Annotated in this window: 54 protein-coding genes and 2 pseudogenes (1 of these 56 cut by a window edge); 31 read left to right on the top strand and 25 right to left on the bottom strand. The window is 38.9% G+C overall.

Annotation, left to right across the window (positions count from 1 at the left end; genetic code table 11):
* The first annotated feature begins 23 nt into the window (after positions 1-23).
* Together NMK36_RS13730 and NMK36_RS28790 are read left to right on the top strand one after the other, a co-directional pair.
* A complete protein-coding gene (locus tag NMK36_RS13730) occupies positions 24-1646 on the top strand; it encodes an adenylate/guanylate cyclase domain-containing protein (protein WP_367997185.1) in 1623 nt (540 codons plus the stop codon).
* Between the two features lie 377 nt (positions 1647-2023).
* The gene (locus NMK36_RS28790) at positions 2024-2158 is read left to right on the top strand and encodes a hypothetical protein (RefSeq protein ID WP_302184660.1); all 135 of its coding nucleotides are present in this window, start codon (positions 2024-2026) and stop codon (positions 2156-2158) included.
* A 201-nt stretch (positions 2159-2359) separates the two neighbouring features.
* Here NMK36_RS28790 and NMK36_RS13725 read toward each other — a convergent pair whose 3' ends face one another.
* A complete protein-coding gene (locus NMK36_RS13725; protein ID WP_254173969.1) occupies positions 2360-3451 on the bottom strand; it encodes a calcium/sodium antiporter in 1092 nt (363 codons plus the stop codon).
* A 191-nt stretch (positions 3452-3642) separates the two neighbouring features.
* Between NMK36_RS13725 and NMK36_RS13720 the strand changes: the two genes are divergently transcribed.
* Positions 3643-4194 carry a DUF1269 domain-containing protein gene (locus NMK36_RS13720; RefSeq protein WP_072720584.1) on the top strand — a complete coding sequence of 184 codons (552 nt, stop codon included), beginning with the start codon at positions 3643-3645 and terminating at the stop codon, positions 4192-4194.
* Positions 4195-4270: 76 nt separating this feature from the next.
* Here NMK36_RS13720 and NMK36_RS13715 read toward each other — a convergent pair whose 3' ends face one another.
* Positions 4271-4888 (bottom strand): TVP38/TMEM64 family protein, encoded by a 618-nt coding sequence (locus tag NMK36_RS13715; protein ID WP_072720583.1) that lies wholly within the window; start codon positions 4886-4888, stop codon positions 4271-4273.
* 91 nt (positions 4889-4979) lie between these two features.
* Positions 4980-5966 (bottom strand): arsenosugar biosynthesis radical SAM (seleno)protein ArsS, encoded by a 987-nt coding sequence (gene arsS, locus NMK36_RS13710; protein ID WP_072720582.1) that lies wholly within the window; start codon positions 5964-5966, stop codon positions 4980-4982.
* A gap of 267 nt (positions 5967-6233) precedes the next feature.
* On the opposite strand from arsS, the gene NMK36_RS13705 reads away from it, so the two are divergent.
* On the top strand, positions 6234-7535 hold the full coding sequence (locus tag NMK36_RS13705; protein ID WP_254173968.1) for an ion transporter: 1302 nt from the start codon (positions 6234-6236) through the stop codon (positions 7533-7535).
* A 20-nt stretch (positions 7536-7555) separates the two neighbouring features.
* On the opposite strand, the gene NMK36_RS13700 is transcribed toward NMK36_RS13705, so the two are convergent.
* Positions 7556-7843, bottom strand: coding sequence for a hypothetical protein (locus NMK36_RS13700; protein WP_139295122.1), 288 nt, complete (start codon positions 7841-7843; stop codon positions 7556-7558).
* Positions 7844-7939: 96 nt separating this feature from the next.
* Between NMK36_RS13700 and dusB the strand changes: the two genes are divergently transcribed.
* The 4 genes from dusB (at position 7940) to NMK36_RS13680 (ending at position 10838) form a co-directional block, all read left to right on the top strand.
* Positions 7940-8965: a tRNA dihydrouridine synthase DusB gene (gene dusB, locus NMK36_RS13695; RefSeq protein ID WP_254173967.1), complete on the top strand. Its 1026-nt coding sequence runs from the start codon at positions 7940-7942 to the stop codon at positions 8963-8965.
* A 166-nt stretch (positions 8966-9131) separates the two neighbouring features.
* Positions 9132-10055 carry an ornithine carbamoyltransferase gene (argF, locus tag NMK36_RS13690; protein ID WP_072720578.1) on the top strand — a complete coding sequence of 308 codons (924 nt, stop codon included), beginning with the start codon at positions 9132-9134 and terminating at the stop codon, positions 10053-10055.
* Positions 10056-10260: 205 nt separating this feature from the next.
* On the top strand, positions 10261-10503 hold the full coding sequence (locus tag NMK36_RS13685; RefSeq protein ID WP_072720577.1) for an AbrB/MazE/SpoVT family DNA-binding domain-containing protein: 243 nt from the start codon (positions 10261-10263) through the stop codon (positions 10501-10503).
* The gene (locus NMK36_RS13680; RefSeq protein ID WP_254173966.1) at positions 10497-10838 is read left to right on the top strand and encodes a type II toxin-antitoxin system PemK/MazF family toxin; all 342 of its coding nucleotides are present in this window, start codon (positions 10497-10499) and stop codon (positions 10836-10838) included. The genes NMK36_RS13685 and NMK36_RS13680 overlap by 7 nt, the downstream gene beginning before the upstream one ends.
* 60 nt (positions 10839-10898) lie before the next feature.
* Here the strand turns inward: NMK36_RS13680 and NMK36_RS13675 are convergent, their stop codons facing one another.
* From NMK36_RS13675 to NMK36_RS13665, 3 genes are all read right to left on the bottom strand, one after another.
* Complete coding sequence (locus tag NMK36_RS13675; RefSeq protein ID WP_254173965.1) at positions 10899-12218, bottom strand: flotillin family protein; 1320 nt, start codon at positions 12216-12218, stop codon at positions 10899-10901.
* Between the two features lie 52 nt (positions 12219-12270).
* Positions 12271-13599 carry a flotillin family protein gene (locus NMK36_RS13670; protein WP_254173964.1) on the bottom strand — a complete coding sequence of 443 codons (1329 nt, stop codon included), beginning with the start codon at positions 13597-13599 and terminating at the stop codon, positions 12271-12273.
* 88 nt (positions 13600-13687) lie between these two features.
* Positions 13688-14293 carry an NfeD-like protein gene (locus tag NMK36_RS13665; protein WP_190522800.1) on the bottom strand — a complete coding sequence of 202 codons (606 nt, stop codon included), beginning with the start codon at positions 14291-14293 and terminating at the stop codon, positions 13688-13690.
* A 342-nt stretch (positions 14294-14635) separates the two neighbouring features.
* Here NMK36_RS13665 and NMK36_RS13660 point away from each other — a divergent pair, with 342 nt between their 5' ends.
* On the top strand, positions 14636-14905 hold the full coding sequence (locus tag NMK36_RS13660) for a hypothetical protein (RefSeq protein WP_072720572.1): 270 nt from the start codon (positions 14636-14638) through the stop codon (positions 14903-14905).
* Between the two features lie 257 nt (positions 14906-15162).
* Here NMK36_RS13660 and NMK36_RS13655 read toward each other — a convergent pair whose 3' ends face one another.
* On the bottom strand, positions 15163-16092 hold the full coding sequence (locus NMK36_RS13655; protein ID WP_254173963.1) for an exopolyphosphatase: 930 nt from the start codon (positions 16090-16092) through the stop codon (positions 15163-15165).
* 67 nt (positions 16093-16159) lie between these two features.
* A complete protein-coding gene (locus tag NMK36_RS13650; RefSeq protein ID WP_254173962.1) occupies positions 16160-17554 on the bottom strand; it encodes a DUF3370 domain-containing protein in 1395 nt (464 codons plus the stop codon).
* A gap of 458 nt (positions 17555-18012) precedes the next feature.
* On the opposite strand from NMK36_RS13650, the gene NMK36_RS13645 reads away from it, so the two are divergent.
* The 3 genes from NMK36_RS13645 (at position 18013) to NMK36_RS13635 (ending at position 19391) form a co-directional block, all read left to right on the top strand.
* Positions 18013-18378 carry a hypothetical protein gene (locus NMK36_RS13645; RefSeq protein ID WP_254173961.1) on the top strand — a complete coding sequence of 122 codons (366 nt, stop codon included), beginning with the start codon at positions 18013-18015 and terminating at the stop codon, positions 18376-18378.
* Positions 18379-18450: 72 nt separating this feature from the next.
* Positions 18451-18687: a CsbD family protein gene (locus NMK36_RS13640; protein WP_367997184.1), complete on the top strand. Its 237-nt coding sequence runs from the start codon at positions 18451-18453 to the stop codon at positions 18685-18687.
* 116 nt (positions 18688-18803) lie between these two features.
* The gene (locus NMK36_RS13635) at positions 18804-19391 is read left to right on the top strand and encodes a Uma2 family endonuclease (protein WP_254173960.1); all 588 of its coding nucleotides are present in this window, start codon (positions 18804-18806) and stop codon (positions 19389-19391) included.
* Positions 19392-19456: 65 nt separating this feature from the next.
* On the opposite strand, the gene NMK36_RS13630 is transcribed toward NMK36_RS13635, so the two are convergent.
* Both NMK36_RS13630 and NMK36_RS13625 read right to left on the bottom strand, forming a co-directional pair.
* A complete protein-coding gene (locus NMK36_RS13630) occupies positions 19457-22540 on the bottom strand; it encodes a calcium-binding protein (protein ID WP_254173959.1) in 3084 nt (1027 codons plus the stop codon).
* Between the two features lie 222 nt (positions 22541-22762).
* Positions 22763-23944, bottom strand: a pseudogene (locus NMK36_RS13625) (ISAzo13 family transposase).
* Between the two features lie 419 nt (positions 23945-24363).
* Here NMK36_RS13625 and NMK36_RS13620 point away from each other — a divergent pair.
* Positions 24364-25689: an IS4 family transposase gene (locus tag NMK36_RS13620; protein WP_254173354.1), complete on the top strand. Its 1326-nt coding sequence runs from the start codon at positions 24364-24366 to the stop codon at positions 25687-25689.
* A 269-nt stretch (positions 25690-25958) separates the two neighbouring features.
* Here the strand turns inward: NMK36_RS13620 and gnd are convergent, their stop codons facing one another.
* Positions 25959-27380: a decarboxylating NADP(+)-dependent phosphogluconate dehydrogenase gene (gene gnd, locus NMK36_RS13615; RefSeq protein WP_072720564.1), complete on the bottom strand. Its 1422-nt coding sequence runs from the start codon at positions 27378-27380 to the stop codon at positions 25959-25961.
* 147 nt (positions 27381-27527) lie between these two features.
* Between gnd and NMK36_RS13610 the strand changes: the two genes are divergently transcribed.
* The 4 genes from NMK36_RS13610 (at position 27528) to NMK36_RS13595 (ending at position 31779) form a co-directional block, all read left to right on the top strand.
* Positions 27528-28748, top strand: coding sequence for an RNA-guided endonuclease TnpB family protein (locus NMK36_RS13610; RefSeq protein ID WP_072720563.1), 1221 nt, complete (start codon positions 27528-27530; stop codon positions 28746-28748).
* 109 nt (positions 28749-28857) lie between these two features.
* Positions 28858-29283, top strand: coding sequence for a hypothetical protein (locus tag NMK36_RS13605; protein ID WP_072721144.1), 426 nt, complete (start codon positions 28858-28860; stop codon positions 29281-29283).
* Between the two features lie 57 nt (positions 29284-29340).
* Positions 29341-29910: a Uma2 family endonuclease gene (locus NMK36_RS13600; protein ID WP_072720562.1), complete on the top strand. Its 570-nt coding sequence runs from the start codon at positions 29341-29343 to the stop codon at positions 29908-29910.
* Between the two features lie 129 nt (positions 29911-30039).
* A complete protein-coding gene (locus NMK36_RS13595) occupies positions 30040-31779 on the top strand; it encodes a potassium channel family protein (RefSeq protein ID WP_072720561.1) in 1740 nt (579 codons plus the stop codon).
* Between the two features lie 63 nt (positions 31780-31842).
* On the opposite strand, the gene rpsU is transcribed toward NMK36_RS13595, so the two are convergent.
* The 3 genes from rpsU to lipB form a co-directional block, all read right to left on the bottom strand.
* Positions 31843-32058 carry a 30S ribosomal protein S21 gene (gene rpsU / locus NMK36_RS13590; protein WP_072720560.1) on the bottom strand — a complete coding sequence of 72 codons (216 nt, stop codon included), beginning with the start codon at positions 32056-32058 and terminating at the stop codon, positions 31843-31845.
* Between the two features lie 136 nt (positions 32059-32194).
* On the bottom strand, positions 32195-32506 hold the full coding sequence (locus NMK36_RS13585; RefSeq protein ID WP_072720559.1) for an RNA recognition motif domain-containing protein: 312 nt from the start codon (positions 32504-32506) through the stop codon (positions 32195-32197).
* A gap of 188 nt (positions 32507-32694) precedes the next feature.
* Positions 32695-33369, bottom strand: a complete 675-nt coding sequence (gene lipB / locus NMK36_RS13580; RefSeq protein WP_254173958.1) for a lipoyl(octanoyl) transferase LipB — start codon at positions 33367-33369, stop codon at positions 32695-32697.
* Positions 33370-33634: 265 nt separating this feature from the next.
* Here lipB and hpf point away from each other — a divergent pair, with 265 nt between their 5' ends.
* From hpf to NMK36_RS13550, 6 genes and pseudogenes are all read left to right on the top strand, one after another.
* On the top strand, positions 33635-34282 hold the full coding sequence (gene hpf, locus NMK36_RS13575) for a ribosome hibernation-promoting factor, HPF/YfiA family (protein WP_072720557.1): 648 nt from the start codon (positions 33635-33637) through the stop codon (positions 34280-34282).
* A gap of 468 nt (positions 34283-34750) precedes the next feature.
* Positions 34751-36190: pseudogene (locus NMK36_RS13570) on the top strand (response regulator); the annotation flags it as partial.
* Positions 36191-36214: 24 nt separating this feature from the next.
* Entirely contained in the window at positions 36215-36739 is a 525-nt protein-coding gene (locus tag NMK36_RS13565; protein ID WP_367997214.1) for a sensor histidine kinase, read from the top strand.
* A gap of 140 nt (positions 36740-36879) precedes the next feature.
* Positions 36880-37509: a response regulator gene (locus NMK36_RS13560; protein WP_254173956.1), complete on the top strand. Its 630-nt coding sequence runs from the start codon at positions 36880-36882 to the stop codon at positions 37507-37509.
* Positions 37506-38549: a GGDEF domain-containing response regulator gene (locus NMK36_RS13555; protein ID WP_072720555.1), complete on the top strand. Its 1044-nt coding sequence runs from the start codon at positions 37506-37508 to the stop codon at positions 38547-38549. The genes NMK36_RS13560 and NMK36_RS13555 overlap by 4 nt, the downstream gene beginning before the upstream one ends.
* 114 nt (positions 38550-38663) lie before the next feature.
* Positions 38664-40250, top strand: a complete 1587-nt coding sequence (locus NMK36_RS13550; protein WP_254173955.1) for a mechanosensitive ion channel family protein — start codon at positions 38664-38666, stop codon at positions 40248-40250.
* On the opposite strand, the gene NMK36_RS13545 is transcribed toward NMK36_RS13550, so the two are convergent.
* Positions 40247-40960 carry a DUF4079 domain-containing protein gene (locus NMK36_RS13545; RefSeq protein WP_072720553.1) on the bottom strand — a complete coding sequence of 238 codons (714 nt, stop codon included), beginning with the start codon at positions 40958-40960 and terminating at the stop codon, positions 40247-40249. The two genes, NMK36_RS13550 and NMK36_RS13545, sit on opposite strands and share 4 nt — an antisense overlap.
* Before the next feature lie 133 nt (positions 40961-41093).
* Between NMK36_RS13545 and NMK36_RS13540 the strand changes: the two genes are divergently transcribed.
* The 3 genes from NMK36_RS13540 (at position 41094) to NMK36_RS13530 (ending at position 44313) form a co-directional block, all read left to right on the top strand.
* Positions 41094-42398 carry an FAD-binding oxidoreductase gene (locus NMK36_RS13540; RefSeq protein ID WP_245824315.1) on the top strand — a complete coding sequence of 435 codons (1305 nt, stop codon included), beginning with the start codon at positions 41094-41096 and terminating at the stop codon, positions 42396-42398.
* Positions 42399-42430: 32 nt separating this feature from the next.
* Positions 42431-43831: a (Fe-S)-binding protein gene (locus NMK36_RS13535; RefSeq protein ID WP_072720551.1), complete on the top strand. Its 1401-nt coding sequence runs from the start codon at positions 42431-42433 to the stop codon at positions 43829-43831.
* Positions 43832-43911: 80 nt separating this feature from the next.
* The gene (locus NMK36_RS13530; RefSeq protein ID WP_072720550.1) at positions 43912-44313 is read left to right on the top strand and encodes a DUF2809 domain-containing protein; all 402 of its coding nucleotides are present in this window, start codon (positions 43912-43914) and stop codon (positions 44311-44313) included.
* Positions 44314-44339: 26 nt separating this feature from the next.
* On the opposite strand, the gene nfi is transcribed toward NMK36_RS13530, so the two are convergent.
* The 4 genes from nfi to NMK36_RS13510 all read right to left on the bottom strand — a co-directional run bounded on the left by nfi (position 44340) and on the right by NMK36_RS13510 (position 49322).
* Positions 44340-45002 (bottom strand): deoxyribonuclease V, encoded by a 663-nt coding sequence (gene nfi, locus NMK36_RS13525; RefSeq protein ID WP_072720549.1) that lies wholly within the window; start codon positions 45000-45002, stop codon positions 44340-44342.
* Positions 45003-45010: 8 nt separating this feature from the next.
* Positions 45011-45658 (bottom strand): type I restriction endonuclease subunit R, encoded by a 648-nt coding sequence (locus tag NMK36_RS13520; RefSeq protein ID WP_072720548.1) that lies wholly within the window; start codon positions 45656-45658, stop codon positions 45011-45013.
* Between the two features lie 106 nt (positions 45659-45764).
* Positions 45765-47489 (bottom strand): diflavin flavoprotein, encoded by a 1725-nt coding sequence (locus NMK36_RS13515; protein WP_072720547.1) that lies wholly within the window; start codon positions 47487-47489, stop codon positions 45765-45767.
* A 102-nt stretch (positions 47490-47591) separates the two neighbouring features.
* Complete coding sequence (locus NMK36_RS13510; protein ID WP_072720546.1) at positions 47592-49322, bottom strand: diflavin flavoprotein; 1731 nt, start codon at positions 49320-49322, stop codon at positions 47592-47594.
* Between the two features lie 395 nt (positions 49323-49717).
* On the opposite strand from NMK36_RS13510, the gene crcB reads away from it, so the two are divergent.
* Together crcB and NMK36_RS13500 are read left to right on the top strand one after the other, a co-directional pair.
* Positions 49718-50113, top strand: a complete 396-nt coding sequence (gene crcB / locus NMK36_RS13505) for a fluoride efflux transporter CrcB (protein ID WP_072720545.1) — start codon at positions 49718-49720, stop codon at positions 50111-50113.
* Positions 50114-50170: 57 nt separating this feature from the next.
* Positions 50171-50617 (top strand): fluoride efflux transporter FluC, encoded by a 447-nt coding sequence (locus NMK36_RS13500; protein ID WP_072720544.1) that lies wholly within the window; start codon positions 50171-50173, stop codon positions 50615-50617.
* A gap of 52 nt (positions 50618-50669) precedes the next feature.
* On the opposite strand, the gene NMK36_RS13495 is transcribed toward NMK36_RS13500, so the two are convergent.
* The 5 genes from NMK36_RS13495 to NMK36_RS13475 all read right to left on the bottom strand — a co-directional run bounded on the left by NMK36_RS13495 (position 50670) and on the right by NMK36_RS13475 (position 55147).
* Positions 50670-51143 (bottom strand): hypothetical protein, encoded by a 474-nt coding sequence (locus NMK36_RS13495; RefSeq protein WP_245824314.1) that lies wholly within the window; start codon positions 51141-51143, stop codon positions 50670-50672.
* A 125-nt stretch (positions 51144-51268) separates the two neighbouring features.
* Positions 51269-52075, bottom strand: a complete 807-nt coding sequence (locus NMK36_RS13490; RefSeq protein ID WP_072720543.1) for a phytanoyl-CoA dioxygenase family protein — start codon at positions 52073-52075, stop codon at positions 51269-51271.
* Between the two features lie 47 nt (positions 52076-52122).
* A complete protein-coding gene (locus NMK36_RS13485; protein WP_072721139.1) occupies positions 52123-53844 on the bottom strand; it encodes a SulP family inorganic anion transporter in 1722 nt (573 codons plus the stop codon).
* 10 nt (positions 53845-53854) lie between these two features.
* A complete protein-coding gene (locus tag NMK36_RS13480; RefSeq protein ID WP_254173954.1) occupies positions 53855-54451 on the bottom strand; it encodes a rhodanese-like domain-containing protein in 597 nt (198 codons plus the stop codon).
* A 6-nt stretch (positions 54452-54457) separates the two neighbouring features.
* Positions 54458-55147 (bottom strand): MBL fold metallo-hydrolase, encoded by a 690-nt coding sequence (locus NMK36_RS13475; RefSeq protein WP_254173953.1) that lies wholly within the window; start codon positions 55145-55147, stop codon positions 54458-54460.
* Positions 55148-55592: 445 nt separating this feature from the next.
* Between NMK36_RS13475 and petC the strand changes: the two genes are divergently transcribed.
* The 3 genes from petC to NMK36_RS13460 form a co-directional block, all read left to right on the top strand.
* Positions 55593-56126 (top strand): cytochrome b6-f complex iron-sulfur subunit, encoded by a 534-nt coding sequence (gene petC, locus NMK36_RS13470; protein WP_072720541.1) that lies wholly within the window; start codon positions 55593-55595, stop codon positions 56124-56126.
* A 130-nt stretch (positions 56127-56256) separates the two neighbouring features.
* Complete coding sequence (locus tag NMK36_RS13465; protein WP_245824312.1) at positions 56257-56781, top strand: rhodanese-like domain-containing protein; 525 nt, start codon at positions 56257-56259, stop codon at positions 56779-56781.
* Between the two features lie 74 nt (positions 56782-56855).
* Positions 56856-57671: the 5' portion of an NAD(P)/FAD-dependent oxidoreductase gene (locus NMK36_RS13460; RefSeq protein WP_254173952.1), read on the top strand. 501 nt of this gene lie beyond the right edge of the window; only the first 816 of its 1317 coding nucleotides appear in the window; it begins with the start codon at positions 56856-56858; its stop codon lies beyond the right edge, outside the window.

Genomic DNA, 57671 nt, shown 5'->3' with positions numbered 1-57671 from the left:
ATAGGAATTAGGTTAAGAGGAAAGTGCCGTATATCATTTACAACCCCGATACGACCAGCGCCATGACGTTTAACTTACAGTTCGGTGAGAATACCATCGGACGGGGACGGGATAACACGATTTGTTTGGCAGATGTTAGTTTGTCTCGTCGTCATGCTTGCATTGATGTCCGTGAAGATAAAATCACGATTACCGATATGCAGAGTAGCAATCATACCTTTGTTAATGAGGTGATGATTGAACACTCAAATCTCAAGTCTGGGGATTTAATTCGTTGTGGTCGTGTGGTATTTAAGTTTATGAATGTTTCCCTCACACCCGCCTTAAAAGCCCATGCAGAGAATTCTCAAACCTCAGTGATTCAAGAATTTGCGACCGATGCGAGTTATACGATTATTCAAGATTTATTAGAACCCGCCCCAGCCGGAAGTTCAGTTTTAAATATTCGCCAACAAGATGTCCATTTACGAGTTGTTGATAAGTTAAAAATTTTATTAGAAGTCAGCAAAGAGTTATCTTCTCCCCATGAACTCAATAAACTGCTGGATAAAATTTTAGATCTGTTATTTCAGATTATGAATGTTGATCGGGCTGCAATTTTGCTCGTTAATCCCAAAACGAATAATTTAGAACGAAAAGCGGTTAAATTTCGGGAAGAACCCTTAGCGGATGAACATTTTTATAGTAAAAAAATTACCAATACCGTTCGCGAAACAGGGAAGGCATTGTTAATAGCCGATGCCCAATCGGATGAACGCTTTGAGGGTTCTGAGTCGATTTTGTGTCAAGCGATTCATGCGTCCATGTGTGCGCCCTTACAACTTCGAGAAAGTGTGATTGGGGTGTTGTATGTCGATAATTTATCTTTAACAGATATTTATTCTCCCGAAGATGTAGAGTTTTTAACGGCTTTAGCCAATCAATCGGCGATCGCTATTGATAACGCTGAATTATATAAAAAAATGCAGGAAGAGGCGGTCATTCGTAATAAACTTGAACGATTTTTTCCTCCGGCGGTGAGTCGAAAACTTCGAGAAGAAGGAAAATTAGGGATTGTAGAAAGTGAAGTCACCGCTTTATTTTCTGATATTACTCGCTTTACTGAAATGTCGTCTCGAATGCAGCCTCGACAAGTCATTTCTATGTTAAATGAATATTTTAAAATTATGGTGGAGGAAATTGTTTTTCCCTTTGAAGGAACCTTAGAAAAATATATTGGAGATGCCTTAGTTGCGGTTTGGGGAGCACCTTATTCCCGTCATGATGATGTTGATCGAGCGGTGCGGGCGGCGATTGAAATGCAATGGTCTGTTTATCGGATGAATGAGCAATGGAAACAACGTTATGGTGAACCCATTTATATTCATATTGGACTTAATACCGGACAGGTGGCGGCGGGAAATATTGGCTCTTCTAAACTGATTCAATATACCCATATTGGAGATACCATGAATGTAGCTAGTCGGATTTGTTCCGCCGCTCAAAAAAACGAAATTTTAATTTCTCAATCCACATTTGATCAACTCAAAGATCGCAGTATTCCCTTAGAAAAAATTCCCCCCGTTATTGTTAAAGGCAAAGCTGAACCGTTACAACTGTATCGGATTCACTGGCAAGAAGTTCAATCAACGGTTTTATCGTTTTAAATGGAATCATAGATTGGTGATCAGTTTGACATCCGTTTGCACCCTAATTGACTCATAACAACTCAAAAAAAATAAGCCACCCTGAACAAATTCCTAGTTTTATAGCGCTACTTGAAGAGGGAACAGGGAACAGGGAACAGGGAACAGGGAAAAGTAAGAATTGAAAGGGTTTCAGGATTTGGAAATGTCCTAACTGTAATGCGTAGCGCTATAATATTAACTTATTTTTTGCTGCTAATAATACTCGTTTACCCAGTAGTAGTTTTACGATCTATTCTGCCGGACTTGGACAGGCTAATAGTTTAAGTTCTAATGTTACCGATATAAGCCAAGTTCCCACAGCAAATTATCATAGTTTGTGGTTTGGTCTTTCTCCAGTGATTAAACGTAATTTTGAAGATAGTGAAATTTTTTATCAGCCCACTGGCCCTCAATTTACCCTCGCCAATGGCGGTGGAGAAGCCCAGGGCTGTTTCATTTTCCAGGAAAAACTGTATGACCTCTCCCCCTAACCCCCTCTCCTGCAAGGAGAGGGGGGACTAATTATTACTATTAAATATCAAAAATTATTAATTACTCCCCCTTCCCTAATAGGGAAGGGGGTTGGGGGGTTAGGTCACAGAGGTTTATGGAAGAGAATGAAACAGCCCTGGTCTCTACACCAGGGGGAATTTTTAGCAAACATTAAGGGATGGAATATAACTATTTTTAGATTAAGAATTTAACCGTTTTCGTTTCGCTTGATAGGTACGGACAGTAGTAACAATTAAGGTTAAGATTGTAATCGGAATGACAAAACTGATCATCACAAAATTAAACCAAGGAAGTTGAGAATGTTGAGAAGAGTCGAGGATTAAATAGGAACTATAAGCAACATAATAAGCGAGAAACAGTATTCCTTCCCAACGAGCAATAGATTTCCCACTATAAAAAATTGGAAAACAGGAAATCGCCACCGCAATCATTACCGGAATATCAAAATTTAAAGCAGCCGTTGCAACTGGAATTCCATCTGGGGAAATAGCGGAAGATAGTCCTAAAACAGCCAAGATATTAAAAATATTACTTCCGACTACATTACCAACCGCAATATCGCGTTCTCCCTTAATACTGGCTACCACAGAACTCGCTAATTCCGGGAGGGAAGTTCCGGCTGCGACAATGGTTAATCCGATGACTAAATCACTCACTCCCAGGGCTTTAGCAATAGTAATTGAGCTTTCAACTAACCAATTAGACCCTTGAATCAGTAACACTAACCCCAGGGCAATTAAGGCAATATTAATCAGCCAATTTTTGGGGCTGTTTTCAATGGAAGTATGAGAGGAATTCTCCGCAGATTCCTCATCTTTTTGTTTCTTGGCTTCGTAAATTAAAAACAAAGTATAGACAATTGCCCCAATAAATAAAATCGTTCCATCGACCGGACTAATAATGCCATCACTGCCAAATATTAAGGTTAAAATAGACACCCCAATCATAATCGGAACATCTAAACGAATCAATTGACTCGCGACCATTAAAGGGGCAATTAAAGCCGAAATTCCTAAAATAATTAAGATATTAAAAATATTACTTCCAACTACATTTCCTAATGCAACATTCGCTTGACCTGCAAAACTCGATTGAATACTGACCGCCATTTCAGGTGAACTGGTTCCATAAGCAACAATGGTAAGTCCCACCAGTAAGGAGGGAATTCTTAACATTGCAGCAATGTTTGAAGCGCCCCGAACTAAGAGTTCTGCACCCACAACCAGCAAGACTAAACCCCCTATCAGCAACAAAATCACGCTCAAGCTCATATCATAAAAATCCTTAACGGTTGGTTAAGATTACGCTTGTTTATTGGCTTTGAAAGCTCAAAATCCCTTTCGTTACTGTATCATGACTTGAATTGATGATGTTGATTGTAGATGTGCTAAAGTAAAGAAGATTAAAATTGTGATCAAAATTGACCCAATTTTTTTTAACAGTTCATCAGGATAAATATACCATGACTTATTCCGAAGAGTTAACCAATTTAGTTGTTGTTGCTTACCCAGAGCAAGAAAAGGCGAAAGAAGTTTTAAAACAACTTAAAGCACTGCAAGAACAAGGGATTATTTCAGTTGTCAATGCTGCGGTGATGGTCAAAAATGAAAAAGGCAAAGTTTCTATTAGTGAAACGGGAGATACGGATGCTAAAGGGGGAGCAATTATTGGTGGAATTACAGCCGGATTAATTGCTTTATTTAACCCCATTGGAGCATTAGGAGTCATTGCTTTAACCGCAGGTGGGGCAGGAGTTGGTGCTTTAATTACTCATTTTATGGATTTAGGATTTCCTCAAGAAGATCTCAAAGAATTGTCGGAATCTTTAACCCCTGGAAGTTCGGCTTTAATTGCGTTAGTTGAACATACTTGGGTTGATCAATTAACGGAAGCGTTAGAACAATATGCAGGAAGATTGTATAAGCGTTCGATTAAAGCAGATATTGCTTCTCAATTAGAAGTAACAGCAAAAACCGTTAATTCTGAAGTGGAATCAACTCCCCCAGAATCTTAATTAATTTAGAGTATAGACACGCCATGTAGAGACGCGCCATGGCGCGTCTCTACCCGATATAAATTGTGTTTTCCATCTATTTGATTTTTTGATTGAGAGCATTTTGAGCAATTTTAGTGATATAAATCGTAACAATAACGGTAGCAATTAAACCAATTCCATATAATAACCATTCTATCGGAGTACGCGATCGCTCTCCCATACCTAACTGAGCTAAACTTCCCACTAACGATCCCACATAAACATATAAAATTGTACCAGGTAACATTCCAATCCAAGACGCTAAAAAGTAATCTTTTAAGGAAACATTGGTTAATCCAAAGGCATAATTGAGTAAATTAAACGGAAAAATAGGAGAAAGACGAGTTAACCCGACAATTTTCCATCCCTCTTCACCGACCGCTTGATCAATTGCTTTAAAGTTTTCATAATTTTCTAGCTTTTTAGCTACCCAATTTCGGGCAAAGTATCGCCCAATTAAAAAGGCAAAAGTAGCCCCAATGACCGAACCAATAGACACATAAATTGAACCCCAAATCACCCCAAAAATAACCCCAGCACCCAAGGTTAGAAGGGAACCGGGAATAAATAATATCGTAGCTAAATTATAGACAATAATAAAAGCAATCGGCCCCCAAAATCCTAAATGCTCAACCCAATCCAAAAGATGAGTTATTAACTGTTGAATACCCATTTTATTTCCCTTTTTTTAATATAATCATCACAATTAAAGCCTAATTATTAACAGCAAAAACTGATAACTGATAACTGATAACTGATAACTGTTAAATTAATGCCCCCCCACAACTAGAACCACACCCGGCGGTACACCCATAACAATAGGAAGCGGTTTTTACGGTTTCAATTAAATCTAAATTGTTAGCAGCTAATAAATCACTCACCATTAAAGGTTTTCCAGAAGTTGTGCGGGCGGGAATATTTTCCATTTGGTTAAAATCACAATCATAAATATAACCTTGATAATCAATGGATAACTGATTACGACACATTAAATGGGACACCGTTTCAGGGTTATAGTTATATTCTAAAAATTCTAAATAGGAATCTTCAAGTTTTTTCTGCTGTAAGTAAGATTTCGTGCGTCCGATGGGTAAATTAGTAATGGTTAGTAACTGATTAAAGTCAATATCAAACTGTTGTTTTAGATACTCTTTATAAGCTTGTTCTAGTTTAGACTGTTCCCCAGGAAGAGTAAACTTTTCGGCGGTAGGTAAAGCCGGATTATAAACTAAATCTAAGATTAATTCCGGTGTACGACCATATCCCAAACGGTTTAACCATTGTAGGGCTTGGATGGAATTTTGATAGACTCCCTTTCCTCGCATTTGATCAACATTATTTTCTAAATAGCAAGGTAAAGAAGCGACAATTCTTAATTGATGATTCGCACAATATTCAGGAATATCCTCATAACCGGGAACAAAATAAATCGTTAAATTTGATCGAACAATCACTTGCTTTCCGGTTGTGCGTGCGGCTTCAACTAAAAGTTTAAATCCATAATTCATTTCCGGTGCCCCTCCGGTTAAATCGACGGTTTGAATTTGGGGAAAGCAATGAATTAATTCAATTAATTGTAAACTAATATCTAGGTTCAATTCTTCACTCCGTTTTGGCCCTGCTTCTACATGACAATGGTTACAAGCGAGGTTACACCGTTTTCCTAAGTTAATTTGTAAAATTGTAATGGGTTGTTTAGTGAGGGGAAAACCCAGTTTTTGAGCAAACGGTGTCAGCGTTGTTTGAATCATGAGTTGAATCAGTGTTGAGTCTATAAATGAACATGAACTGATTTTAGCAGTAGATTCTCGATTTAGGTTTACCTTGACACATCCACAGATAAATTGACACCCACTTTCTTCACTCCAGAGGAAAGGAAGAGATGATAACGCCCAAAAATGGAATTAAATAATATACACTCTTATTTAAGACTTAATCCTTCCATTTGAATGCTATCTTTCTTCTCCCGAATACCGTCTTTTCACCCCGAATCAAGACTCCTGATTATCTGGGAAGCCTTGATTGTTTTAGTAACCCTCTATAACTGCTTTACTATTCCCTTTCGCATAGCGTTTAATGCCACAATTTATAAAAATTGGTTTCTTTTAGATAATTTAGCAGATTTAATTTTAATAATAGATATTTTTTTGCGGTTTCACATTAGTTATACTAAGGAGGGTGAACTGATTAAAGATAAAGCTGAAATTAGTATTCATTATCGAAAAACAGACTTTAAATCCAACTTAATTGCAAGTTTGCCCTTAGATATTTTCGTCTATTTATTTTTACCCCAGGCTTCTCTAATTTTAATGGGTTTATGCCGAATTCCGAGATTATTAAGATTTCCTCAATGTTTTTTGATTTTTAGAAAATGGGATAACAATGTTTATTTTAATTCGGGTGTTGTTCGGATGTTTGAACTATTCATTATTGTTTTTTTGATTGATCATTGGGTCGCTTGTTTATGGTTTTTTATTGGAAATTTAACGGGACAATCAGGAGAGTCTTGGCTTCAAGGTGATAATTTGCATTTAGAAAATACAACAACTCAATATTTATATTCCTTGTATTGGTCAATTACAACATTAACAACTGTAGGCTATGGGGATATTACTCCCCAAAACAATATTGAATTGATATTTACCTTTATGGTGATGTTCTTAGGAGTATCGCTGTATGCCTTTGTAATTGGAAATGTGGTGGCAGTGATTTCTAATTTAGATGCCAGTAAAAATCGATTTCGAGATAAATTGGGTCAAGTTCAAGCTTATATGTGGGAACGAAAAATTCCTCCTTCCTTACAAAAAAATATCTTAGATTATTATCAATATATGTGGGAATATAATCGAGATGTGACGCTGGATTTTTACTTTTTAGATGAACTTCCGCACTCGATTAAAACACGAGTCTATTGTTATCTTTATCAAGAACTATTAGAAAAAGTTCCCATCTTTCAAGACGCAGAACCCTGTTTTATTGAAGATTTAGTGATTAAATTAAAACCCCGAATTCTCCCACCCCATGACTATGTAATTCGAGAAGATCAAATGGGGCATGAAATGTATTTTGTGAAACGAGGACAATTGCAAGCCTTTTCTGAAAAAACGGGAAAAGTCTATAGTTTATTGGTAGCAGGTTCTTTTTTTGGTGAAATAGCTTTACTGTATGATAGTCGCCGGACTGCTTCAGTCAAAACCTTAACATACTGTGAGTTATTTGTTCTCTATAAAGAAGATTTTGATAAAGTCCTCAATAATTACCCTCAATTTTCCGAAAAAGTTAAAAAAATTGCAGACCAACGCCATCAAGTTCGAGAATAATTTTCTCATGTTTTGAGGGTTTATCGACGAATTTGTTGCTCTAATTGCGCTGGATTTGCCGTAATATTAAAGCGTTGCATTAAATACAACACCCCTGCCGCTACAAAGACACCAACCACTAAACCCACCACCGTTAAAAACCAAAAAGAACGTTGAATCGTTTTGAGGGTTTTGGGGTCATATTCCTGAACTTGGAAATCTTGAATTTCTTCGCTAAACTCATCCGATTCAACTTTAGGAAAATGTACATTGTTAGCATTGCCATTTTGTTGAAACGGTTCACGATTATTCGGGGGAAGGTTCATCATAAAATAAACGATGAGTTAAAGGGTTATATCCCAGAAAGGGTGGTTCTATTTTAATATAAAGAGAGTCTGACTTGCTACATTTGTTTCCCTTAAACCATGTCTGTTCTCTCACCTGAATTAAAACAACGTTTATCCACACCCTTAAAAATTGGCACGGTAGAAGTCAATAGTCGGGTGTTACAATCTCCCCTATCCGGTGTCACAGACTTGGTATTTCGGCGTTTAGTTCGTCGTTACGCCCCGGACTCGATGATGTATACCGAAATGGTGCACGCCAGCGAAGTTTGTCATGTTCGGGAACTCCCCAAAATGATGGAAGTTGACCCCAATGAACGCCCAATTAGTATTCAATTATTTGACTGTCGCCCCCATTTTTTAGCCGAAGCCGCGCAAAAAGCCGTTGAAGAAGGCGCTGATACCATTGATATTAATATGGGGTGTCCCGTCAATAAAATTACCAAAAATGGGGGCGGGTCTTCGTTGTTGCGTCAACCGGAAATTGCGGAAACCATTGTCCGGTCAGTGGTTGAGGCGGTGAATGTGCCTGTCACCGTAAAAACTCGGATAGGGTGGAGTGATGAAGAGATCACAATTTTAGATTTTGCCCGTAGAATGCAGGATGCGGGAGCAAAAATGATCACCATTCACGCTCGAACTCGTGCCCAAGGGTATAATGGTCAGGCAAAATGGGACTGGATTCGACAGGTTAAGGAACAGTTAAGCATTCCTGTTATTGCCAATGGCGATATTTTTTCAGTAGAAGCCGCAATTCAATGTTTACAAGAAACCGGCGCCGATGGGGTGATGTGTTCGCGAGGAACCCTAGGTTATCCGTTTTTAGTGGGAGAAATTGACTATTTTCTGAAAACAGGAATATTAAAAACCCCGCCTTCAGTAATTGAACGGTTGCAATGTGCAAAAGAACACTTGCAAGCACTCTCGGAGTATAAAGGACAACGGGGAATTTATCAATCTCGAAAACATTTAACCTGGTATGCGAAAGGGTTTCCTGGGGCACAGGAATTACGCAATCATTTGGCCCAAATTGAAACCGTTGCTCAAGGATGGGAATTATTAGATAATGCAATAAATCAGTTATCTCAGAACAGTTTTGTTGCCTAGAAAACTTTAAAATTATAAGAGAACAGGGAACAGCTTAACTAGGAACAGGGAAGAAAGTCGCAAACTTTGATGTCCTAATTGCCTTGAATACTGTTATAAAACAACCCTGGTTTTGTAGAGGTGAGGTATCCTTGCCCCTATTGGACATAATTCGTGAGGAATGATGATGGAAAGTTTAAAAGGACGAGATTTTTTAAGTTTAGCGGATGTTAGTATTGATGAACTTTATTTTTTATTAGATTTAGCGACAAAATTAAAATCCGGCATGGTTAAATTACGTCGCAATAAAGTTTTAGGATTAATGTTTTCTAAAGCTTCAACCCGAACCCGTGTAAGTTTTACCGTAGCCATGTATCAATTAGGGGGTCAAGTCATTGATTTAAACCCGAATGTTACCCAGGTAAGTCGAGGAGAACCCTTAGTGGATACGGCTAGGGTATTAGACCGATATTTAGATATTATGGCAATTCGTACCTTTGAACAAAAGGATTTAGAAACCTTTGCCAATTATGCTGAAATTCCTGTAATTAATGCTTTAACAGATCGAGAACATCCTTGTCAAGTGTTAGCGGATTTAATGACGGTTCAAGAATGTTTTGGAACCTTAGAAGGATTGACCTTAAGTTATTTTGGCGATGGGGCTAATAATATGGCTCATTCGTTATTATTAGGCTGTGCAATGGTAGGCATGAATGTGAGAATTGCTACCCCGGCTAACTATTTACCCGATGCTGATATTGTTGAACAAGCGAAAAGTATTGCTCAAGGAAAAACAGCAGTTATTGTTACCGATGACCCCATTGAAGCGGCAAAAGATGCGAATGTTGTTTATACTGATGTTTGGGCAAGTATGGGACAGGAAGAAGAAGCCAGAGCCCGAATTCCTCTGTTTCAACCTTATCAAGTGAATGCTAAATTAATGGAAAAAACCGCCGAAAATTCCATTGTTTTACATTGTTTACCCGCCCATCGAGATGAAGAAATTACGGATGAAGTAATTGAAGGTTCAAAATCAAAAGTTTGGGATGAAGCCGAAAACCGAATGCACGTTCAAAAAGCATTATTAGCGGTATTGTTAGGAGATGATTAACAGGTTTCTTCAAGCATTTCCTCACCCATTGTTATAACCCTAGGGGGGCGACACTCATAGACTTTTAATCTTAACCCTAGTCATGGGTTGTCACCCACCCTACACCTTCTCACAATTTAAGTATTATTAACTTAATCGTGTTTTTCTCAAATATTTGGTATAGTGTATACATAGTATTTACATAGATTAAAAAGGATTAATAATAATGGTAACTAATGTAGCGAAGTGGGGGAATAGTCTAGCGGTTCGCATCCCTCAAAATATTGCTCAAGCGATTCAAATTTCCGAAGGTTCACAAGTTACTTTTAGTGTAGAAAATGGAACGATTGTGATTAAACCCAGTAATCGTAAACGTTATTCTCTTGAAGAACTTGTGAGCCAAATCACTCCTGAAAATTGCCACACTGAAACAGACACAGGACTCGCCGTGGGGAATGAAGTTTGGTAAATCAATCCTATATTCCTGATAGGGGACATATTGTCAAATTAAATTTTAATCCTACTCAAGGACATGAACAAAAGGGCTTAAGACCCGCTTTCGTTATTTCACCTTACGAATATAATGTTAAGAACTCCTTAGCTTTATTTATGCCAATTACAGCACAGGTAAAAGGCTATCCTTTTGAAGTGAGTCTTCCTTCAGAGTTAACAACTTATGGCGTTATTTTGGTAGACCATATCAAAAGTTTGGATTATAAAGTTCGTTTAATTCAGTTTATTGAAATAGTACCCGAAGATGTAATTCAAGAAGTTCAGGCAAAAATAGAGGTACTCATCTTCTAAGATTTTTTGATATTAAAGGAGTAATATTAATTATTACTCCTTACACCCTATTTTAAGAACTTAACTGTCAGAATTAGAGGGTTCTAGGGAATGATTCGAGGCAGATTTTAAAGGTTTAGAAACAACCGGAGTAATAACTTGAGGTTGAACACGATTTTGACTGAGAGTTTCAATGGTTTCTGCCACATCAATTCCCGTTGTTTGTTTTAATTCTGCTAAAAATGCGGCTAATTTTGTGGCACTTCCTCCCTGGGTACTATTGACAACGGTAACATTATCCACTTGTACTTCAGGAACCGTTGCTACCATTGTTTTTAATAACACTTCTAATTTTTGATAGAGGAAAATCTCTCTCGCATTTGAACCCGCTAATTTCCAAGATTCTGCTAATCGTTTAGCCGCTTCCGCTTGGGCTTTTCCTGCTTCTAATATTTGAGACGCATTACCTTTCGCTTCCGCCATTGCCCGTTTACATTGGGCTTCTGCGGGTGCAACAACATCCGCTTGTAACTGTTGTTCAACTTGCTTAAGTCGAGCTTGTTGAACTAACACTTCCGCTTGGGTTTTTGCCACTTGGGAAGCCGTTTCTGATTCCGATTCTGCAATGACCGCTTGTCGTTTTGTAATCGCATCTTTCACCCGACGTTCGGCTTCAGCTTTGGCAACTTCAATATCCGTTTCTAACTTTTTCAACGAAGTATTTTTCTGGTTTTCTGCGGTTTGAATAATAGATTCTGCATGGGCTTTGGCTTCGGCGATTCGAGCATCTCGGAATAAATCTGCCCGTTGTTTTCGGCCAATAGAATCTAAATATCCGACATCATCAGAAATATTTTGAATTTGCAGCGTATCTAACACTAATCCTAACTTCTCTAAATCATCTTCTGCTTCTTCTAATAAACTTTTCGCAAAAGCTAATTTATCCCCATTCACCTGTTCTGGCGTTAAACTCGCTAACACCCCCCGCAAATTTCCTTCTAAGGTTTCTTTGGCTAATTGTTCAATTTCCTTGCGACTTTTGCCTAATAACCGTTCAATTGCATTATGAATTGTCGGTTCTTCCCCGGCAATTTTAATATTAGCAACCCCTTCAACGGTTAACGGAATCCCCCCTTTAGAATAGGCATTCGACACTTTTAACTCAATAATCATATTGGTTAAATCCATACGAAAAGCGTGTTCTAATAAGGGAATTCTAATGCTACTCCCGCCTTTAACTAAACGATAGCCAACATCTTGTCCCCCTTCAACGGGACGACGACTTCCGGCAAAAATTAACACTTCACTGGGTTGACAAATATAATAAAGGTTACGAATCACTAAAAATCCCGCCCCAGTTCCTAATCCTAAAACTCCTAATAAAGCAATGATAATTTCCATCTGTAAAATCTCCTAAAGTGTAATTGGGAGGGTTAAAGCCCAACAATAAAGTTTACTTTCCGGCTAATTTAACCCCTAAAGTGTGTTCAACCGTCTCTAAAAATTGTCGGAAAATTTCAGGATAGGCATTGACAACTCCGGCAATAGATTTACCATCCCCACTATCAATGACATTAATATTTTGTAAGTGAACTCGGTTAGGAACTTTGGCTGCTTCAGTGAGGATCATTTCAATTTGTTGTAAATTAAATAATTGTGAAGCATCTGTCCCGGTTTCCTGCCAAACTTGATTTAATAAATCTGTTACCGTTGCCGCAGCTAAGGCATTTTCTGTTAAAGATGCCGCTTCTCCTCTTGCTCTTAATTCCTGGGCTTGGCGTTGAGCTTCCGCAGGTAAAACTTCATCCGATTCTAACCGTAACCGTTCTAATTCTGCTCTTACGGTTTGTAATAATTGTTCAGCTTTTGCTCTAGCTTCTTTAGCGGCGGCGATGGTTCTTTCTTCTTCTGAACGCGCTTGTTGTTCTAATTCCGCTTTAATTTTTCGCAGTTCATTATCTTTCTGTAAAACAACAGTTTGCGCCTGGGTTTTAGCCACTTCTGCTTGTCGCCGACAGTCGGCTTCCGTTTGTTCAGCTTCTGCTAAGGCATTTGATTCCGCAATTTCCGCATCTCGAACAATTAAGGCAATTTGACGGCGACCAATAGAATTCAAATAATCCACATCATCAGACACACTTTGAATTTTTAAGGTGTCTAATTGTAAGCCTAATTTTGATAAATCCCGTGAAACATCTTCAGCAATGCGTTCTGCAAATTGTAACCGATCTTCGTTTAATTGTTCTGGGGTTAAGGTTCCCACAACACCGCGTAAATTTCCTTCTAAGGTTTCTTTAGCAACCCGTGAAATTTCTGAACGATCTCGCTCCAAAAACCGTTCAATGGCATTCCCCACAATAGCACGATCATTCGAGATTTTAACATTTGCGATCGCTTGAATATTTAAAGGGGTTCCTCCTTTAGAATAAGCATTTTTCACTTCCACACGCACTGGCATTGTCCGTAAATCCATTGTCTGAACGGTTTCTAAAATGGGAATACAAAGGGTGCGTCCGCCAAAAATAACTCGATATCCGACTTCCTGGCCGTCTTTATTGCGACGTTTGCGACCGGATAAAATTAAAATTTCATTGGGTTTACAAATTTGCAGAAAGGTATTCAAAAACCAAATAAAAATTATAACACCAAAAATTGATAAAGCAATCGGTAAAGCGGTTCCAAGACTGGTAGAAGAGGTATCCGGTGAATTATCAGGAGTGGGGGCTTGGACAACTTCTGTAATCCTTGATGAATTCTGAATTTTGAGGATGGAATTTGGCATGATCTTCCCTCTTATTATAAAATTAATCTGAGTCAGATTTAGGATCTCTAACTTTTTTTACAGTTTCCTGAATCTTAATCCTTAATCTTTAATTTGAGTTTAAGAATTTTTCAGGAATTACTAAGACTTTATCATGATGTCTTCCTACAACAAAAACTTTATCTCCTTTTTCAAACTGATGATCCTCCTCGGTGATGGCAACCACATCAACCATTGATTCTTTTAAATATAATCGCACTTTTCCTTTACAGTTGTGATCAAAGGGAATTTCAACCGTTGCCCATAATCCAACTAAATCTTCTGATAAAATTAAACTATTGGCTTGTTGTTGGTGAAGTCGCCTTAAAATTCCAACTATTACCGTTCCAAAGCTTACCCCAACCCCTAGAGAAATGGCAAAAATTAAGCTAGGGGAAAGCAAAAGATTAAGTTTTGTTAAAAGAAATCCGGTTAAGCCAAAAAAACAGCCCCCAAACGTCCAAAATCTTAAACTGAAAATGGGTAATCGGAAACCCGGTTGACGGTTTTTCGGGTGTTTTTGCGGGGTGAGGGCTTCTGCATCCTTTGGCGGTTTAGACAGTTCTACATCTATCTCAAAATGGGGATCAAAATCCACACCATCGAGTCCAGCAAAGGCAGATAAAATCACAAAACCCCCACCAATCGTAAGACAGAATAGATACAGTGTCAGCATTATGGGGTTTCTCAGTCCAGAAGAACCATTGAATTACTTCTATTGTCGCAAATCTTTGAACCTATGTAACTGCTTTTGTTAAGAAAGTTTGCGTTTTAATTCTGATAAATTTACAGGTTTTGGTTGAAATTGACTGTTCAATGAATCAAAGTTTTAGTATAATTACTTAATAAATTAACCCTCTCCTATTTTTACCTCTGTACACTGACGGATTAATGGAGGAGCAGCGACGGTTAATTTATGACCGGGACAAACCTGTATTTTTCCTTAGAAAACAGTAAATTCCGCCCTGTTTTCTCTCCATTCCCTATTGAGATGGAGCCTTTAGCGGTTTGTTAACTCATGAACAATGATTTTATCAACGAATACCAAAAACAGTTGGTGAATTGGCAAAAACAACTGTTTGATACTTGGCTGGAAAACCTCAAAACAGCACCCAAGACCTTGAATGCTCAAGAAGCCTATGAAAAAACCTTAAGTTACCAAGAAGAACTGGTACAAACAGGCTTCAAAGTTCAAGAAGTTACGAATCAAGCGGTAATGGAATCTCAAAAACAATTTTGGGATAATTATTTTGAATTTATGAAAAAAACCGCTACTCCGGCGGTGTAATATTTCGTCTAATCACCTTTTAGCAAGCCTCCCAGGCTTGTTTCCTGTTGCTTAGTCAATTTTTTATGATCTCACCCCCTAGCCTTCTTCCCGGCAAGAAAAAGGGGGTGATTAGTCCTGTGAAATTGAGGGCAAATTTAATATTCATAATTCTTCTCCCCTTTCCCTATAGGAGAAGCTTGGGGAGAAGTTGTACAAGTAGGTGAGGAAAAATGAAACACCACTGGGAATTAGGGAAGAAGTCAAAACAAACCTATTTAACCGTCTTGATTAATTTGAGTAATTAATTCTTGTAAAATTTGAGAAGCTTGCTCATTTTCGACTTGACAAGTTCCCGCATTTTCATGACCGCCTCCAGCATATTTTAACATTAACTCTCCAATATTGGTTTTAGAGGTTTTATTAAAAATTGATTTACCCACCGCAAACACAGTATTTTGTTTTTTAAGACCCCATAAAACATGAATTGAAATATTACATTCGGGAAATAAAGCATAAATCATAAACCGATTTCCGGCATAAATCACCTCTTCAGACCGTAAATCTAAAACAACTAAGTTTTGATGCACCGTAGAACAGCGTTTAATTTGATCCTTAAAATTTTCCTCATGTTCAAAATAAATTTCAATCCGTTCTTTTACATCTGGCAGTTGTAAAATATCAGAAATCGGATGATTTTTACAATAATCAATTAACTCCATCATCAGTTGATAATTAGGAATGCGAAAATCCCGAAACCGTCCTAACCCTGTCCGAGCATCCATGAGGAAATTTAATAAAACCCAACCTTCAGGATTTAAGACTTCTTCTTGATTAAATTGGGCAGAATCTCCTTTATCCACCGCCTCCATCATTTGCTCAGAAATAGTCGGAAATTTAGCTTTTCCCCCATAATAATTGTATAAAACCCTAGCCGCAGAAGGGGCCTTCGGATCAATAATATAATTACTATTAACCGACGGGTTGCGAAGGGTTTCACTTAAATGATGATCAAACGCTAAATGCACCCCTTCAACATAAGGTAAATTTGTAGTAATATCCTGATTGGTAATTTCTATTTTGCCATCCTGCATATCTTTAGGATGCACAAATTTAATTTCATCAATGATATCTAAGTCTTTTAAAAGAACCGCACAGACTAAACCATCGAAATCACTGCGGGTAACAAGTCTATATTTTTCAGTCATTGTTTTTTCCTTGAGATTGAAAATTCAAGATCCTATTATAGTGCTTAATTTTAAAGCTAAATAAGCCTTAATTTACACCGGACTCCCAGGTTTTTACCGTTAAGACTTGGGGAGGTGTAGCGTCGGGGGGATAAATAAACTCCACTCCCACAGAACGAGATCCTCCGGGGGGTAATGTTAACGTAATTAATGATTCCCCTTGCTGTCCTTGACGTTGAACTAAGTGAAAATAACGCTGTTGAGTTTGTCCAAAATCATCGCTGTATGTAAACCGAACTGTTCCTCGGAAAAACACCTGTCCTTGAGGAGGTTCAATAAAGGTTAATCGATTAGAAGCCACATTTTGTTTAAAGGGGGTTTGAATCGATAAACTCACCCGTTGAGATTGGCGGGTAGGGTTATATAACGGTAAGGTCAGGCGATATTGTACGCCATAATTTCCATTGGCACGAGTCGCCGTATCGGGATAACGGGCTAACAACGGCGCACTCTGAATTTGCTGAGTCCCCAAAGTAGCCGTTGAAACCGTACTCAAAGGATAGGAAAAAGCATACCCTGGATAGGGAATCGTTAAAACATTCATCCCCGGACGGTCTACCACTGTCCCCGTCCATTCGGAACCCACCGATACCCCAGCCACACGACCATAGACTTTTTCTCCCTGATAGGCATTTTCCCCTAAAGTCGGGATGATATCTCTAGGTTCTGCCAGTCTGCCCGTATTTAAGAAATTTAGCCATTGGCTTAATATCGGCATTTGGGGAGAAAAAGAAGAAATGGAAAAACCCGGAATATTCGGAAAAGTTGGAGAACTCCCAGGAGTCGAAAACCGAACTAAATTCGCCAGATGCACCGGGCCATTGCTTTGTAACCGCAGGAAGGTTGAACGGGCACTGGCCGTTGGAATCGGTAAACTAAACAACATCTGGGTTTGTTGCGGCGGAATCATGATTTGTTCAGGAAAGGTGCGTTGATGGCGTCCTCGTAAAATATCCCCCGCCAACCGTGACCCCGGCCCAGAAAACACCCGACCTTGAGGGTCTTCCACCATTGGCGGCAATTCCACAAATGGCGCATCCGGTGACGTGACATAACTAATTCCTTGCAAAATATTTAAAGTAACCGGTTGAGAACTGGGATTATAAATTAATACCCCTTGATATAAGGTTTGTTGTTTATTAATCGGACGAGCAATATGATGGGAAAAAAAGTCAAACTGTCCGCTTATGGGAATATTAAGATGGGCATTGGGGAATTTTTTCGCCGTTTGTGGAAAAGTCGATAATAATATTCCTTCTCCTGTGACCACTTCAGGACTATTACTATTAAAAACCGGAATTTCATTCAACTGTCCGGGTAAGGGCCGAATTTCCTGCATTTGGGTAATATATCGTTTCCCAGAGGTTGGGGGTGGAATCGTAATCACTTCAGCCAAATAAAACGCAGGAACAAAAGGAAACATAAACAACTATTTACTCTCTGATATCGCAAGTTTAACTCTGTTGTTAAGATGGCTTTTTCGGGAACATTTGTCAACCCTTCGTAGTAAGCCCTTCAGGGCTTAGGGGATTCATAGGTAAACCCCTAGCTACAAAGTCAACTTACACCCTAAAATAAATTTCAGGTCAAAAGCTAAAGTTATCTCAAGATAACTCAAAAATTAATTCTATTAAATAGCAAAAGATGCCCCACAATTCTTAAAAGGTTTGTTAACGGAATCACCTGCTGCTGTGGCATTAGTTGAAAAATGCAAGGAATTATTACCTACCATTGTAGGTTTCTTTGGGTTGTAGACATAAATCTTTGATTAACATTAAATTTATTGGAATTTCAGCAAGGATGTAATATCCTAAAATTTGTCAAAAGCCATCTATCTCAGGAAATAAACGAATTCCTGCCATCGTTTAATATACAACGACCATGAAAGTTCAGACTTCTGTTTTTGCAGCACTCCTGTCTTTGAGCGTTCTGGCTACTGCCAATGTTGCTAAAGCAGACACCGTAAAAGCTCGCTGTGATGTTTATCCCAAAGGAGAAGATAAAGCCTCATCTTCTGGTCTATGTACCTTTTCTCAGCGTCAAGGCGCCGTTGGCATTCAACTCCAGAATGGCAAACGCTACGACCTGCGCCCGGTAGGAGATGAACCGGGTAACTATGTAGACCAAAATGGTAAAGCCGCTTATCGTCAAGCTGGTTTGGACGATAAAGGGCAAATTTATCGGTTAGCGAATGAATCAATTTATATCTATTGGGATACGGCTCCCTACTCAAATTCAAATCGCTAACCTACTATTTTGAACAAGTTTCTGTTTAAATTTTGACAAATCACTTTAGTATCCTTTAAGGAGGAAAAAGCTATGAGTATAGAAGATAAAATCAAAGCGGCGGCTACCGATGTCGAAGGTAAATTAAAAGCTGCGGCGGGTGAGTTGACTGGTGATAACCAACTGAAAGCAGAAGGGGAAGCAAAGCAAGCTCAAGCATCAGTGATGAATGCAGCGGCCGAACTCAAAGACAAAGCGAAAAACGTTGTTGATGACTTAAAAAATGTGGCAAACGATGTACTCGATAGCGTCAAAAAGAAATTGGATTAGTTAAGAAAATTAGATTATAAATTGATAATCCCCTATTGAGTGCATAGCTTAATGGGGGATTTTGGATCAGTTAATCAGATAGTAGAATAGAATTATCCCCAACCCCGTAAAATCAGATGACTCTCACAACCCAACGCTTTACCTTAGAAGAGTATCTTAACTACGATGACGGCACAGATAGTCTCTATGAATTAGTCAACGGAGAATTAGTTTCTATGGCTTTAGGAACTGGACAACATGGTGAAATTGTCGATTTTATTAATACACAATTTCGCACCGAGATTGCTAGAATAGGACGAGATTGGGTATCTAAACAAATGGCGATCGGTGTTCAATCTCCTCGTGGCGATCGCTGGGATACAGTTCGCATTCCTGATGTTGTAATTATTCCTAAAGAACAGTGGCGGAATTTGCAAAACCGCGAGGCTGTTATTCGTTTAAATGAAGCACCCCCGCTTTTAGTCGTAGAAGTTGTTAGCACTTCAACGAAAAGTGTTGACTATCGGGCTAAACGGGCTGAATATTCTGTTTTAAATATTCCTGAATATTGGATCGTTGATCCATTACAAGCTAAAATTACTGTTTTTACGCTTTCTGAAGGCTGGTATGACGAAGTTGTTTTTACAGAAAGCGATCGCCTCATTTCTCCGACTTTTACTGAACTAAATCTAACGGTTAATCAAATTCTATTCAGTGAAATTTAAGGGCGTAAGCCCTTTAGAGATTTGAGGCGTAAACGCTTTACTACGAATTGTTCCAATCAGCAGAATTAGATTGTAAAGTGACTACCATTTAAACTAGAAGAATTAACGCCGATTAATGTTGCTAATATTTCTCCATTATTGGCTAACTGAATTAAGGTAGAATTATTTTGTGTTGTCAAAGTTAATTGTTCAAAGGTTAATCCTCCAACTAAATTAATTAGATCTTCGTTGATATTAAAGTCAAGAATGATATCGTTTCCAGTGCCAATTGCGATCGTAAATTGGTCATTTCCACTTCCTCCGATTAATGTATCTTCTCCTTGATCTCCACTGAGGAAATCATTACCCATTCCGCCCATTAAACTATCATTGTTTTGACCCCCATAAAGACTATCATTGCCTTCGCATCCTTCTAACGTATCAGATTCTAAATTTCCAAATAATAAATCATTATCCTCATTACCCCACAAAAAGTCATCATTTTTTCCGCCATAAATTGTATCATTACCTAAATTTCCCTGAAGTTGATCGTTACCTTGATTTCCAAATAAAATATCGTTTCCTAATCCTCCACTGAGAGAGTCATTATCCGTTTCACCAAATAAGGTGTCATCTCCCTCATCCCCAAATATTAAATCATTTCCACTTCCCCCTAATAAATTATCATTTTCAGTTCCCCCACTCAAATAATCATCCCCGTTATCTCCCCAAAGGTGATCTTCTCCTTCCATTCCAAAGAGAAAATCTGAATCTTCGTTACCATACAGAAAATCTGAACCTGTATCACCATTAATAAAATCGGTTCCCTGACCCCCAAAAATAGTATCATTTCCAATTTTTCCGTCTAAATTATCATTTCCTTCCATCCCCAATAAAATGTCGTCTCCATTTCCTCCATCAATTGCTTCATTCACATCAGTTCCTATCAAATAATCGTTATTTTCGGTTCCATTGAAGTAATTTTGAATAACATTTTTTTGACGACTGGTTTCTACATCCACAGGGGGAAAGGGTTTAGAAGAACAGTCATCTGGTGATGGTGTGGGAGTGGGTACAGGAGTCGGTGATGGTGTTGGAGTCGGTGATGGGGTGGGAGTTGGTGCAGGGGTCGGTGATGGTGTTGGAGTCGGTGATGGTGATGGTGTGGGAGTGGGAGTTGGTGATGGGGTCGGTGTTGGTGTTGGTGATGGAGTTGGCGATGGTGATGGGGTCGGTGATGGAGTTGGTGATGGAGTTGGTGATGGTGTGGGAGTTGGTGATGGAGTCGGTGATGGTGATGGTGTGGGAGTGGGAGTTGGTGATGGAGTTGGTGATGGTGTTGGTGATGGTGATGGGGTCGGTGTTGGTGATGGTGTTGATGTTGGCGATGGTGTTGGTGTTGGTGTTGGCGATGGTGTTGGCGATGGTGTTGGCGATGGTGTTGGCGATGGTGTTGATGTTGGCGATGGTGTTGGTGTTGGTGTTGGCGATGGTGTTGGAGTCGGTGATGGTGTTGGAGTCGGTGTTGGAGTCGGTGATGGTGTTGGAGTCGGTGATGGTGTTGGAGTCGGTGATGGTGTTGGTGATGGTGTGGGAGTTGGTGATGGCGTAACAGTGAACTCGTAAGCACCACTATCAATAATCACTGTTCCATTTTGATCGCCATCAACAGGACGAGGTTGATTTTGTTGATCAGTTGTTAATGAATTATTGACTCCGGTATCAATAGCAGGACTACCAATTAATAAAGGATAAATATAAGTTCCGTTGACATTTTGGAGGGTTCCTAATTGAGGATCAACTTTGACAATATTTGTTGTCGCGTTATAATTATCTCCCGTTTGATTAGGATTTCCTGGCCATTGAATATTTCCGCCTAAATCGCTAAAAGTTCGATTAGTATGTTGTAAAATATTCCATGAATTCCCCCCATTATTGGCAGTATTATTATAGAAAATTGTATTTTGAACAGTCACCGTTTCATCTGATGCTGCGGAAACTCCACCACCTGCCCATCCTGCATAATTATCGGCAATAGTAGTATTAACAATATTAGTGGGGCCATAAAGAGCCATTGCCCCACCATTACCTTGATCTGTTGTTGCTTCTGCCCGATTTCCTGAAAAGGTACTATTAGTAATTGTTGTAGGAGCATCCATCATCCAAATGCCTCCACCTTGACTGGCTGCGGTATTATTTATAAAAGCTGTATTGTTAACTGTAAATCCCTGGTTTAATCCATTACTAATTTGAACAACAGCCCCCCCATTACCATTATTTCCGCCATTAGGAAGGGGTAAAATTTGGTTATTGATAAATAGATTGGAGTCAAAAATAACGTTATCTTGGGTTCCGGTAAATAGGTAAGCCGCGCCTCCTTCTCCTCGACCCATATTGCCTTCAAAACGGCTATTAACAATCCGAATCGTTCCTGATGGTTCATTCGTAGAACTAGCGCGATCTGTGTAAACAGCCCCTCCAAATCCTCTTAAAAAGGGGTTATTTTCACCCGTTGCATAAACAGCAGCAGTAGTTTTATTATTTAAAAAGGTAGAGTTTTCAATGGTTAATTTTCCATTTAAACTATTAATAGCTGCTCCATTAATTCCTTCATTTTCACTAAATTTGCTGTTGGTAACAATAATATTTCTAGGCCCCCAAAAGGCGATCGCTCCTGCACCTCGTTCATCATTACCTACGATCGCTTTATTTCGATTAAATTCACTGTTATTAACGGTTAAATTACCTTCAAAGGCACTAAAAATTGCTCCACCGCCTTTGTCGGCGATATTATCATTGAATTTGACATTATCTATGGTTAAAATTCCTTGATGAGTTGTAGAAACTCCACCGCCTCGTTCTGGAGTATAGCCATTATTAATCGTTAGATTTTGAAGTGTTAAACTGGTGGGTGTAACCGATGTTGAATTGAGATAAAAAACCGTAAATTGGTTATTTCCACTAATGATTAAATTAGGATTATCAATCCCATCAATAATTAAATTTCTACCCACAGGAATATCTAATTTTCCTGTAGTTAGGGTAATAGTATTTCCTCCGAGGAGAGTCGGATTAAATTTAATCATATCACCAGACTGAGCTTGATTAATCGCGTCTCGTAATGAGCCTGCTCCCGAATCTTGATTATTAATAACGAACCGTTCAGCCATGCTTAATTTTCCTTTATGATAGAGAAATTAATGTTTGAAATTGTATTAATTTCTTCTCTATTGCTCCAAGCCATCAGGAAAAACTCTTATCTTTTTTTATTGCTATACTAGAGAGTCTATTTGTCGTGAAAAATCGCAGTATTTATTAAATATTTATTGCATATTTATTTGGGAAAAATTAAAGATACAATTTTGCTAAGGAATGAAAAATCAATAAATGGATTAATGAGTGAGTTGAGGTACGGCTCGATAGTTCCATTTGGGTAAATATTCATCAAAAACAATTTTCAGAGTTTTTTTGAAATGATCAGTTACCTTCCGACCCGTTTGATAGACCTGATCAACGACATTAACAACGACAGATAGCCCTGTATTAGTACGAGTTTTTTCCATGAGAGTTTTGACCAAACCAAGACTGGTAAAAATCACTCCTTGACAAGCTCGAGTTAGATGAGGAAAAAGTCGATGTTCAATGGGATTATATTTAGATGTATAGGGAGGGTAATGAGCAATTCTGATCTCAATTCCAATTTCATCCACTAACTTTTGTAAATCTTGTTTAAAAATATAATGATTAGCATTATTACTGCCACCCCCATCACACTTAGCTAAAATCGAATTGGCATGAGGATAGAGAGCTTTTCCATAATGATTCTACCAATGTTTAAGAGCATTACAAGCAAATTCACTGGTATCTTTACTGTTACCTAATGTTACATATCCTCGGTTTTTTTGAGTATCGTAAATGCCATGGGGAATGACTTTTCCATGACCTAAGCTCCAAAAATCATGATCCCAAGTAGTAACAGGCTCAGTTGTATACAGAGTACCTGGACGATATAAATTCCCTAAAACTTCTTTCTTTTTAGTGTCAAAACTAATAATAGGATTACCGGCTTCTCTATACAGGGTATCGAGTCTAGCAATATTTTCAAATTGAGCATTTCGGTCTTTATTAATTCCTGTAGTTTGCTTTTTTTGTGCTTTTCGCTTGACATACCCATGCTTTTTTAAGAGTTTCTTTACGGTGGGAGGACTGATATTAAATCCGGCTTCCTTAAGTCCCAAAGCAATTTCTTTGTGGGTTAAATTAGTCCATTTAATTGACTCGTTCATAGGATCTCCGGCTGTGCGGGACTTTAACACTTCTAAAAAGGCTTCATCTATTCCAATTTGGGTGGAAAAAATACTTTTTCTTCCTCCTCCTTTTTTTCTAATTCTTACATCATTAATAGTCTGTTCATCCAGTTCTTTTAACTCTTTTATTCCTCGGACGATTGTGTTTCGAGTACAACCCAACAGTTTGATGATATAACTAATTCCTCCCCATCCCAGTTTTTGAGCCTCTATCGCTGCATATCTTCTTTTATCCTTTTCTGATAAAGAGTTATAAAACTTTTTCATTTCTTCCTCAATTGAACTAGAATAAAACATAGGTTTTAAGTTAAGTTGTGTAGTTTAATCGAAAAATCCGTTGCCCGGTTCTCTCAATTTTTGTAAAATCTGCCATCAGTGCCTATACTTCATTATACCTGAAGCCCATCAAGTTATTACTTTTTCATTCCTAAGAAATTAGTCGTATAGCAAGTCTAAATGGATTGTACAATCCTAATCATCAGTATTATTAATCCTCAAAACTGGACAAAAATCCCAGTAGGGGCGAGGCGCGCCCATTGGTGTCAACTTAAGGAAAGGCGATCGCAACGACTAATGGGAGTTGAAGAGGGCGATGAGTAGTCGCCCTGGCAACGTGGCAACTGTAGGTGTTAGTTTAAAGGGGCGATCGCCAAGGTCAGTGTTAGTGGAAGGGGGAAAGAAATCAGATGAGTAAAACAACAGGGAGAATTTTGAGAAATGCGGATTTAAGGCATCAAAGTCAAATGGCAGGGCCACCATTAGAAGTGCTAGAAAAAGAACTGTATAGACTACTAACACCCGAAAATTTTAAACCGTTAAAGGAAAGCCGAGGAATTCAGGAAAAAAAACTGCGTTCGCGAGTATTAAATTTACCAGTGATGATGGCAGTAGTTATTGGCTTAGTCTATAGAAGAATAGCTGGATTGCGAGAACTGTTAAGAATCCTAACGGAAGAAGGAATGCTGTGGATAGAACCGATGCAAGTGAGTGTGGAAGCGTTATCAAAAAGATTAAGAACGCTACCAGCGAGTTTATTTGTAGAAATCTTTGAACAGGTGATAGAGAAATTAAAAAGCGAAGAAAATCTGAAGGGAGTGCCGGAAAAATGGCAAGGGATCTCAGAAAAGTTTACAGGAATTTGGATAGCAGATGGTTCGACACTGGAAGAAATATTTAAAAAGTTAAAAGTGCTGAGAAAGGGTAACACAGTGTTAGGGGGAAAGATGATGGTGATTGTAGAAGCCTGGACATATAGACCGGTGAAAATGTGGTATACAGAAGAATCAAAAGCTAACGATAAAATCTTTACTGACCAACTGTTAGAACAACTTCCCCAAGGGGGATTAATGATTTTTGACTTAGGTTTTTTTAAGTTTGGGTGGTTTGATGAATTTACAGAACAAAAAAAATTTTTTGTAACCCGATTAAGAGAAAAAACAGCCTATCAAGTCAAAAAAACATTAAGCCAAGGGTTATACTATCAAGATGAAATTATCCAGATGGGATTGTACCGTTCTAACCGATGTCATCAGCCTGTACGATTAGTCTCAGTCTTATGGGGAAAAACTTGGTATCGCTATTTAACCAATGTCTTAGATCCAGAGGAATTATCGGCTCAACAAGTTTGTGAGTTGTACCGAAATCGCTGGCAAATTGAACAAGCCTTTTTATTAACGAAGAGATTATTAGGATTAGCCTATCTCTGGGTGGGAGATAGCAACGGAATCCAAATTCAAATTTTATCAACCTGGATATTTTATGCCGTCTTAAATCAGTTGTGTACTGATGTCGCTATGGCTTTAGGTCAACCGAAAGAACGAATTTCTACAGAAATGGTATTTCGCGCTTTATATCATTTTTCTCGAGCTAGTTTACGGGGAGAAACTTCTGATGTTATTAGCTATTTAACCTCACATCAGAAGTTATTTGGCTTGGTCAAATCCACTCGAAAACGACATCGAGAAATCGATGCTCTTACACAGCAGGTTTGGGGCGATCGCTCCTTAAGTTGACGCCAATGGGCGCGCCTCGCCCCTACGATGAATTGAATTTTAAGACATTTATATAACTGATTTAGACTTGCTATATTAATGGAAACAAATTGACGATTTTTTTATTAGTCATCAACTCAATCAATTAAACTTTGATTTGTCCGGCTACTTACTGCGCCTTGCGTCCTAACCATCTTGGCGGTTGCTATCAATAAATTTCCATACAAAAAGTCCCCCTAAAATAATGGGGGACTTCGGCAAATCTCAACCCAACTTAAAAATAAGTTGAATTAATCCTTTGTCCATTCTGTGTGGAAGAATTCACCTCTGGGTTTATCAATGCGTTCATAGGTATGAGCGCCAAAATAATCCCGTTGAGCTTGGGTTAAATTCAGGGGTAAAGTAGCCCGTCGATAACTATCAAAATAGTCTAAGGACGCACTAAAAGCCGGAACTGGAATTCCAAATTGATTCGCGAGAACTAACACTTCCCGCCAAGCTTCTTGACGATCTAAAATTGTCTGTTTAAATTCCGGTGCTAATAACAAATTCGGTAAGTTGGGATTTTCGCCAAAGGCTGTTTTAATTTTATTCAAAAATCCAGCCCGAATAATACAACCTCCTTTCCAAATTCTCGCCATTTCACCGAGATCTAAATTGTACCCAAACTCCTTAGAAGCAGCGCTTAATAACGCCATTCCTTGAGCATAGGAACAGATTTTAGAACAATACAACGCATCCCGAATTTTATTCACTAAATTGGCAATATCTCCTTGATATTCACCCGTTGGCCCCGGTAATTCCACAGAGGCGGCGACCCGTTCATCTTTATAGGAAGAAATAATCCGACTATTGACCGCAGCGATAATGGTTGGAATAGAAACTCCTAACTCTAACGCACTCATTACCGTCCAACGTCCGGTGCCTTTTTGTCCAGCAGCATCGACAATTAAATCAACTAACGGTAAACCCGTTTCAGGATCAATTTTTTTGAAAATATCCGCCGTAATTTCAATTAAAAAAGAATTGAGTTCGTCGGTGGTATTCCATTCTGCAAAGACTTCATGAAGTTGAGCCGCATTCAACCCCGCTACATTTTTCAGCAAATCATAAGCCTCTGCAATTAACTGCATATCGCCATATTCAATACCGTTATGCACCATTTTAACGTAGTGACCCGCGCCACCTGGCCCAATAAAGGTGACACAGGGGCCATCATCCACCTGGGCGGCAATTTTCGTTAAAATCGGTTCTAATTCTTTATAAGATGCTTCCGTCCCTCCCGGCATTAAACTTGGCCCCCAGAGGGCACCTTCTTCGCCACCACTAACTCCCATCCCCACAAACCCTAAACCTGTGGCTTCTAGTTCCTTTGTGCGGCGTTCAGTGTCTTCATAGAGGGAGTTACCCCCATCAATAATCATGTCATCTTGATCCAGCAACGGTTTAAGCTGATCAATGACTGCATCAACGGGTTTCCCGGCTTTCACCATCACCAAAATGCGGCGCGGACGTTCTAAAGATTGGACAAATTCTTCCAGGGTATAAGCAGCTTTGACGTTTTTTCCCTGAGCCCGTTGCTGCATGAACTCATCGGTTTTAGCACCCGTGCGGTTATAAACTGCGATCGGAAACCCATTGCGCTCGACGTTCAACGCCAGGTTTTCACCCATGACGGCTAGACCAATTACACCAAATTTTTGCAGTGTCATAGATTTCTATTGACTGTAATATTGTGGGTTACTAAGTGCAGTAATCTTCTTACAATAACCGTATTCTACATCCCACGCTTGAAAGACGTGGGATGTAGAATACCCGCCTTTAGGCGGAGTGAAAAACCCTATGTTATCATGATTAACATGAATAAGATAACTCGGACGATTAAATTAAAATTCGTGAATCTCAACCGTTGTAAAGCTCAAATGTTTGAGCAAATGACGGAAGAAAACACACGGATTGCTAATAAGCTGTTGTCATGGCCGATTAAAGAGCGACGTCAGATGACAACAGCTAAAATCATGTCCGAGTTAAAATCTGCCCTGGTGAATCAAGTCATTCGGCATACCACATCACCCACAGGTCGTCAAACCAAACAATATAAAGTTCTTCCGGTAGAAGTTAACAATCAAAACTGGAAATTAAGCCAAAAAGGGAGTACCTATTCAATTAGTTTCCCAACCCTCAAAGGTGAAAAAAGAATCCCCATTGAAGTTGCATCTCCTCATTGGCAACCTGTTTTAGATGGATTGCTAAGGGGAACAATTCAAGGGGGTTCTTTTAAATTAATTAAACATCGAAATAAGTGGTATGCCTATCTGTCAATTACTGAGGATGTTCCAGAAGTTGAGACAGAGAAAAGATTAGGGTGTGACCGAGGACAGAACAATTTAGCGGTAGTTGCACCTCAACAGGGTTTCGGTAAGTTCTTTAAAGGTCACAGCGTTAAACATCGAAGACGCTATTTTCAGCAAAGAAGACAGCAACTTCAAGAAGCTAAGAAATTTCGAGCTTTAAAGAAATGGAACAAAAAAGAGCGTCGATGGATGGATGCAATTAACCATACCATTAGTTGCCGGATTGTTCGTTTTGCTGAATCCCATAATGCTGATGTTGTTATTGAGGATTTAGAAGGATGTCGAAATACGATGAAGCAGAGTAAGAAATCTCGTTCTGATTCCGGTGAATCTCGACATAATTGGTCTTATTATTCTTTGGAACAAAAACTTAATTATAAGTTAGCTCTGAAGGGATTAAAATTAATTAAAAGACCTGCACCTTATACTTCTAAATCTTGTTCAACTTGTGGTGTTATTGGTAAAAGAAATCGACAGGATTTTAATTGCCCTAATGGTCACTACCATAATTCTGATTTGAATGCTTCACGAAACCTATCTCAATGGGACGGTTTCTGTTGTCAGTTAGACCTACAGAGAGATGCTTCTGTAATGGATTCATCCGGTTTAACTGATGGGGTGTTTGGCACACCCCCGAACTCGATGAATACGGTCAAACAAGAAGAGTACATTCAATTGTCTTTGTTTGACTGGGCTAGATACGAGAATCCCACCCTAAGCGCGTAGCGTAGGGGTGGGAGTGTCAACTTAGCGTTGATTTTACTGAGTGTATAATCTAAGTCAGGTTTTTTTAAAGATTCGGTATATAAAATTTTAGTCTTGTTTGATGGAAGCGATGGAAGAACTACAGTATCTCGCAACTTGGGTTAAGGAACAACACGCCCAAGAATATATCCTGACTTGGTTATTAACTCAACCGGGTGTTTGGTGGTCGAATGGGGAAGTTTACCAAGCCATTTTACAAAAATCGGGGAAACGATTAAAAGAATTTGTCAAGAAAAGCAAACAAGGGGATTTATTTCAAGGGATTGCTGATAAAATTGTCAGTGATGAAAGTTGGGATCAAATTGCCGAAAGTTTAGCTCGATTAATGGCAATTTATCAAGAAGAATTAGTAAAATTACAAGATCAAGGACGGTTACAACCCACCTCTCGCTTATCCGTGAAAGCACCTTCGACTCCCTCAAAATCTTGGTCTAATGTGGATGTTCAACAACAACCTTTACCTGATCCTAATACTGATGCGTTAACAGGACTTTAAACGCTTAATTTTTGTTAGAATCAAAGTTAACAAAAAATTCAATAGGAGCTTGTGATCATGTCTCTAATGACGATAAAAGACTTAGAGCAAGTCCAAAAAAGCCTCTCAGAAGCTGGTTTAGATTATCAGTTAGAATTAGTAGAGGGAAAAATTGAGATTATGGGGCCATCAGATATTGTTTCTAGTGAAATTGGAGTGATTTTCAGCCGTTTACTAGGTAACTGGGTTTATCCCCGTCGTTTAGGTCGTGTCTTTGACTCTGCTGGCGGTTTTATTCTTCCTGATACTAATCTTAAAGCCCCTGATGTTGCTTTTGTGCGGGCTTCTCGTCTCAGACAAAGTGTGCGCTATTTTGCTGAATTAGTGCCGGATTTAGTGGTAGAAATTAAATCTCAAAGCGATCGCATTAATCTGATCAAAAAGAAAATCAAGAAATTCTTAGAATTAGGATCACAAGTTGCGATTTTGATCGATCCTGATTTGTTAACGGTTACGGTTTATCGTTCTACAGAAGAACCGATTGTACTGGGAAATGAGGATATTTTAACAATTTCTGAATTGTTTCCAGGTTGGGAATTACCCATTGCTGAATTATGGCCGCCTGTTTTTAGCGAAGATGAAGATTAAAATTGCTTTTCTTGCTTGAGTTCGTGTTGTTAGATACAGTCTGAGAGTGACAATACCGTTAATAATTTCGGGTGATAGCTAAACTTTGAGAACGTTGGCGTGAGATCGTCTTTATGAATGGCAATACCTATGAAACCTCGAATCATCGTTTGTAGCTTAGGTCGCACCGGATATCAGATTTTTAGACTCTTGAAACAACAAGGGGCGATTGTGGTGGGAATGAGCGACCGACCGATTCCCCAAGAAGGGTCTGATGTGATTGTGGGAAATTTACGATCCGCCTCCACTTTATTAGCGGCTGGGGTGAAAACGGCTCATGCTTTAATTTTAGCGGGAAATGATGAAGCGATCAATTTAGCAATTTTAATGCAGGCGCGAATTTTAAATCCTCAAATTCGGATTATTAATCGTTTATTTAATACTAATTTGGGAACCCGCCTGAATCAAACCTTACCCGATCACAGTACGATGAGTGTTTCGGCTTTAGCCGCCCCTGTATTCGCCTTTGCGGCTTTGGGAAATCAAGCCATTGGACAACTGGAATTATTTAATCAAATTTGGCCGATTCATGAAGAGTTAATTGATCAAAATCATCCTTGGTTGGGAAAAAGTTTGAGGGATTTATGGGCTGAACCTAATCGAATGTTAATTTATTATTTACCTTTTAAAGATCAAATTGATTTAGTTTCTGGGGTAATGGCTGATCAACAACTGCAAGTGGGCGATCGCTTAATTGTTGCTCTCAAACCCCAAACTCGTCAAACTCAAAAAGATTTAGGATATCGACTTTTAAAATTCAAACGCGGTCTACAAAAATTTAAACAATATGCCAAGTCTGCTCTGATTGTGAGCTTGATTTTATGTCTGACCATATTAGGTGCGACTTTAACTTATATTTTCGCCGATCCCAGTTATTCTTTTGTAGATTCTCTGTATTTTTCTGTGGGAATGATTACTGGAGCCGGGGGGAATGAACAAGTGGTTGAACATTCCCCGGAGGCGATTAAACTGTTTACCGTTGTGATGATGTTAATCGGGACTGGAGTAGTTGGAATTAGTTATGCGTTATTGAATGATTTTATTTTAGGCACTCGGTTAAAAGATTATGTGAACGCCACACGGGTTCCTGAACGCAATCATTATATTATTTGTGGCTTAGGAGAATTGGGATTAAATATTGCTCAACATTTATATCAACGCGGGTATGAAGTCGTTGTGATTGAACGTGATCCCAACAGTCGATTTATGAGCACCGCCAAAGGGTTAAAAATTCCGGTTTTTGAAGGAGATGCGAGTTTAGCCAATACCCTCAAAAGCGTGAATGTTGAAGCCGCAGAAGCGTTACTGGCTGTTACTAATGATGATACGGGAAACTTAGAAATTGCCTTGAGTGCGAGGGGATTAGCACCGCATTTACGAGTGATTACCCGTACCCATGATTCCCATTTTGCCTTAATGGTTCAACAAGTTTTTGATTTTGAAGCGGTCTTAAATACAACAGAAATTGCGGCTCCAGCCTTTGCGGCGGCGGCATTAGGCGGACGGATTTTAGGAAGTGGAATCACCGCCGATAGTCTTTGGGTGGCGTTAGGAACCTTGATTACTCCCAATCATCCGTTTTCTGGAAAACGAGTCCAAGAGGTAGCCCGAAAAGTAGATTTTGTTCCTTTATATATTGAAACCGCTTATCAAACGATTCACAGTTGGGAACTGTTGAACTTTTTGCTACAACCGGGGGATATTTTATATCTAACCATGCCAGCGAACCACATTGAACACCTATGGCATTCTCTCCCCCCAGAACGAACTTCCTGGGAGGATAATCGTGTCCTCAGCCCAGAACCCAGCATCGGGCCAGGAAAAAACTAAAGCGTCAGGGAGGAAGTCGGGACAGCAAACCAAATCGGCTCACTGTATCGTCCGTTTTTCCCTTTAGGAGTCACTATTTTGAAATTGTTGTCTACGGTTACGAAGGCGACGACGTTCTTTATGGCGAGCTACCTCTTTCCGCTTGCGTTTTTGTCCGGGGGTTTCAAAATGACGATTTTTTTTCAGATCGGCAAAAATGCCAGCTTGTGAAACTTTCCGCTTAAAGCGACGTAGGGCGGACTCTAATTGTTCTGTTTCACCGAGAACGACTTGGCTCATTCCATATTCTCCCACTTGAATAATTGATTGGGTTGGACAAGCTGCCCTAAGGTCACCGACAGCATCGGGACAGGGTTGAAATTCCCTGTCCGGTCAGAAGAAGACTTCAGAGCAGGTTAATCAGAATTAAAACTGTTTACTGACGACCACCGCGATAGTTAGAATTACCGCCGCCGCCCCAGCCTCCTCTGGAGGGTTTGCGTTCTTCACGAGGACGGGCTTTATTCACTTTCAGGACGCGATCCATCCATTCAGCACCATCTAACTCTTCGATGGCTTTGGCTTCTTGAGCATCTGTTTCCATTTCCACGAAGCCGAAACCCCGTTTGCGTTGAGTTTCCCGATCAATGGGAAGCTGAACTTGCTTAACATTACCGTACTCAGCAAAGACTTCTGTGAGATCTTGTTCTGTGACGCTATAGGAAAGATTACCAACGTAAATAGTCATTACTTACCTCTTAAAATCGAGTGGTGTGCAGAGATTGGAATTCGGAGGTAAGCGAGTAGGACTTACACTAAACAGAAAAATTTTTCCTGATTCCAGCATAAACTGGGCTACCGATACCTAATCCAGCTTAAATTATAGCATGATTTTCGACCCTGACCAGTCAACTTGAAGGAATCTGTCAACCTCAACTAAATTATTCCCGTAGGAATCAACTCGACTTGAGGCGGAATCAACTCTACTTCAAAGATCTGAGCAAAGGTTTTAGCAATTTGGGGGCGTATTTGTTCGATTGTAATACCGGGAATAAATTGGGCTAAACTCCCGACGGGTCGATGGGCAATACCACAGGGAACAATCGCTTCAAACCCTTGCATATCAGGGCATACATTCAAGGCAAAACCGTGCATGGTAATCCAGCGACTGACTTTAATGCCAACGGCGGCAACCTTCACTTCCCCGATCCAAACCCCCGTTAAACCGGGAATTCGTTCTCCCGGAAGTTCATAAAATCTTAACACTTGGATTAACACTTCTTCTAACTGCCGTAAATACCAGTGTAAATCGGGGGTATGGCGTTTTAGGTTTAAAATCGGATACCCGACCAACTGCCCTGGACAATGATAGGTGACTTCGCCCCCGCGTTCTACCCGATGCAGTTCAACAGGACTCTTGAGCGGATCAAACTTGAGAAATTGCAGATCAGCCCCCTGCCCCAAAGTATAGACGGGGGGATGTTCCAACAGCATCAACACATCATCAAGAGCCGGGTTGAGCTTTCGGTCTTCAATCAAAGAGTGTTGCCAGTTCCAAGCCACCGTATAGGGAACCGATCCGAAGTAATAAATTTGACAAGGGGGACGCACAGTAACCGTAAAAAAAACCAGTGAACTATAGTATAGATTAACCCATTTCTGCTAATATAATAAGTAAGAATACTTAAAACACAGCTAAGGAGAAAGGAAAACCCCTACAAGAAATTCCGAAAAAAATCAAGCACTTTTTGACAAAACTTAACTTAAAAAAGTCAAGTTTTGTCACAGGATCAAAAAGATTTTAAACGGGTGAAGTTTGGTATCGGGTTAGTGTTAAGGTGAGATTATGCCCATATTATGAGCGGGAGGGAGCTTTATGAAGCTTGTTATCCAGGGTAAAAATTTGGAAGTTACGACTGCAATTCACGAATATGTACATCAAAAGATTACAAAAGCTGTCAGTCATTTTGAACAATTGACGACGGAAGTTGATGTACATTTGTCAGTTGCTCGGAACCCTCGGATAAATCCAAAACAAACCGCAGAAGTGACAATTTATGCCAACGGAACTGTGATTCGCGCTCAGGAAAGTAGTGAAAATCTTTACGCGAGCATTGATCTAGTCGCTGACAAAATTGCTCGCCAACTGCGGAAGTACAAAGAAAGACGCCAGGATAAAACCCACAATCTACCCAAAACGGGTGAAGTGGTTAACGAACATCCAGTTGTTGAAGACTTGGTTGGAAATCGTTCTCCTGAATTGCCCCAAGAGGTGGTTCGCACAAAATATTTTGCGATGCCTCCAATGACGATTAATGAAGCTTTAGAACAGCTTCAATTGATTGATCATGATTTCTATATGTTCCGCAATGCCGAGACTGAAGAAATTAATGTGATCTACAAGCGCTCTCATCACGGTGGTTATGGTGTAATTCAACCCCGCCAAGGAGAAGGAGTCAGCAACGGTAAATCCGTTCAGGGCAATACTGAGGTTTTAAGTTCACCCAAAGCGACTAAAGTTTAGGTGGGTTGGGGGTTTGAGTGACCACCAAACCCCCGATAAACGGTTTAGAGATGAATCTCCAGGGGACATTTAGATCAATCAACAATCTTTTTATTCAATACACTCTGCACTTCACACTTTTTTCCAAAGCTCTTCTTTTAACAACTTTAGCCTTTAGAAGGAAGACAAGAATTCAACGGAGTCGCTACTTTAACGTTGATAGTTAAATCATTAGCGAATCTTCCTCAATAGATGAGTTTGATTAGTAGTCAATTGGGTGTTCAACTGAACTCATCTCTCCAGAGATAGATGACGAATGGAGGGCATTATGAGGTAATCCAAACAAGCTCAAACATTAGGGATCTGATTCAATCCCAATAATTAGCAGGCGACGGTTGATTTCAACTGGGAAGCAATCGCTTCAGCAGCCTATTATGTTAATGAAGGCTCTTGCTCAAACCAAGAAGATCAAAACCGTGCCATATCAAGATGGAAAACATAAACCTTATGTTGAACTATGCAAATATAACCCCGGCTACTCAAATTCTGATTGTCGATGATGTTTTGGAAAATTTAGAATTACTATGCCATTTTCTGACGGAAGTTGGATATGAAGTGATCAGTGCGTTAGACGGAGAATCTGCATTAAAACAGGTGAATCATCATCATCCCGAACTGATTTTATTGGATGTAATGATGCCCGGTTTAACAGGTTATGAAGTTTGCCAACAATTAAAAGCTTCTCCCCAAACCCGTGATATTCCTGTAATTTTTTTGAGTGCTTTAGCAGAAATTAACGATAAAGTTAGGGGGTTTGAAGTTGGAGGAGTAGACTATATTACAAAACCCTTTGAAATTGAAGATGTTATTATTCGTGTTAAAAATCAACTCACCATTGTTCAACAACAAAAACAGTTACAACAACAAAAAACTCAATTAGAACAGGAAATTAAAGAGCGAAGACGAGTAGAATTAGCACTTCAAGATAGTATTAAACGGGAAAAAACCAGCGCTCGTGTCATTCAACGAATGCGACAAACCTTAAACTTAAATACAATTTTTAACGCTACAACCGCAGAATTAAGAAAGGTATTACAGTGTGATCGAGTTGTGATTTATCAGTTTAATCCTGACTGGAGTGGAAAGTTTGTTGCTGAATCTGTAGAATCGGGTTGGATACCCTTAGTCAAAGCCCAAAATTATGATCTAGTGATGAATCAAGCTGCTATTTCCAATTCGGATTGTGTGTTTGAACGCTTAACTGAAATTCCCGAAATTATTGTTCAAGATACTTACTTACAGGAAACCCAAGGGGGAGTTTACAGCCGAGGGGTAAGTTATCGATGTGTTGAGAATATTTATAAAAGCCATTTTAGTCCTTGTTATATTGATTTATTAGAACGATTTCAAGCTAAATCTTATTTAACCGTTGCCATTTTTTGCGGGAATCAATTATGGGGTTTGTTAGCGGCTTATCAAAATACAAATTTTCGCAAATGGGAACAAACAGAAATGCAAATGGTCGTACAAATTGCCAGTCAATTAGGGGTAGCGGTTCATCAAGCTCAACTCTTTTCTAAGATCAAACAGCAAACAGAAGAATTGAAAATTGCCAAACAATCGGCAGAGTCAGCTAATGCAGCTAAAAGTGAATTTTTAGCTAATATGAGCCATGAACTCCGAACTCCGTTGAATGCGATTTTAGGATTTGCCCAAATCTTAGGAATGAAAAACCAATAAGGTGACTAATTGAGAAATAGTTTACAGTGGATCAAGGTTTCCAGGGTTTAGTTGTGCAAGTTATTTATTTTTCATTCCTTAAAGAAAGATTTTTCTATGTCCTTAGAACAACGCAAACATATCGAAATTATTAATCGCAGTGGAGAACATTTACTGGATTTAATTAATGATGTTTTAGAACTCTCTAAAATTGAAGCCGGAAAAATAACATTAATGGAAACTCGATTTGATCTGTTAATGCTGCTTCATAATATTAAAGATATGTTGCACTTAAAAGCAGAAAGTAAAGGCTTATTATTTGAACTGGAAATTTCCCCTACGGTTCCTCAATATATTATTGCAGATGAAAGAAAATTACGCCAAGTCTTAGCAAATTTATTAGGAAATGCCATTAAATTTACAGAAAAAGGTCGAGTTCAATTGTGTGTGAGTGCTGAAAAGAAAGCGGGACAGGAACCTTCTATTGAATTACACAATAGTATGGTAAATAGTGATTATCCCGAACTTTGCTCACAGTTCAATTTTTCTACTGTCTTAGAAGGTTTATCCAAAAATCCCAAAATCCAGATTCAATTTAAAATCAAAGATACAGGAGTTGGGATTTCTCCCGAAGAACTTTGTTTATTATTTGAAGCATTTTCCCAAACTGAAGCGGGTCGTCAATCAGGCCAAGGAACAGGATTAGGCTTACCCATTAGCCGTCATTTTGTCCAGTTAATGGGGGGGATATTCAAGTAGAGTCTATTCGAGATCAAGGGTCAATTTTTACCTTTGAAATTCAAGCCAAAATCGACACAGAACCCACCATATCATCTCCCCATATCCAGCAACAAATCATTCATCTTGCACCCGATCAAAAGCCGGCTCGTATTTTAATTGTGGACGATGATTCAGATAACCGTTCATTATTAGTAAAAATACTAGGAAAAATTGGTTTTGACGTTCAAGAAGCCTGTGATGGTCAAGAAGCTTTAGCACTTTGGCAAAGTTGGCAACCTGATTTAATTTGTTTAGATATGCAATTACCGATTCTCGATGGTTTTGCTACAGCTCGTCAAATTCGCAGCCAAGAACAGCAAAATGCCATTCCGATTTTAGCGATTACTGCCTCTGTTTTTGAACAAGATCGACACTCTATTTCCGTAGCGGGATGTAATGATTGGATTAGTAAACCTTTTAAAGAAGAAGTTTTGTTAGAGAAAATTCGCGAACATTTAGGAGTAGAATATTTGTATCAAGAACCTTATTCAAATTGTATATTGCCTACAATGACAACATCTTCAGTAAGTTATACCTTGAAAACTCAATTGGCGATGTTACCCCCTGCATTCATTCAAGAATTACACTATGCAGCTACTCAATGTAGCGATGATTTAGTTTTAAAATTAATTGATCAAATCCCCGGAGATTTTTTGGATTTGACCCAAGTGATTAAAGAATGGGTGCTAAATTTTAGATTTGATCTAATTATTGATTTAACTCATCCGATTCAATCCCCTAAGCAATGAATAACGATCAAAATTCTTTAAATTCCTGTGAAATATTAATTATTGATGATTATCCTGATAATTTGCGAGTTTTAGCAGCAATTTTATCGGAACAAGGTTATCGAGTTAGAAAAGCAATTAATGGTAAAATTGCCTTGGCAACTATTGAAACTCAAATCCCAGATTTAATCTTATTAGATATTCAACTTCCTGATATTAATGGTTATGAACTGTGTCGTCAAATTAAAGCGCATCCCAAAACCGATAGTATTCCGATTTTAATGATTAGTGTTCATGATCAACCTGAAGATATTGTCAGAGCTTTTTCAGAAGGAGCAGTAGACTATATCAAAAAACCGTTTCAACCCGAAGAAGTCATTGTTCGAGTTAAAACTCAACTGATGATTAGACATCTTCATCACCAATTAAAATCCCAAAATCAGACTCTCTTTGAAAAAAATTATCAATTAAAATTAGAAGTTGAACAACGGATGCAAATGGAGGATGCTTTAAAAGAAGCGAATTCTAAATTACAAAAATTAGCTTTTATTGACAGCTTAACCGGCTTAGGAAATCGTCGTTATTTTGATGATCAGTTGCCTCGTTCTTGGCGACAAATGGCTAGAAACAAACAATTTATTTCCTTAATTTTGTGTGATTTAGACTATTTTAAAACTTATAATGATACCTATGGTCATCCGGCTGGAGATCTGTGTCTGAAACAAGTTGCTCATGCCATTAATCGTGCGGTTAAACGTCCTGGGGATGCTGTTTTCCGTTATGGGGGTGAAGAATTTGTTATTATACTGCCTGAGACTCCCCTAGACGGTGCGATACAAGTTACTAAAAATATACAGCTTGAAGTGGAACAACTTCATCTTCTGCACACTAATTTTTCTATTTATCGACAAATCACCTTGAGTTTTGGAATTTCGGGTCAATATCCTAATCCAAACACATCACCCACGGGTTTAGTCATTCAAGCTGATCAAGCACTTTATGAAGCTAAGAGCAAGGGACGTAACACTTATGTTGTTTATTCTTTCCCAAGTCATGTTTAATCTATTGTAGATTATTAACCTATTTTAATGATAAAATTGTTTAAAACCCTTAAAATCATGTTAAGAAATAAGTTCAGCAAAATAATTTTGCTTGTGTTGATCTGCCTGATTTATATGTTCGGGTTTCCAGCCTCAGCACAGGAACAATTTCAACCCTTATTTCAATCTAATATTGCTGGCGTAACTTTAGACGGACGAGCCATTTTTAAAGTCAGTGGAGCCGAAAATTTGACTGCTCAAGAACGAGCAGAAATGATTAGTACCAAATTACAACAAGCGGCAATATCAACAGAACCCATAGAAGTTAAAGTTAAACCCATCAATGAACAACCCACCCTTTGGCTGAATAATTCCTATTTACTGACGGTAACTCAAGAAGATACACAAAAGCAAAATCTTCCTGAAGATCAAGCTCAAATCTGGCGTTCTGAAATTCAAGAAGCGGTTAAGGAAGCAAGGAAAGAACGCAGTCTTGATTTCTTTAAAAAAACAACCTTTAAAAGTATTTTAGTGCTGTTCTTGGGAGGCTTAGTTCATTGGGGATTAGGTTGGTTTTTGCATCATTCTCTCCACCGATTTTTTCAATTATTTATTAAGTCAACTCCTGAATCCTCTCCATCAGGAAATAAGCCCCAAAATTTAGAGTTATTTTTAAGTTTAACTCTAGCAGGTACAAGATTAGGATTATGGACAGCTATTATTCTCTATCTGACTAATCAATTTCCCTTTACCCGACTTTTAAGTTATCGATTAACGGGAACCTTAATTTCAACCTTAACTTCTAAACTGATTACCATTAATAAAGCGTCCTATTCTATTCCTGACTTATTAATTTTAGTGAGTTTAGTGTGGGGATTAATCGTTTTTGCTAAAGTCATCACCGACCTTTTACAATCTCGTGTTTTAAATGCCACCCGCATTAGTCGAGGTGCTCAAGAAGTCGTTGCAGTGATTTTTCGATATGGGTTTATTTCCCTGGGAACCATTGTTTTATTACAAGTTTGGGGGTTAGATTTAAGTTCTTTAACGATTTTAGCTAGTGCATTAGGGATTGGAATTGGGTTTGGATTTCAAGATATTGCTAAAAATTTTGGGAGTGGTTTAGTTTTGTTATTTGAACGTCCCATTCAAGTCGGAGATTTTGTTGAAGTGGGGGATTATATGGGTACGGTCGAACGAATTGGTGCTCGCAGTACGGTGATTAAAACTTTAGATCAAGTCTCTATTATTGTCCCAAATTCTCGTTTTTTAGAATCAGAACTGATTAATTGGCATCATGACAATCCTATTTCCGGTTTACGCTTATCTGTGGGGGTTGCCTATAAGTCGAGTGTAGAGATTGTCAAAGATTTATTATTATCAGCAGCAAAAGCGAATTCTGAAGTTTTATCTCTTCCCTCTCCTCAAGTTTTATTTAAAGGTTTTGGAGACAATTCACTCAATTTTGAATTAAGAGTTTGGATCTCTAAACCTAGCCGTCAGTTTATAATTAAAAGTGATCTTTATTTTCAAATAGAATCCCTTTTTAGACAATATAAGATCGAGATTCCCTTTCCTCAACGAGATGTCAATATTCGGGGAAGTGTTCCCTTAGAATTATCTCCTGAATTGCAAGCCCTAATCCGACAAATCGCCGAAAATAAAACAAATGGATACCCCCAAAAGTTAGAGGGTTTTGGGGGGCAAAATTCTAATCCTTAACTTTTAGGCGGTTGAGGACAAGTTCTCTGATTCCAATCACATTGATAGAGATGTTGTTGTTGCCAACTCAGGGGAATTTCTAATAAATCTCTCGTTCCCGTCATGCCTTGACCTAAAAATAATAATAAAGCGATACAATTGAGAACGGTATGGGTTATTCTCCAGCGATTCGATTTATAAATATCGGGTACAATCGCTAAGGAAAAAATCATTAATAAAGCTGCTGCTACCCCATAATAATAATGAGAAAATTGCCACTCGTATCCTCGTCTAAAAACCCCATCTTGGCATCCTATCACGACAATTCCCATGCCTGTTAAGGTGGCAAAAATTCCTCGCCATAGGGGTTGATTTGGTTTAGCTCGATACAGTAAAATTAGAGAAACAAGCGTGAATATAAACATTAAAACAATAAAAATAGCTTGAGGCATTTTTTCCGGCGATAAATTATTAAAAACACCTTTAAAATAAATAGAATAAGCTAAAGCAATCAAGGTAATTGCCACCACTGAACCAGTTAACCACCGACCGATTTTTAAATGTTCTTGTCCGACAATAGCCGCAATTTTACTTTTATTCTCTTGATCAGAATAGTAGAGACGACGTTGACGGGTTTGCCATGCCATATAGACAGAAATGCCAATCAGGGGAAACACAAAACCCACCGCCAATACAGGATGGATTAATGCGATAATATCCTTAAATTCCATAACTTTCTCCTCAAAATAATGACTGCTGACTGCTTAAAGTTTATTTTTCCTGATCGGTTCCCGATTCTCTATTCGCTGCTAGAATAGTTATAACTTAATTTTTGCTCAAATCAATCTATTGTTTTGAATCAACGTGATTTCTACCACCGACCTTAAAAACCGACAGGAATTCGAGAAAATCGTAGGGGAAGCTAATGTCCAACCTTGGGACGAAATCGAACCCCTGCGACAACAACAGATGATACAATCCTTCGCACCCGAAACAACTCTTCAAGGGATTATTTATCCTCAAACTCAAGATGAATTATCTCAAGTCATTGCCTATAGTCATCAAGAGAAATTGAGCATTTTGCCCTGTGGTTCTTGTAGTAAAATTAATTGGGGAGGATTGATTAAATCCGTTGATTTTGCCGTTAGTACAGAACGAATGAATCAACTGATTGAACACGCCGTTGGAGATTTAACAGTTACAGTAGAAGCGGGAATGAAATTTTCCCAATTAAAAGCTATTTTAGATCAGAAAAACCAATTTTTAGGATTCGATCCCACCTATCCAGAACGAGCAACAATCGGGGGAATTATTGCCACAGGTGATACTGGTTCTCTACGACAACGTTATCGTAGTATCCGCGATATGATATTGGGGATTTCTATTGTTCGTTATGATGGAAAAATCGCTAAAGCGGGAGGTCGAGTTGTTAAAAATGTAGCCGGTTATGACTTAATGAAATTATTCACAAGCTCCTATGGAACCCTGGGAATAATTAGCCAAATTACCCTACGAGTTTATCCCCAAGCGGAATCTTCAGGAACCGTTATTTTAACCGGAGAACCGGAAGCAATTACACAAGTCAACCAAACCTTATTATCTTCGGCTTTAACTCCCGTTGCTGTGGATTTAATCTCTACTAATCTTTCAAAAGTATTAGGATTGGGAGATCATATTGGTTTAGTTGTTCAGTTTCAAAGTATTCCTGAAAGTGTACAACAACAAAGTCAACGATTAATGGAATTGGGAGAAAAATTAGGGTTAAAAGCGATATATTTTGACGTTGATGAGGGGAATTTATGGCAACAATTAAAACAGCAAATTTGGCAATCTGAATCTAACACTTCTATTCTTTGTAAAATTGGTATTACCCCCACCTCTGCGGTTAAAACCTTGATGCAATGTCAAACCCTAGGCGTTATTCATGCTGGAGTTGGTTTAGGAGTTTTACAGTTTGAAAGCGTTTCTTCAGAAACTCTGTTAAACTTAAGAAAATGGTGCGAATCTCAAGGCGGTTTTTTATCTATTTTAAAAGCACCCCTAGAGTTAAAACAACAGTTAGAAGTTTGGGGATATTCAGGAAATGCGTTAAATTTAATGCGCCAAATCAAAAAACAATTTGATCCTCAAAATCAGTTTAGCCCTAATCGCTTTGTCGGTGGAATTTAATTGATCTATAATCATAGGAGAATTTTGTTAAAATGTCAACCTCTGACTTTGTTGCTGAATCTCAATTAATTCCGGCAAAAGACAGTAATTTTTTAGGACAAAACCCCCATTTAACCTCGGATGAAATTCCAGGGTTTGACTCAATTAATCCTCCTAATCCCAATTTTATTAGTACCTGCGTTCACTGTGGATTTTGTTTATCGACTTGTCCCAGTTATCGAGTGTTAGGAACAGAAATGGACTCTCCTAGGGGACGAATTTATTTAATGGATGCGATTTCCAAAAATGATGCGTCTTTAGGAGAAACAACCGCCCAACATTTTGATAGTTGTTTAGGCTGTTTAGCCTGCGTTACGACTTGTCCATCTGGGGTTAAATATGATCAATTAATTACCGCCACTCGTCCCCAAGTTGAACGAAATGTACCTCGCAGTTTACCAGACCGTTTAATTCGCGCCTTAATCTTTAATTTATTTCCCTATCCCAACCGTTTAAGAGCGTTTTTAATTCCGCTTTTCATCTATCAAAAATTAGGAGTACAAAAAATTGTGAGAACAACGGGTTTATTACCCAAAATTTCTCCCCGTTTAGCCGCAATGGAATCCATTTTACCCGAAATTACTGCTGAGGCGTTTCGAGAGGATTTCCCGGTCATTATTCCCGCCCAAGGGGAAAAACGTTATCGAGTCGGGGTAATTTTAGGCTGTGTTCAACGGTTATTTTTTAATCCGGTTAATGAAGCAACGGTGAGAGTTTTAACGGCCAATGGGTGTGAAGTCGTAATTCCGAGAAATCAAGGGTGTTGTGGGGCGTTACCCGAACATCAAGGACAAACCGAACAATCTCATACGTTAATTAAACAAATGATTGATCGATTTTCGGGAACAAATGTGGATGCTATTATTATTAATGCGGCGGGATGTGGTCATACTTTAAAAGAATATGGACATATCTTGAAAGATGATCCTCAATATCGAGAACAAGCGGAAGAATTTGCAAAAAAAGTGAAGGATGTACAAGAATTTTTAGCCGAAATTGGTTTAACAAAAACCCTGTATCCCTTAACAGAAACCGGAGAATTAACCTTAGTTTATCAAGATGCTTGTCATTTATTACATGGACAAAAAATTAGTTCCCAACCTCGTCAACTTTTGCAACAAATTCCAGGGGTAAACTTACGAGAACCCCTCGATGCGGCTTTATGCTGTGGAAGTGCGGGAGTTTATAATTTATTACAACCGGAAGTCGCTGAAGAATTAGGACAACAAAAAGTGGAAAATTTAACCAATACGGGGGCGGAATTAATTGCTTCTGCAAATCCGGGTTGTTCGTTACAAATTAAAAAGCATTTACAATTACAAGGAAAGGATATTCCGTTAATGCACCCAATGGAATTACTGGATTATTCCATTCGAGGCGTTAAAATTAAATAGTTTTTTCTAAAGTTCGTTGTTGTGCTTTAACCTAAAAATCAAGTGCTAAAGCACAACAAAAATATCCAGCTTTTTGAACCATGAAACTCAAGCAATATCAACAAATTATTTTAATCAGTTTAATTGCTTTAATTCCCATTGGATTAGCCAGTAAATTTTATAAGGGGCCGTTTGATTTATGGCTGAATAATTCTGTAGGTGGGGTATTTTATGAAATATTTTGGGTGCTTTTAGTTGTTTTTATTAATCCTATTTTATCCCCTGGATGGGTTGCATTTTGGGTTTTTATTGTAACTTCTATTTTAGAATTTGCTCAACTCTGGAAACCGCCTTTCTTAGAAGTAATTCGTGCAACCTTATTAGGTCGGTTATTACTGGGAACAACATTTTCCTGGTGGGATTTTCCCTATTATGTTATTGGTTGTGGATTGGCTTGGTTAGGGTTAAAATATCTTAAATCTTCTTTAAAATCAATAGATTAAATGAGCGACTGGGTGTATAATAAAAATTAAGTATGGGAAGCTAATTTATCCGCCCATCGGGTGGTTTCAGGTAAACGATATTTAGTCAGACAGTTTAAGACATAATCAATAGACGTTTCTAAACTAATCCGATGACCTGGGGAAATATAAAGGGGTCTAACATTAGTTCTCGAACGTAGCACTGCACCAATGATTTCTCCTTTGTTTTTTAACGGTGTCCAACTGCCTTTTTCAGCCGGGAGATCGTCATGTTTTCCAATTAATAGCGATTTAGCCGCGCCAATGGTCGGTTGATCAATTAATACCCCTAAATGACAGGCTAATCCAAATCGTCTAGGGTGGGCAATTCCTTGACCATCACAGATAATTAAATTAGGGGTTATTGTTAATTTTTCTAAAACATCTAAAATTACAGGAACTTCTCGAAATGATAAAAATCCAGGAATATAAGGAAAGGTGGTTGGACGTTGGGCGATCGCAGTTTCTTGTAATGTTAAATCAGGAAAACTTAAGACCGCTACTGCTGCTTGAGAAATGGTATAATCTTCTTTAAATCCTACATCAACCCCAGCCACATATTTAACAGTTTTTAATTCATCTGTTGTCCGAACTAAGGATTTAAGTTGGTTTTGAATTACCATCGCCTCTTCAACCGTTGTCGGCCATGTTTCCCGGCGTTGAATGTTCATGGTTTTTTCTAATTTTGGTTTGACTGAATTGCAATTTGTCCCAAACCCTTGAGAATTTGCAACACCTCATAGAGTTGGTTGCGGCGGGGAAGGAGAGAAAATATATTAGATAATTCATATTGGGGAAATTCTTGGATTTGGAGTTTAACAAAGATAAAATTTCCACCATTGGTTACCATTCCAAAAACAGGCTTTTCCGGTGTAGGATTCCCTAACATATAAGCTAAGGTTTGTGGTAAAGCCAGTTCTAAAGAAAAACTTGTTTCTTTGGATTCTATCACCACAACCCAAAGTGTTTCTAGCAAAATCAGTGCATCTATCCTCCCTCGATAAATAATATCATTACTATCTACTGTAATTTGCACAGTTGTTTTCGTTTTAAAGCGAAAAGGGGCATCAAAAAAACCAGCCAAATTCAGCAGTGGAGATAACACAATTAATTTAATCGTTTCTTCTCCAAGTTGATTGTCTGAGAGTTGATAAAAGTATTTTTGCTGAATAGCATCAAGAACTTGTTGTTCCTGTTGTGTTAGTTCGTTGTCAGAGTTTAACCATTCCGTGAAAAATTGATCATCAGTGCTGCGCTGAAGATTGAATTGAGTTTGCAGTTGACTAAAGGTTTTGAGAGTACGCTCAATTGGAAAAGTTTGGGTCATACCTAATTATAGGGAATAGGTAATGGCTAATGGATGTTTTTTAAGCCAGCAAACAAGCATCTTGCCTGTTTTGCTGGCTAGTAATTGGCAAAAGTTTGAGTTTTGATTAATACTGCGATCCGGTTTTACGATAATGAACAGCCGTAACCCCTTCTGGATGCAATAAATGACCATTATTAACTGTGGCATAAATCACCCAATGATCACCACATTCCATCCGATTTTTAACCTCACATTCCAGATAAGCTAAGGCATCTTTTAAGATCAAACAACCATTCGATGCTGCTTCTGTTTCTAACCCAACAAATCGATCTTCTCCCGGTTCATATCGCTTCAGAAAATGTTTTCGCAGTTGTTTCCCTTCCTGCAAAATATTCAGAACAAACGGATCCCCAATATGGGTTAAAGGTTCCAAAGCCCGATCCTTCGCCACAGCAACGGTAAACCCCGGAGGGTTAAAGGTGGCTTGGGATACCCAGGACGCTAACATAGCGCTGCACACCTCGCCTCGACGACCGGAGACGACACACAACGAACCCACGATACGCCCTATGGCTTGGGCGGTGCGATCAGCCCCCGATGAAGTCGCAGTGGGGCGAAAAGCCCGCCGTTTTTGCGTGCGTTTGAGGGTTTGAGCAAAGTCAACCGCCGCTTCTTTGCAAGTGTGTAACGTAACATCCGTTGGAGCAAATTTCACCCGAATGGGTTCAAAACCAAATTTATACCCTGCATCTTTCAAGCGACCTTCTAACAAATCAATCGCTTCCCCACTCCATCCATACGACCCAAAAACACCCGCTAATTTATTTGTAGAAGCGGTATTTAAAATCACCCCTAAAGCCGTTTGAACTTGTGTCGGCGCATGACCGCCTAATGTGGGTGAACCAATAATAAACCCATCACATTTTTCTAACGCTTCTTGAATTTCTGAAGATTTGGCGTATTCACAATTAATTAATTCTACAGCCACATCAGATTTGGTTAAACCTTTAGCGATCGCTTGGGCAACAGTAGCCGTATTTCCATAGGCTGAAGCATAGATTAATGCCACATTTAATTCATTAGATTTTTGTTTTTCACTCCATTGTTGATATAAATTGGTCAGTTCAGTCATGCCATATTTCACTAACGGCCCATGACCTGTTGCATAGAATTTAATTGCAGGTAAGTCTTTAATTTTATCGAGAGTAGAAAGCACTTGTTTAGCTTGGGCGGCATGAAGACAGTCATAATAAAACCGTCGATCATCGCTATACACTGACCACCCTTCATCAAACACTTGATCGCCGCAAACGTGCGCCCCAAATAGTTTATCAGAAAATAAAATTTCCGTAGCCGGATCATAGGTTAAAATTTCATCAGGCCAGCGAGGAGTCGGGGTTAAAATAAACTGTAATTGATGACCTTGACCTAAATCTAAAGTTTCTTCCCCCTTGATGGTTAAAATCTTTAAGTTTTCATCTTCAAAATATTCCCGTAAGGCTAACGCAGCAGGATTAGAGCAAACGAATGTTGCCTGGGGTGATAATGTTAATAAAGCCTTTAATGTTGCCCCCCGATTGGCATTAAAGTGACCCAAAATAATATAATTCAACTGTTCTAAATTTAAGCGACTTTGTAACGCTTCAATATAATTTTGGGTAAAGGATTCTCCAGGAGGATCAATAATTGCAGTTTGCTCGGCTTCAATAATATAACTATTCGCCGTTGTTCCCCGTTGCAGAGAATATTCCACTTCAAATTTTAATCGATCCCAAGTGCGCGATCGCACAACTTTTGTATCATTCCCAATTAAAAAAACTTGAACATCACGCGGTTTTTGATTAGACATAATTCTGGATTAAAAAATTTTTTTGATCTTTCCTCAGTGTTAAAGATCCCCCTGAATCAGGGAAACTTTGAGATTCCGGGGTTAGGGGGGATCTAATCAGGATTAATAATGATTACCGACTTTGCGATGGTGAACCGCAGGTAACACTTCAGGATCACTGACCCGTCCGTTATCAACGGTGGCATAAACAATCCAGTGATCACTTAACTCCATCCGACTTTGGACTTGGCATTCTAAATAGGCTAAAGCATCCGTTAAAATGGGACTGCCATTGTTAGCAGTTTGGGTATTAACGCCTTCAAATCGATCGGCACCCGGAGCAAATCGTTTTAAGAAGTGTCGCATTAATTTTTGATAATTATTTTCGGCTAAAACATTGAGCACAAATTGATCATCGACTTGCATTAACGCTTCAATTGCCCGATCTTTTGCCACTGCAATGGTTAATCCTAACGGTTGAAAACTCGCTTGAGTCACCCAAGAGGCTAACATCGCACTGCTCACTTCTCCTTTTTGAGCCGTAATAATATACAACCCACCGCTTAAGCGTCCCAGGGCTTTATCTAAGTTTGTATCCAGGGATTTCATCTGCTTCACGGTTTTATCCCGACTCAACCATTGCCCGATATCCGTTCCCGCTTCATCACAGGTTTGATAGGTGGTATCGTGGGGCGTTTCAGTAATCCGAATTGAAGGAAAAGATTGTTTTAATCCGGCATCATTGAGTTTAACTTGCAACGGATATAATGATAAATCATTGCCACCTCCCGACTCATATAAACCGTAAGCTTGCTTATTATGAGCCGATGCAATAATGGTATTAATGGCTTCTTCTGCCAGTTCAGAATTGACACCCGAAACAGGTGGCATTCCAATCACAAATCCCGCAGAACTCATCACTAATTCGCGCACTTCTGGGGGTTCAGCCGTGCGTAAATCCATCATTTCTACCGCTACACCTGTTTTGGTAATCCCGTGAGCAATGGCTTGGGAAAGGCGATCGCTATACCCATAATCGGAGAAATAAAACACCGCGACGCTAGTTTCTGATTTGGTTTGTTCCTGGCTCCATTTCCAATAACGTCCGGTTAATTCTTTTAAATTATGCCGTAATAAAGGGCCGTGTCCGGTGGCAATGGTGGTAATTTCTCCTAACGGTTCCATGCGTTTCATGGCACTAATCACCGAACGTGCATTCGGAGCCATTAAACACTCATAATAAAAGCGAAAATCCGGTTCAATGTCAGCTAAACTTTCATCGTAGGTGTGATCAGAACAATAGTGCATTCCAAACGCATCACAGGTAAATAACGTTTGGGTTTTCCGATCATAACTAAAAATGGTATCCGGCCAATGCAAATTCGGGGCGGAAACAAATTCTAAAACATGATCATTCCCTAAGTCTAAAGTATCGCCATTTTTGACTAATTTACTTTTAAAGGGCGTATGGGTTAAATTTTCTAAAAATTGAATCGCCACTTTCGCCCCCACAACGGTAGCATTAGGCGCGAGTTCTAGGACATCTTTAACTAAGCCACTATGATCGGGTTCAGTATGACTAATAATTAAATAGTCAATATCAGCAGGATTAATTAATCCCTTCAGCGTATCTAAATACAGTTGGCGAAACTTAGCGTGGGATGTATCAACGAGGGCTAGTTTTTCCCCGCGAATGATAAAGGAATTATAGGTTGTACCATTTTGCAGACCAAATTCTATGTCAAATCTTTCCCGATCCCAATCTAGGGAACGAATTGCCGTGGTATCAGCAGCAATGTCTTTAACTTCAATGGTTAAACGATTTTGTTTTACACGGTCAGTGAGGGCTACCATTCATGACCTCCCTAGATAATTGATGATGACTTTTTAACTTGTTCTCTATTGTTGCATGGATTAATCGTAAAGATTTATTAAAAAACCTATAACTCCGTTAAGCTTTGCAAAAGTAAAGGTGGTGTCCCTTGACCGTTAGCTGTCCCCTGAATCCCTAATTTACAGAACTTTAACAATAATTGTAAATTTTTTACACAATCTTTAAATAGGGGGGTTGACCCCCCACCCTAAAAACGTTATATTATGCTATGTAGATGCACCCTGATGGTAGGGAGAGTTGCCAAAGCGACTCTCTCTTTTTTATTGTCTGTTGTTTGTTGAGGGTTGTAGGGAGTGATAGTACATTAGTATTATTAGAAAACCGACTGCCATCAAGCAAAGGATCAATTCTAATCATGTCAGACCTCACTAACGTTTTAGCGATCGCAGCAGGAGCAGTACCAGGGGCACTATCTCGGTATCAACTGACCGAATGGACAAAAGCTAAATTCGGAACAAAATTTCCCTATGGAACATTTATTATTAATTTAACGGGATGTTTAGCTGTAGGTTTCTTTTTTACAATTTCCAAAGGAATTACAGGCTATCCCAAAGAATTAGATTTACTCATTAGAACTGGATTTTTAGGGTCTTACACCACATTTTCAACCTACGGGTTTGATACTTTAAGTCTCTGGCGGAATAAACAAACCGTTGCGACTGCTTTTTATTGGGCTGGGAGTGCAATTGTGGGTTTGATAGCGGTGATGATAGGCGTTGCGATCGCTAATATTATTGTACCTTCTTCATAAACAAAAGTTGAGATTGATCTCGTATGAACTGAACACAACTAATTTTAGGGAAAAAACATGGAGTTTTTGAAAGGACGTTATGCTATATCTGTGGCAATTGGGGCTATTTTTGGTGCATTAAGTCGTTTCTATTTAACTGAAGCCACCCAAGCAATTTTTGGAAAAAATTTTGGCTTTTACAGTACATTTTTGATTAATGTGACCGGTTGTTTATTGATTGCTTATATTTTGACTCTAGCGATTGAGAATATTCGACAGATCACACCTGAACTGCGACTGATGACGACAACCGGTTTCTGCGGTGCTTATACAACCTTTTCTACCTACGGTTTAGAAGCCAATGGTTTCTTAGCCCGGGGAGAGACCCAAACGATGTTCCTTTATTTTTTTGGGAGTGCCGTCGTCGGGATGATTTGTGTCCAAATCGGTGTTTTATTGGCAAGGGCAGGTCTTCCAAAACTTAAAGGGGAGGGGATTGGTCGTCGGGTTAACAAGACTAAGTAAGCTTATAATCCGAGTGAATCAAGGAGTTGATCGTTTTTCATTCATTAATCTATTAAAAATATTGAATGATTAAAGGTTTTTCCGGCACAAATCGGGAGGCAAAAGGTTCTTTTTTTCCTAATCCTTTGAAGTTAGAAATATTGACCGGAATTTCTAAGGGTCTGAGATCGGTGACTTCCCAAAAAATCGCTGCATCTAAGGCATCATTTGCTGCCGTTGCTGGACGATATTTCATGCCTTGGGGATGGCGACCACGCCTCGAATCACTATGACCAATATATAATCCTTGCCAAGTTACTTTAGGAATAAAAGAGCGATTTTCTTGTTCAGAGGCATAAATTAACACCTTCACAGGGCGTTCATTACGATCTAGGTCAATTTTGCGAAACACTTCAAATTCACGACTTCCAAAGGCTACTTTTCCCTCCTGTTCACAGACCTCCTGAGCAGAAATCAAATGAATTTCAGGTACAGGAGCCAGGAGCGAAAAATTACGGGTCGGCATTTTTACGGTAGAATCGTGCATAAGAATCCTGATCAAGAGAGCATCATTTAATTATCTCATCTTTAGGGAACAAAGAACAAGGAGCAAGAAACCGCAAGGATCAGGGATAATTCTTTGCGGTTGATAATCAAGAAAGAAAACACTCATTAATTTGGATTTAAAGCTGAAAGAATATTAATTAAACCCTTAAATAAATTTTGAGATTCGGGAGTTAATTCTTGTAGAATATTAGGTTGTAAAAAACAAGTTGGAGGAGGTGAACACCAATCAGCTAGAGTTCCATAGATGATATCAAAGGTTCGACGAGGTACATCCGCAATATAATTTCCGCGATGAATACCCCAGGCATCAAAAAATACTGCATCTCCTGAATTGAGATGAATTCGAGTCGCATTCGGCATCGCTGGAGAATTCGGCTTTTTACCGTTTAAACCTTTACGAATCTCTCGTTCTTGAGGTGTGTCCCAACGCTGGTGAGAACCCGGAATATATTCTAAATTACTATCGGGAATCAAGGCAATATGGACATGAATCCCAATGCTTTGCTTCATTCTCACTTTTTCGGTGTCTTCATCGGGAGCATCAAACTGTTGATCTCGATGCCAATCTCCTGCACGGGTATGGTTAGCTGGATTGAAAAAATATTGGGTATTATAAAATAATAAATCTTCATCTACAATTTGATTTAAAATGTCTAAAATTTTGGGATTTGCGATCGCATTTAATAAGACCGGAAGTTCTTCAGGATGATGAATAAAATAACGAGGTTCGGTTAAAAAAGCTAAATTGGTAAAATTGGCAGCTTGTTCAGGTGTGGATGACTCCTGCAACCAGTCTTGAAAAATGCGATCACAAATCCTTTGCAGTTTCCTCACCTCGGAAGCCTCTAATAGTTGAGGAATAACGATGAAACCTTGTTCATTCCATTGGTTTCTGAAAGAATTTTGATTCATAACTCATGGGTAAGCGAAGGTTAATTCTAATGATAAGACATATAACTTTAAACGGAAACTCGTTGAGATAATTCTTTCATGGCTTGGTCTGTGCTTAAGAAAATGTGATCGCGTCCTAATTTATCCACAAACCCAACTTTTTCTAATTGATCAAAAACCGGGCCTTTGACTTCAGATAAATAAAACTCAATGCCCATTCCCCTTAAATCATCAATCAAACGTTGAAGGGTTTCTAAAGCACTGCCATCAATTAAGTTAATCCCACTGCAAACTAAGAGTAAATATTCAACTTCTTTTTGTTCTGTTACCAGCTTTAATAAATAGTTTTCTAAATATTTAGTATTCACAAAATATAAACTTTCATCCACGCGCACCGCTAAAATATGAGGGCAAGTTGCCACCGAATGACGTAGAATATTGCGAAAATGTTCTGTATTTCCCACCCGTCCCACAATCGCAATATGGGGTTTACTGGTTCGAGCTAAATGTAAAACTAAAGAAATTAATACCCCAATAATAATACCTTCTTGTGCGCTGGTGAACAGAACTGCAACAAACGTACCGCACCAGGTAATTGCATCCAGTTTATTATATTGCCATAACCGTTTTAGAGTCGAAAAATCAAGGAGATTGCCAACGGCAACTAAAATAATCGCGGCTAAACTGGTTTGGGGTAAGTAATAAAATAAAGGTGTTAAAATCAAAACCGTTAACATCAAAAATACGGCAGTAATGACTGATGCTAACCCGGTATTGGCTCCGGCGGAATAGTTGACAACGGAACGACTTAATCCCCCCGTTATTGGATAGCCTCCCGTGAATGAGGCGGTAATATTTGAGGCTCCCAAGGCAATTAATTCTTGATTGGCTTCAACTGTTTTGCGTTGTTTACTGGCTAAAAATTGCCCCACTGAAAACGCTTCCATAAAGCCAACAAAACTAATGGCTAAGGCGGAGGTTCCTAATAATTGCAGATGGTTTAGATCTAAATTAGGGAAAGTCAAAGGCGGAAACCCTTTAGGAATTTCTCCCACCACTTTCACCCCAAATAATTGATCTAAATGGAGTAACCCGACTAAGATTGAACTTGCGATCACCACCATTAACGGCCCACTTTTGGTGAGGGGAATAATAATTGATTCCTGAACTCCTTTGGATTTGAGATATTGTCCTAAACCTCGATTAAAATAGAGTAATAAGACTAAACTGATTATTCCTAATGTCAACGTTATGCCATTGAGATGAGGACTTTCCTGAAAAATAGCAGTAACGGTACTTAAAAACGATTCAGTTTGAGGAATTTTGATTCCCAATAGATGTTTAACTTGGCTAAATCCAATTAGAATGGCTGCGGCACTAATAAAACCAGAAATCACCGCTTGGCTGAGGAAATTGGCAACAAATCCTAACCGAAAAATTCCGATTAAAAGTTCAATGATTCCGACTAATAAAGCTAAGGTTAAGGCATATCCCCAATATTCTGGCGTGTTTTCTTTGGCGATCGCACTCACAGCCGTTGCGACCATTAAAGAATCGACCGCAACCGGAGCCACCGACAGCATGGAAGCGGTTCCTAAACAGGCATAAACAATCTGAGGAAAAATGCTGGCATAGAGCCCGACTTCTGGGGGTAAACCTGCCAGCATTGCATAAGCCATTCCCTGGGGAATTAACAAACTTGCAACAATAATTCCGGCGGTTAAATCTCCGGTTAAATCTGTTTTTTTGTAATTTAATCCCCAGTTTAAAATCGGAAAATATTGTTGCATTGATGTTAACTTAAACACGCTGATTATAAGGTAATTTTGCTAATAATTGTGCCATCATGCAAGTATTGGTAATTCCGGCAAAGAGTAATCCAGCCCCGACAAACCCACTTAAAAATAAAAAATTGGGAGAAACAAATACACCTAATAAGGTTCCGATTAACACCAATGAACCCGCAATTATTTGTACCTGTTGCATCATGCTAATAGGTGCATTTTTATTAACAAGGGTGGGATATCCTACTTGTTTCCAACTGTTTAATCCCCCTTGTAGGTGCATGACCTGTTTAAACCCAAAGGCAAACAATTTTTGAGCCGCTTGGCTACTGCGGTTGCTGGTTTGGCAGTAAAAAACAAAGGGTTTTGAGCCGTTAATCGGTAATTGATTCGGATCAAATGTAGATAAGGGCATGGAAATTGACCCGGAAATATGTTCTCCTGCATATTCAGACGGTTCTCGAACATCAATCAGAGTAATTTCATCTTGTTCCAGCCATTGTTTTAAGGTTGTCGCATCAATTGATTGTAATTGGTCAGTAATAAAGTTAGCCATATTTTGAGTCGGGTAATTGCATTGGTAATCATTAATTTTATCAGGTTTGCAGACCATCTTGCTTTAAACTTGATTTCCACACAGTTGATTCGCCGGAACTGCTTCAGCAATTTTTTTCGGGTTAGGTAGATTTAAGTTATTCATCATCTCAATAAAGCTGTTTCGATCTTTGCCAACAAACCGAGGATTAAATTGTTTTTCTTCTCCAATGGTAGAAACCGTTCGTCCTTGATAATCATGACCCGGATAAACGGCGGTTTGATCGGGCAGAGTAAATAATTTTTGAGTAATATGATCGTAGAGTAATCCCGCATTTCCACTTTGAAAATCGGTACGTCCACAGCCTCGAATTAATAAGGAATCTCCAGTTAATAACCACTCCCCATTCACTAAATACGCCATGTGGCTATCGGTATGTCCCAAGGTTGCGATCGCTTGAATTTTAATATCCCCAATTTCTAAAATCTCCCCATCTTTAATCAAGCGATCAGCACAATTAACAATGGCGTTTTCGGGAACAATTCCTGAACATCCGGTGCGTTCTCTAAGTTTTCCAGTTCCGGTAATATGATCCGCATGAACATGGGTTTCTAAACAATACCGCAAGGTCAATCCTAATTGTTCCAATAGGGTGATATCTCGTTCTACTTGCTCTAACACAGGATCAACTAAAATCGCCTCTTGAGTTGTTTCGTCCGCAATTAGATAAGTATAGGTACTGGTTTCTGGATCGAACAGTTGGCGAAAGAGCATGGTTTTTCACTCCTTGGGGGGAAAACAGCAACAAAACTATCCTACCATATAGTTTTATAGAAAGATAGATTTATAAAAAAATTTTCAATTACCTTGACAACCATATAACTAAATGACAATATTAAAATACCTGCATATTTATCCTCTAACTCTAGGACTTACCCAATGGGCTGATGCAAAAGCCAGGTTTCTGGAGCAAAAATCAAGTTTCCATCCTGAAAAATAGCCAGAAACCTGATTTCTTGGGTACTGTGTGTAAGTCCTAACTTTTATTCCTTGCAGGTTTCAGCACTTATAAACGCCGAGGCGATCAACAGTGCCAACTTTGGCATTGAAGTGATCCACGTCTGAACTGTCGGTTTTGATTCCTTCTAACCGCGTCTTTTTAATCTCCGGCTTCTTCAGATTTAAACGAGAAGTCGGTTTTTCTCCTAACTGAACTTTAATGGAAAATAGCCTACCTCTGGAAAGTCCTTCTTTGTCCCGTCGTCAACTCCTGAATTTTTTAACAGGTGCAGTTGTTGCGACCACTGCGGGAGCCGTTCTTTATCCTGTAGTTGAATATGTTCTTCCTCCGGCAGAAAGTGGAGAAGATGGGGCAATTTTGGCAAAAGATATCTTAGGAAATCCCATTCCTGCTAGCCAAATTTTAGCCGAGGCCCCTGGAACTCGTGCTTTAGTTGCGGGTTTAGCAGGAGATCCAACCTATTTGATTGTTGAAGAAAATAGCTGTTTAAATTCGATGGGAATTGTCAATAATTGTACCCATTTAGGGTGTACGTTTCCTTGGAATTCTGTTGATCAACAATTTCAATGTCCTTGTCATGGTTCCCGTTATAGTGCCGATGGTTCAGTTTTACGAGGGCCAGCACCTTTACCGTTAAAATTAGTTCATGTTGCGGTTAGAAATAACCAAATTTGGATTTCTCCCTGGACAGAATTAGATCCCCGAACTCAAGCTCAACCTTGGTGGGTTTAACAACAGCAATAGAAATCGGATTGGTAAAAAAAATTGGGTTATCAACCCGGTTTCTAGTGCCATTCTAACAATAATAACCATCGGATTACATCATTTTTATTTCTAGGCTTTGAGATTTAGCTGTTACAGAATGGATATGTTTATGTTTGGAAATCTCGGTAAAATCAGGCAAAAATTATTATTATTATTTTTGCTGATTGGGTTGCTCCTTTCTCCTGTCTTACTGTTTAAGCCTGTACCTGCCTTAGCCAGTTCTTTTGATTTAGGAGAGCCGGTTAATGCACCGGAAAATTTGAACCCAGTGATCACTCATTTTTTGGAAGAAATTCCTCCCCGATATTATGCAATCATGAAGATTCAGGATCTTCAAAATCTGATACAACAAGGTGATCTGGTTTTAATTGATGTTCGAGAACCTTCTGAATATGCTTTCGGTCATATTCCAACTGCCATCAACATTCCTTTAAGATCCTTAACTCAAAATATCGATCAAATTCCTCAAGATCGTCCTGTGGTTTTGTATTGTACAACAGGTTATCGGACGGCAATGGGAGTGATGGCATTAGAACTTTTAGGCTATCAGAATGTTCGAGGATTTCCTCCTAGTATTCAAGGTTGGAAAGCAGCCGGACAACTTTTAGAAACAGTCTTGTAATTCCTGATGCAATTAACAGCATTTATGGATTGATTTTCACTAACAACAACTCTTCTTACACAACAACACTCAATATGGTTATATCTACAATCAAACCCGTCGAAATTTCCGATAAAGTGACACTTCCAACGGTTACTAAAACCTTAAATTATCAAATCGTGATTATCGGAGCAGGGGCAGCCGGAATTACAACCGCATCTCTACTTTTTAATCAGAATCATTTTCTCGATATTGCTATTATTGATCCTTCCGATAAACACTATTATCAACCGGGTTGGACATTAACGGGAGGGGGTGTCTTCCAGATTGAAGATACCGTTAGAAATCAACGAGATGTTATTCCTCAAGATGCCACTTGGATTAAAGATAAAGTCATTCACTTAGACCCAGATCACAATCAAGTTTTAACTCAAGCGGGTTTCCTGGTTCGATATGATTATTTAATTGTTTGTCCGGGTATTCAAATTGATTGGCATCTGATTTCAGGACTCAAAGAAGCGTTAGGAAAAGAGGGTGTCACCACAAATTATTCTCCTCGGTATGCACCCTATACTTGGGAATTGATTCGTAATTTTAAAGGTGGAAATGCTTTATTTACCTTTCCGAATACTCCGATTAAATGTGGGGGTGCACCTCAAAAAGTCATGTACATGGCCGATGACACTTTCCGTCTAAAATGGGGAGTTCGTCAACGAACCAACGTGATGTTTTTTTCCCCCGGAAATCGGATGTTTTCTGTTCCTGAATATTCTCATCTGTTAGAAAATGTTATTAAAGAACGAGAGATTAATGTTCAGTTCCGACATAATTTAAAAGCGATTATCGCTGAAACAAAAACAGCACTTTTCGATATTTTGGATAACAATGGCAATGTAATTGATCAAGTGAGT

The sequence above is a fragment of the Planktothrix pseudagardhii genome (assembly GCF_904830925.1).
Classification (GTDB): Bacteria; Cyanobacteriota; Cyanobacteriia; order Cyanobacteriales; family Microcoleaceae; genus Planktothrix; species Planktothrix tepida.
The sequence above is the reverse complement of the archived record's forward strand: the minus strand, read 5'-3'. Positions and strand labels throughout refer to the sequence as shown.

Excerpts from the sequence above, each read along its gene's own strand:
- NMK36_RS13725 (WP_254173969.1), bottom strand. The coding sequence starts at position 3,451 with ATGAGCTTGAGCGTGATTTTGTTGCTGATAGGGGGTTTAGTCTTGCTG.
- NMK36_RS13720 (WP_072720584.1), top strand. The coding sequence starts at position 3,643 with ATGACTTATTCCGAAGAGTTAACCAATTTAGTTGTTGTTGCTTACCCA.
- NMK36_RS13715 (WP_072720583.1), bottom strand. The coding sequence starts at position 4,888 with ATGGGTATTCAACAGTTAATAACTCATCTTTTGGATTGGGTTGAGCAT.
- arsS (WP_072720582.1), bottom strand. The coding sequence starts at position 5,966 with ATGATTCAAACAACGCTGACACCGTTTGCTCAAAAACTGGGTTTTCCC.
- NMK36_RS13700 (WP_139295122.1), bottom strand. The coding sequence starts at position 7,843 with ATGATGAACCTTCCCCCGAATAATCGTGAACCGTTTCAACAAAATGGC.
- dusB (WP_254173967.1), top strand. The coding sequence starts at position 7,940 with ATGTCTGTTCTCTCACCTGAATTAAAACAACGTTTATCCACACCCTTA.
- argF (WP_072720578.1), top strand. The coding sequence starts at position 9,132 with ATGGAAAGTTTAAAAGGACGAGATTTTTTAAGTTTAGCGGATGTTAGT.
- NMK36_RS13685 (WP_072720577.1), top strand. The coding sequence starts at position 10,261 with ATGGTAACTAATGTAGCGAAGTGGGGGAATAGTCTAGCGGTTCGCATC.
- NMK36_RS13675 (WP_254173965.1), bottom strand. The coding sequence starts at position 12,218 with ATGGAAATTATCATTGCTTTATTAGGAGTTTTAGGATTAGGAACTGGG.
- NMK36_RS13670 (WP_254173964.1), bottom strand. The coding sequence starts at position 13,599 with ATGCCAAATTCCATCCTCAAAATTCAGAATTCATCAAGGATTACAGAA.
- NMK36_RS13665 (WP_190522800.1), bottom strand. The coding sequence starts at position 14,293 with ATGCTGACACTGTATCTATTCTGTCTTACGATTGGTGGGGGTTTTGTG.
- NMK36_RS13660 (WP_072720572.1), top strand. The coding sequence starts at position 14,636 with ATGAACAATGATTTTATCAACGAATACCAAAAACAGTTGGTGAATTGG.
- NMK36_RS13655 (WP_254173963.1), bottom strand. The coding sequence starts at position 16,092 with ATGACTGAAAAATATAGACTTGTTACCCGCAGTGATTTCGATGGTTTA.
- NMK36_RS13650 (WP_254173962.1), bottom strand. The coding sequence starts at position 17,554 with ATGTTTCCTTTTGTTCCTGCGTTTTATTTGGCTGAAGTGATTACGATT.
- NMK36_RS13645 (WP_254173961.1), top strand. The coding sequence starts at position 18,013 with ATGAAAGTTCAGACTTCTGTTTTTGCAGCACTCCTGTCTTTGAGCGTT.
- NMK36_RS13640 (WP_367997184.1), top strand. The coding sequence starts at position 18,451 with ATGAGTATAGAAGATAAAATCAAAGCGGCGGCTACCGATGTCGAAGGT.
- NMK36_RS13635 (WP_254173960.1), top strand. The coding sequence starts at position 18,804 with ATGACTCTCACAACCCAACGCTTTACCTTAGAAGAGTATCTTAACTAC.
- NMK36_RS13630 (WP_254173959.1), bottom strand. The coding sequence starts at position 22,540 with ATGGCTGAACGGTTCGTTATTAATAATCAAGATTCGGGAGCAGGCTCA.
- NMK36_RS13620 (WP_254173354.1), top strand. The coding sequence starts at position 24,364 with ATGAGTAAAACAACAGGGAGAATTTTGAGAAATGCGGATTTAAGGCAT.
- gnd (WP_072720564.1), bottom strand. The coding sequence starts at position 27,380 with ATGACACTGCAAAAATTTGGTGTAATTGGTCTAGCCGTCATGGGTGAA.
- NMK36_RS13610 (WP_072720563.1), top strand. The coding sequence starts at position 27,528 with ATGAATAAGATAACTCGGACGATTAAATTAAAATTCGTGAATCTCAAC.
- NMK36_RS13605 (WP_072721144.1), top strand. The coding sequence starts at position 28,858 with ATGGAAGAACTACAGTATCTCGCAACTTGGGTTAAGGAACAACACGCC.
- NMK36_RS13600 (WP_072720562.1), top strand. The coding sequence starts at position 29,341 with ATGTCTCTAATGACGATAAAAGACTTAGAGCAAGTCCAAAAAAGCCTC.
- NMK36_RS13595 (WP_072720561.1), top strand. The coding sequence starts at position 30,040 with ATGAAACCTCGAATCATCGTTTGTAGCTTAGGTCGCACCGGATATCAG.
- rpsU (WP_072720560.1), bottom strand. The coding sequence starts at position 32,058 with ATGAGCCAAGTCGTTCTCGGTGAAACAGAACAATTAGAGTCCGCCCTA.
- NMK36_RS13585 (WP_072720559.1), bottom strand. The coding sequence starts at position 32,506 with ATGACTATTTACGTTGGTAATCTTTCCTATAGCGTCACAGAACAAGAT.
- hpf (WP_072720557.1), top strand. The coding sequence starts at position 33,635 with ATGAAGCTTGTTATCCAGGGTAAAAATTTGGAAGTTACGACTGCAATT.
- NMK36_RS13565 (WP_367997214.1), top strand. The coding sequence starts at position 36,215 with ATGGAAACTCGATTTGATCTGTTAATGCTGCTTCATAATATTAAAGAT.
- NMK36_RS13555 (WP_072720555.1), top strand. The coding sequence starts at position 37,506 with ATGAATAACGATCAAAATTCTTTAAATTCCTGTGAAATATTAATTATT.
- NMK36_RS13550 (WP_254173955.1), top strand. The coding sequence starts at position 38,664 with ATGTTCGGGTTTCCAGCCTCAGCACAGGAACAATTTCAACCCTTATTT.
- NMK36_RS13545 (WP_072720553.1), bottom strand. The coding sequence starts at position 40,960 with ATGGAATTTAAGGATATTATCGCATTAATCCATCCTGTATTGGCGGTG.
- NMK36_RS13535 (WP_072720551.1), top strand. The coding sequence starts at position 42,431 with ATGTCAACCTCTGACTTTGTTGCTGAATCTCAATTAATTCCGGCAAAA.
- NMK36_RS13530 (WP_072720550.1), top strand. The coding sequence starts at position 43,912 with ATGAAACTCAAGCAATATCAACAAATTATTTTAATCAGTTTAATTGCT.
- nfi (WP_072720549.1), bottom strand. The coding sequence starts at position 45,002 with ATGAACATTCAACGCCGGGAAACATGGCCGACAACGGTTGAAGAGGCG.
- NMK36_RS13520 (WP_072720548.1), bottom strand. The coding sequence starts at position 45,658 with ATGACCCAAACTTTTCCAATTGAGCGTACTCTCAAAACCTTTAGTCAA.
- NMK36_RS13515 (WP_072720547.1), bottom strand. The coding sequence starts at position 47,489 with ATGTCTAATCAAAAACCGCGTGATGTTCAAGTTTTTTTAATTGGGAAT.
- NMK36_RS13510 (WP_072720546.1), bottom strand. The coding sequence starts at position 49,322 with ATGGTAGCCCTCACTGACCGTGTAAAACAAAATCGTTTAACCATTGAA.
- crcB (WP_072720545.1), top strand. The coding sequence starts at position 49,718 with ATGTCAGACCTCACTAACGTTTTAGCGATCGCAGCAGGAGCAGTACCA.
- NMK36_RS13500 (WP_072720544.1), top strand. The coding sequence starts at position 50,171 with ATGGAGTTTTTGAAAGGACGTTATGCTATATCTGTGGCAATTGGGGCT.
- NMK36_RS13495 (WP_245824314.1), bottom strand. The coding sequence starts at position 51,143 with ATGCACGATTCTACCGTAAAAATGCCGACCCGTAATTTTTCGCTCCTG.
- NMK36_RS13490 (WP_072720543.1), bottom strand. The coding sequence starts at position 52,075 with ATGAATCAAAATTCTTTCAGAAACCAATGGAATGAACAAGGTTTCATC.
- NMK36_RS13485 (WP_072721139.1), bottom strand. The coding sequence starts at position 53,844 with ATGCAACAATATTTTCCGATTTTAAACTGGGGATTAAATTACAAAAAA.
- NMK36_RS13480 (WP_254173954.1), bottom strand. The coding sequence starts at position 54,451 with ATGGTCTGCAAACCTGATAAAATTAATGATTACCAATGCAATTACCCG.
- NMK36_RS13475 (WP_254173953.1), bottom strand. The coding sequence starts at position 55,147 with ATGCTCTTTCGCCAACTGTTCGATCCAGAAACCAGTACCTATACTTAT.
- petC (WP_072720541.1), top strand. The coding sequence starts at position 55,593 with ATGGAAAATAGCCTACCTCTGGAAAGTCCTTCTTTGTCCCGTCGTCAA.
- NMK36_RS13465 (WP_245824312.1), top strand. The coding sequence starts at position 56,257 with ATGGATATGTTTATGTTTGGAAATCTCGGTAAAATCAGGCAAAAATTA.